Origin of the sequence: Novosphingobium chloroacetimidivorans (assembly GCF_014204535.1) — a bacterium.
Lineage (GTDB): Bacteria > Pseudomonadota > Alphaproteobacteria > Sphingomonadales > Sphingomonadaceae > Novosphingobium > Novosphingobium chloroacetimidivorans.
Genome location: NZ_JACHLR010000004.1, coordinates 108,702 through 166,372, shown reverse-complemented (window position 1 = coordinate 166,372; position 57,671 = coordinate 108,702). Strand labels below are relative to the sequence as shown.

At 66.1% G+C, this 57,671-nt stretch carries 44 protein-coding genes and 1 tRNA gene (2 of these 45 cut by a window edge); 15 read left to right on the top strand and 30 right to left on the bottom strand.

What is annotated here, in order from left to right; all coding sequences use genetic code 11:
• From HNO88_RS22950 to HNO88_RS06340, 3 genes are all read left to right on the top strand, one after another.
• On the top strand, positions 1–281 hold the 3' portion of the coding sequence (locus HNO88_RS22950) for a rhodanese-like domain-containing protein (RefSeq protein WP_376768754.1). The gene continues 22 nt to the left of window position 1, outside the view; 281 of the gene's 303 nt are visible here — the last part of the coding sequence; the start codon falls outside the window, past its left edge; it ends in the stop codon at positions 279–281.
• A 545-nt stretch (positions 282–826) separates the two neighbouring features.
• Positions 827–2,947 (top strand): TonB-dependent siderophore receptor, encoded by a 2,121-nt coding sequence (locus HNO88_RS06345; RefSeq protein ID WP_184243248.1) that lies wholly within the window; start codon positions 827–829, stop codon positions 2,945–2,947.
• A 2-nt stretch (positions 2,948–2,949) separates the two neighbouring features.
• Positions 2,950–4,155, top strand: coding sequence for a PepSY-associated TM helix domain-containing protein (locus tag HNO88_RS06340; protein ID WP_246381234.1), 1,206 nt, complete (start codon positions 2,950–2,952; stop codon positions 4,153–4,155).
• A gap of 27 nt (positions 4,156–4,182) precedes the next feature.
• Here the strand turns inward: HNO88_RS06340 and HNO88_RS06335 are convergent, their stop codons facing one another.
• The 3 genes from HNO88_RS06335 to HNO88_RS06325 all read right to left on the bottom strand — a co-directional run bounded on the left by HNO88_RS06335 (position 4,183) and on the right by HNO88_RS06325 (position 6,512).
• Complete coding sequence (locus tag HNO88_RS06335; protein WP_184243247.1) at positions 4,183–5,355, bottom strand: sensor histidine kinase; 1,173 nt, start codon at positions 5,353–5,355, stop codon at positions 4,183–4,185.
• A 471-nt stretch (positions 5,356–5,826) separates the two neighbouring features.
• Positions 5,827–5,964: a hypothetical protein gene (locus HNO88_RS06330; protein WP_184243246.1), complete on the bottom strand. Its 138-nt coding sequence runs from the start codon at positions 5,962–5,964 to the stop codon at positions 5,827–5,829.
• Positions 5,965–6,038: 74 nt separating this feature from the next.
• Positions 6,039–6,512 carry an Lrp/AsnC family transcriptional regulator gene (locus tag HNO88_RS06325; RefSeq protein ID WP_184243245.1) on the bottom strand — a complete coding sequence of 158 codons (474 nt, stop codon included), beginning with the start codon at positions 6,510–6,512 and terminating at the stop codon, positions 6,039–6,041.
• A gap of 95 nt (positions 6,513–6,607) precedes the next feature.
• Between HNO88_RS06325 and HNO88_RS06320 the strand changes: the two genes are divergently transcribed.
• Genes HNO88_RS06320 through HNO88_RS06295 form a run of 6 tightly spaced genes read left to right on the top strand, consistent with a single transcriptional unit; the run spans position 6,608 to position 12,544 of the window.
• A complete protein-coding gene (locus HNO88_RS06320; protein WP_184243244.1) occupies positions 6,608–7,864 on the top strand; it encodes an amino acid aminotransferase in 1,257 nt (418 codons plus the stop codon).
• A 1-nt stretch (position 7,865) separates the two neighbouring features.
• Complete coding sequence (gene hppD, locus HNO88_RS06315) at positions 7,866–8,921, top strand: 4-hydroxyphenylpyruvate dioxygenase (RefSeq protein WP_184243243.1); 1,056 nt, start codon at positions 7,866–7,868, stop codon at positions 8,919–8,921.
• 6 nt (positions 8,922–8,927) lie between these two features.
• A complete protein-coding gene (gene hmgA, locus HNO88_RS06310; RefSeq protein WP_184243242.1) occupies positions 8,928–10,247 on the top strand; it encodes a homogentisate 1,2-dioxygenase in 1,320 nt (439 codons plus the stop codon).
• Positions 10,244–11,545: a fumarylacetoacetase gene (gene fahA, locus HNO88_RS06305; protein WP_184243241.1), complete on the top strand. Its 1,302-nt coding sequence runs from the start codon at positions 10,244–10,246 to the stop codon at positions 11,543–11,545. The genes hmgA and fahA overlap by 4 nt, the downstream gene beginning before the upstream one ends.
• Complete coding sequence (maiA, locus tag HNO88_RS06300; protein WP_184243240.1) at positions 11,542–12,183, top strand: maleylacetoacetate isomerase; 642 nt, start codon at positions 11,542–11,544, stop codon at positions 12,181–12,183. Before fahA ends, maiA begins: the two co-directional genes overlap by 4 nt.
• 1 nt (position 12,184) lies before the next feature.
• Positions 12,185–12,544 carry a Rieske (2Fe-2S) protein gene (locus tag HNO88_RS06295; protein WP_184243239.1) on the top strand — a complete coding sequence of 120 codons (360 nt, stop codon included), beginning with the start codon at positions 12,185–12,187 and terminating at the stop codon, positions 12,542–12,544.
• 3 nt (positions 12,545–12,547) lie between these two features.
• Here HNO88_RS06295 and HNO88_RS06290 read toward each other — a convergent pair whose 3' ends face one another.
• The 14 genes from HNO88_RS06290 to HNO88_RS06230 form a co-directional block, all read right to left on the bottom strand.
• The gene (locus HNO88_RS06290) at positions 12,548–13,945 is read right to left on the bottom strand and encodes an amino acid permease (RefSeq protein WP_184243238.1); all 1,398 of its coding nucleotides are present in this window, start codon (positions 13,943–13,945) and stop codon (positions 12,548–12,550) included.
• A gap of 26 nt (positions 13,946–13,971) precedes the next feature.
• Positions 13,972–15,015: a Glu/Leu/Phe/Val family dehydrogenase gene (locus HNO88_RS06285; RefSeq protein WP_184243237.1), complete on the bottom strand. Its 1,044-nt coding sequence runs from the start codon at positions 15,013–15,015 to the stop codon at positions 13,972–13,974.
• A 40-nt stretch (positions 15,016–15,055) separates the two neighbouring features.
• On the bottom strand, positions 15,056–16,957 hold the full coding sequence (locus HNO88_RS06280; protein WP_221419857.1) for a CocE/NonD family hydrolase: 1,902 nt from the start codon (positions 16,955–16,957) through the stop codon (positions 15,056–15,058).
• A 15-nt stretch (positions 16,958–16,972) separates the two neighbouring features.
• Positions 16,973–17,755, bottom strand: coding sequence for an SDR family oxidoreductase (locus HNO88_RS06275; protein ID WP_184243236.1), 783 nt, complete (start codon positions 17,753–17,755; stop codon positions 16,973–16,975).
• A 31-nt stretch (positions 17,756–17,786) separates the two neighbouring features.
• Positions 17,787–19,001 carry a pyridoxal phosphate-dependent aminotransferase gene (locus tag HNO88_RS06270; protein WP_184243235.1) on the bottom strand — a complete coding sequence of 405 codons (1,215 nt, stop codon included), beginning with the start codon at positions 18,999–19,001 and terminating at the stop codon, positions 17,787–17,789.
• Positions 18,998–19,705 carry an RraA family protein gene (locus tag HNO88_RS06265; protein ID WP_184243234.1) on the bottom strand — a complete coding sequence of 236 codons (708 nt, stop codon included), beginning with the start codon at positions 19,703–19,705 and terminating at the stop codon, positions 18,998–19,000. Before HNO88_RS06265 ends, HNO88_RS06270 begins: the two co-directional genes overlap by 4 nt.
• Entirely contained in the window at positions 19,702–21,366 is a 1,665-nt protein-coding gene (locus HNO88_RS06260; RefSeq protein WP_221419856.1) for a hydantoinase B/oxoprolinase family protein, read from the bottom strand. Before HNO88_RS06260 ends, HNO88_RS06265 begins: the two co-directional genes overlap by 4 nt.
• Before the next feature lie 16 nt (positions 21,367–21,382).
• Positions 21,383–23,464, bottom strand: coding sequence for a hydantoinase/oxoprolinase family protein (locus HNO88_RS06255; RefSeq protein ID WP_246381233.1), 2,082 nt, complete (start codon positions 23,462–23,464; stop codon positions 21,383–21,385).
• A gap of 58 nt (positions 23,465–23,522) precedes the next feature.
• Complete coding sequence (locus HNO88_RS22200) at positions 23,523–24,767, bottom strand: MFS transporter (RefSeq protein ID WP_246381232.1); 1,245 nt, start codon at positions 24,765–24,767, stop codon at positions 23,523–23,525.
• A gap of 112 nt (positions 24,768–24,879) precedes the next feature.
• Positions 24,880–26,616 carry a M1 family metallopeptidase gene (locus HNO88_RS06250; RefSeq protein WP_184243231.1) on the bottom strand — a complete coding sequence of 579 codons (1,737 nt, stop codon included), beginning with the start codon at positions 26,614–26,616 and terminating at the stop codon, positions 24,880–24,882.
• Complete coding sequence (locus tag HNO88_RS06245; RefSeq protein ID WP_184243230.1) at positions 26,613–27,965, bottom strand: metal-dependent hydrolase family protein; 1,353 nt, start codon at positions 27,963–27,965, stop codon at positions 26,613–26,615. The genes HNO88_RS06250 and HNO88_RS06245 overlap by 4 nt, the downstream gene beginning before the upstream one ends.
• On the bottom strand, positions 27,962–28,456 hold the full coding sequence (locus tag HNO88_RS06240; RefSeq protein WP_246381231.1) for a RidA family protein: 495 nt from the start codon (positions 28,454–28,456) through the stop codon (positions 27,962–27,964). Before HNO88_RS06240 ends, HNO88_RS06245 begins: the two co-directional genes overlap by 4 nt.
• 7 nt (positions 28,457–28,463) lie before the next feature.
• The gene (locus tag HNO88_RS22825; protein ID WP_184243228.1) at positions 28,464–32,663 is read right to left on the bottom strand and encodes a M14 family zinc carboxypeptidase; all 4,200 of its coding nucleotides are present in this window, start codon (positions 32,661–32,663) and stop codon (positions 28,464–28,466) included.
• Between the two features lie 53 nt (positions 32,664–32,716).
• Complete coding sequence (locus HNO88_RS06230; protein WP_184243227.1) at positions 32,717–34,888, bottom strand: TonB-dependent receptor; 2,172 nt, start codon at positions 34,886–34,888, stop codon at positions 32,717–32,719.
• 287 nt (positions 34,889–35,175) lie between these two features.
• Between HNO88_RS06230 and HNO88_RS06225 the strand changes: the two genes are divergently transcribed.
• From HNO88_RS06225 to HNO88_RS06210, 4 genes are all read left to right on the top strand, one after another.
• Positions 35,176–35,976, top strand: coding sequence for an IclR family transcriptional regulator domain-containing protein (locus tag HNO88_RS06225; RefSeq protein ID WP_184243226.1), 801 nt, complete (start codon positions 35,176–35,178; stop codon positions 35,974–35,976).
• Between the two features lie 98 nt (positions 35,977–36,074).
• Positions 36,075–37,961: a DUF885 domain-containing protein gene (locus tag HNO88_RS06220; protein ID WP_221419855.1), complete on the top strand. Its 1,887-nt coding sequence runs from the start codon at positions 36,075–36,077 to the stop codon at positions 37,959–37,961.
• A gap of 88 nt (positions 37,962–38,049) precedes the next feature.
• Entirely contained in the window at positions 38,050–38,844 is a 795-nt protein-coding gene (locus tag HNO88_RS06215) for an IclR family transcriptional regulator domain-containing protein (protein ID WP_184243225.1), read from the top strand.
• A 27-nt stretch (positions 38,845–38,871) separates the two neighbouring features.
• On the top strand, positions 38,872–40,200 hold the full coding sequence (locus tag HNO88_RS06210; protein ID WP_184243224.1) for a metal-dependent hydrolase family protein: 1,329 nt from the start codon (positions 38,872–38,874) through the stop codon (positions 40,198–40,200).
• A 15-nt stretch (positions 40,201–40,215) separates the two neighbouring features.
• Here the strand turns inward: HNO88_RS06210 and HNO88_RS06205 are convergent, their stop codons facing one another.
• The 13 genes from HNO88_RS06205 to HNO88_RS06145 all read right to left on the bottom strand — a co-directional run bounded on the left by HNO88_RS06205 (position 40,216) and on the right by HNO88_RS06145 (position 56,871).
• The gene (locus HNO88_RS06205) at positions 40,216–43,605 is read right to left on the bottom strand and encodes an amidohydrolase family protein (RefSeq protein ID WP_184243223.1); all 3,390 of its coding nucleotides are present in this window, start codon (positions 43,603–43,605) and stop codon (positions 40,216–40,218) included.
• A gap of 250 nt (positions 43,606–43,855) precedes the next feature.
• Positions 43,856–45,976 carry an amidohydrolase family protein gene (locus HNO88_RS06200; RefSeq protein WP_184243222.1) on the bottom strand — a complete coding sequence of 707 codons (2,121 nt, stop codon included), beginning with the start codon at positions 45,974–45,976 and terminating at the stop codon, positions 43,856–43,858.
• Complete coding sequence (locus HNO88_RS06195) at positions 45,973–46,941, bottom strand: ornithine cyclodeaminase family protein (RefSeq protein ID WP_184243221.1); 969 nt, start codon at positions 46,939–46,941, stop codon at positions 45,973–45,975. The genes HNO88_RS06200 and HNO88_RS06195 overlap by 4 nt, the downstream gene beginning before the upstream one ends.
• Before the next feature lie 47 nt (positions 46,942–46,988).
• Entirely contained in the window at positions 46,989–48,374 is a 1,386-nt protein-coding gene (locus HNO88_RS06190; RefSeq protein ID WP_184243220.1) for a CapA family protein, read from the bottom strand.
• Positions 48,375–48,435: 61 nt separating this feature from the next.
• On the bottom strand, positions 48,436–49,134 hold the full coding sequence (locus tag HNO88_RS06185) for a helix-turn-helix transcriptional regulator (protein ID WP_184243219.1): 699 nt from the start codon (positions 49,132–49,134) through the stop codon (positions 48,436–48,438).
• A gap of 86 nt (positions 49,135–49,220) precedes the next feature.
• Entirely contained in the window at positions 49,221–51,494 is a 2,274-nt protein-coding gene (locus HNO88_RS06180; protein WP_184243218.1) for a TonB-dependent receptor, read from the bottom strand.
• A gap of 87 nt (positions 51,495–51,581) precedes the next feature.
• Positions 51,582–53,315 (bottom strand): M61 metallopeptidase family protein, encoded by a 1,734-nt coding sequence (locus HNO88_RS06175; protein WP_184243217.1) that lies wholly within the window; start codon positions 53,313–53,315, stop codon positions 51,582–51,584.
• A 221-nt stretch (positions 53,316–53,536) separates the two neighbouring features.
• The gene (locus HNO88_RS06170; RefSeq protein WP_184243216.1) at positions 53,537–53,815 is read right to left on the bottom strand and encodes a hypothetical protein; all 279 of its coding nucleotides are present in this window, start codon (positions 53,813–53,815) and stop codon (positions 53,537–53,539) included.
• Positions 53,816–55,024 (bottom strand): ABC transporter substrate-binding protein, encoded by a 1,209-nt coding sequence (locus HNO88_RS06165; protein ID WP_184243215.1) that lies wholly within the window; start codon positions 55,022–55,024, stop codon positions 53,816–53,818.
• 1 nt (position 55,025) lies between these two features.
• Entirely contained in the window at positions 55,026–55,604 is a 579-nt protein-coding gene (locus HNO88_RS06160) for an ANTAR domain-containing response regulator (protein WP_184243214.1), read from the bottom strand.
• Between the two features lie 58 nt (positions 55,605–55,662).
• Positions 55,663–55,977: a TrbC/VirB2 family protein gene (locus HNO88_RS06155; RefSeq protein ID WP_184243213.1), complete on the bottom strand. Its 315-nt coding sequence runs from the start codon at positions 55,975–55,977 to the stop codon at positions 55,663–55,665.
• A complete protein-coding gene (locus HNO88_RS06150) occupies positions 55,974–56,591 on the bottom strand; it encodes a lytic transglycosylase domain-containing protein (RefSeq protein WP_246381269.1) in 618 nt (205 codons plus the stop codon). The genes HNO88_RS06155 and HNO88_RS06150 overlap by 4 nt, the downstream gene beginning before the upstream one ends.
• Positions 56,592–56,796: 205 nt before the next feature.
• Positions 56,797–56,871 (bottom strand) — tRNA-Thr (locus HNO88_RS06145).
• A 113-nt stretch (positions 56,872–56,984) separates the two neighbouring features.
• Between HNO88_RS06145 and HNO88_RS06140 the strand changes: the two genes are divergently transcribed.
• Entirely contained in the window at positions 56,985–57,173 is a 189-nt protein-coding gene (locus HNO88_RS06140; protein WP_184243212.1) for a hypothetical protein, read from the top strand.
• A 62-nt stretch (positions 57,174–57,235) separates the two neighbouring features.
• On the top strand, positions 57,236–57,671 hold the 5' portion of the coding sequence (gene gpmA, locus HNO88_RS06135) for a 2,3-diphosphoglycerate-dependent phosphoglycerate mutase (RefSeq protein ID WP_184243211.1). The gene runs 251 nt beyond the window's last position; only the first 436 of its 687 coding nucleotides appear in the window; its start codon is at positions 57,236–57,238; its stop codon lies beyond the right edge, outside the window.

Below are 57,671 nucleotides of genomic sequence, written 5' to 3'. Positions count from 1 at the left end.
GCCTTCGCCAATTGAGCGCTCCATATCCTCGCGACGCCGCGCGATGCGAAGCTGCGGGAGCGCTGCCGTTTCGTGATCTGTTCGACGGCGGCATTGCCGGCCACGTCCCCGGAGCGATCAGCGCCCCGGCAGCGGCGAACCTCACCGACGACGATTACTTCGCCTACCCGCGAACCCTGCAACGCCACTTCACAGGGCTCGGTGTGAGTAAGGATCGAGAGGTCGTCGTCTTCTGTGGAAGCGGCGTCTCCGCCACCCATAACCTCGCGGCATTGGCGTAGATCGGCATACCGGCTGCTCTGTATGTGGCATCTTGGTCGGGCTGGATCGCCGATGACCAGCGGCCCGTGCAAGAAGGATTTTAGTGGCAGCCTCCTGAGTGCGATGAGAAACCGGAGTTGATGCAACGCCCTGTCGCCATCATCGCTCATGAACATGTTTGTGACCAGCGACCCAGACGATGCATCGGGCTGGCAAACCGAATTGCCATCCATAACGGTCGCTCGTCCATCCAAGATGCGGTGGAAGGTACGGGCAGCGCCAAGCGCCACGCAAGTCATGCGAGGCGCGCTCTAGCACCCGCAAGCTTCGCTCGCTGACCTCGCGAGATGGGACGGGCTTAACAAGGAAACTGTCTTGAGGTGATGCAAGCGACAGTCGGTGGCAGCCGGCCGATGGGTTACGGCATCACAGCATTGTCCTCACTTGATGCAACGACCTCCTCTGGTGGGGGCAGGTGGGGAGGCATGGATTGGACCCGAGACCTCTTGCACACGATTTGACGATTGGCTAGTTGCAACTGCATCGCAGTAGCACGGGTGGGTAGATGAGGTTGGGTTTTCAGGCGACGTGCGCCTCGGCGATGGCGCTGGGCTTGGTTGCAAATCCTGCGCTCGCGCAAGACGAGCAGGCTCCAACCGACGAGATCATCGTCAATGGTCGAGCGCAAAGGCTCTATCGCGTCGACACCACGACCGTCGGGAAAGTGGCTGAAGACCCGATCAACATCCCGCAGGCGCTCCAGGTCATCAACGCCGAGCTGTTTCGCGATCAGGGCGCACGTGACGCCACCGATCTATACCGCAACATCTCAGGCGTCAGCTTCTTCAGCTATGCCGGAGTCACTTTCCGCGGCTTCCGGCAAGACCAGTCGTTCTACGACGGCCAGCGCGGCAATCCCTTCATCGGCTTTTCGGTGCCGCAGCTGTTCAATATCAGCCGGGTGGAAGTGCTGAAAGGACCGGCCGGGCTGTTCTTCGGCCCGGGATCGCCGGGCGGCATCATCAATTACGTCTCGAAGGTGCCGGAGGACAAATCCTCACTGCGCCTGGTCGGCACGATGGGCAACTACAACCGTGCCGGCATGTCCGCCGAGGCAACCGGACCGGTCGATGTCGGCGGGGTCGTCAGTTATCGGCTGGGCGGGTTCTACGAGTCCATGGCGCCGTATCGCACCAACACCAAGAGCAAGTCGCTAATCGGCGACGGCGGACTGTCCATCAAGACCAATCCTGGCGGCAAGCTCACGCTGCAGGCGACGATCTATGACAACGATCTTCCCGGCAATCGCCTGCGCGGTATTCTCACCGATGATGCCGGCAACTTCCTGACAGATATTCGCTGGAACGCCAACGAACCGACAGACTTCCTGCACCTCAAATCGAAGGCGTTCCAGGCGCGCTACGTCACGAACATCGGCGATGCCGTGACCTTCGATGCCGGAGCGCGATACTTCAAGTCAAAGGAGACGCAGCAGTATCACGAACCGCGCGGCCTCGTGCCCGGCAACCCTGACCTCGTCGCTCGTGAGTTTCGCGACCAGATCCGCGATGTCGATGGCCTGTCGTTCATGGCCAATGTGACGGCAAAGATCGGTTTGCTGGGCATGGCCCATCAGCTCCAGGCAGGTGCGGACTGGTATGACGAAAAGAACCTGCTGGACTCGCGCATCCTGCGCGCCGGGGTGACGCCGCTCAGCCTGAGCAATCCGGTCTACGTGACTTCAGCTCGGGACGTTGCCCGCACCGCTGCCTTGCCGTTCACGACCACCGATACTCGCACCAAGCGTAAGGGGGCCTACCTTCAGGACCAGATCAGCGTGACCGACGCGCTGCTGCTGGTGGGCGGCGTGCGCTACGACAAGTTCGACGATGGTGTGGTCACCAGCACCGGAGGCCGGGTCAGCGCCGGGTCCTCTTACAGTGATGGGGACGTCACCTACCGCGCAGGCGCCGTATTCAAGCCACGCCCCGATGCCTCGCTGTACTTCAGCTGGTCGGGCAGTTTCGAACCGCAGGCAGCCGCCAGCCAGAGCACGGATGTGGGCGGCCCCTTCGCCCCGGTGACCGGCAAGCAGATCGAAGCCGGAATCAAGTCGAACCTGTTCGCAGGGCGTTTGCAGGCGAACCTGGCCGTCTACCGGATCGTGCGCCGCAACATTCTTCAGGCCGACGTAACGCTCGCTCCCGTCAACGGTCAGGATCAACTGCGGCCGATCGGCGAAGTGACGAGCAAGGGTTTCGAGGTCGACCTGGCCACCGACATCACGCCGGACTGGGTACTGCTGGCAAATTACGGCTACAACGACACCAAGATCACTGACACCGTGGTGGGACAGGCGGTGACGAATGCGGTCGGGAACCGCTTTGCCAATGCGCCCAAGCACAAGGTCGGCTTCTGGACGCGGTATCAGTTCCCGGCGATCGGCGCCGCGATCGGCTTCGGCGGGGAACATGTTTCGCGCCGCATCAGCCTGTCGGGTCAGCAGGTAAAGCCATACACGATCTTCGATGCGTCCGTGACCAAGGGTCTTGGTTTCGCCGAACTGCTGCTGCGCGTCGATAACATCTTCGACAAGGTCTATGCGGCTTCGGGCTTTTCCGCGCAAAGCGGGCACTTTCCCGGGGAGCCGCGAACCTTCCTGGCCGAGATGCGCTTCGGCTTCTAACAATGGGGCATGCACTGGACGCGGGTGGACGGCGCAAGCAGAAGAAAGGCCGGTCGGTCTGGTGGATGGTCCACAGTTGGCTGGGCCTGAAGCTTTCCATCTTTCTCAGCTTCATCCTGCTCACCGGAACGCTCGCCGTAGTAGCGCATGAGATCGACTGGCTGGTGACACCGGCCATGCGGGTCACGCCTCGGGACGCTCCACAAGCCTCGTGGGGTAAGCTGGCGCAAGCGGCCGCACGGACCGAGCCGACCGCCCGTCTGCAGACGCTTTATGCACCCATCGATCCCTGGTTCGCCGCCGAAGCCTGGATGGATCACGGCAAGGGCGCTCCTTCGCGCGTCTACATCGATCCCTGGTCGGCGCGCGTCACGGGCACGCATAGATGGGCCAACGTGCATCGCTTTCTGCGCCAAGTGCATCGCCATCTGATGCTGCCGACCAAGATCGGCATACCGATCGTCTGCTCGCTGGCGCTGCTGCTTGCGACATCGCTCGTGACCGGCCTCGTCACCTACAAGAAGTGGTGGCGCGGCTTCCTCCGGCGACCGCGCGGCGGCGACGCACGGAGGATGACCGGTGATCTCCACCGGCTCGGCGGGCTGTGGAGCCTGTGGTTCGTGGCGCTGATTGCGGTAACCGGTATCTGGTATCTGGTCGAGACGCTCGGTGGCCAAGCGCCGGTGCCCAAGCTGCCCAAAGTCGCGAGCGCATCCCCCGTCAGCGGCGATGCGCTCGACCGGATGGCCGCCCTCGTGCAGCGCCAGCGCCCCACCCTGAAGATCCGAGAAATTCGGTTCACAGAGGACAACGGAGTCATCTTCCTTGGCCAGGATCAGGCCTGGCTCGTACGCGACCGCACCAATGGCGTCGCGGTGGATCCATCCACCGGACGGATCACGATGTCCCTCGACGGACGCAACCTCGGCGTTCACCAGAGGGTTTCCGAGATGGCCGATCCTTTGCATTTCGGCACGCTGGGCGGCCTGGCAACCAAGATCGTCTGGTTCGTCTTCGGCGCTCTTCTGACCGGCCTCGCCGTCACCGGAGCCATCATTTACACGCTCCGCCTCAAGAAGGAGAGGCGAACGGCCTCGCGCAAACTCAAGGTTGCATGGACCGGGATGGGCGCCTGGGCCTACCTCTGCACCGCGCTGGTTCTTCTGGCCTTGGCACTTACGCCGGGAGCAATCGCAGGCGCCAGTTAAGCAGGTCGACCAACCCGACCCTACAATTCAAGCAATTTCGGCTCGCTCGTCCGGATCGCCTGACGCCTTGCGGTCCACCAGCTCGGCACTAGTCGCGATATCGTCTCCAAGCCCTGCGGTGACCGAACGCAAGTGCGCGGCCTCGATCGCCAGGGTGGTGAGCGGCTGACTGATCTCGTGGATCACCGCCACCGACATGGCGCGCAGGGTCTTGAGCCGCTCCGCCTGGTAGAGCAGCCGGTTGCGCCGATCTAGCGAGGTGCGCGCGGCGTGCTGCGCGTCGGAGAAGCTGCCGGCCAGCCAGGTGACGAGCACCGCCGAAGCGATCCCCAGATGCAATTCCAGGCGGGTGCCGTCGTCCAGCGTGCCGGCGGAGTAAGGCAGGAAGACCAGCGCCTGCGACAGGATCGCGAACCACGCCGCGGTCCTGCCATGGCGCAGGCCGATCCAGCCTCCGGCAAGCAGGCTGGGCGTGGTCTGCGCGCCGAGGCCTGCACGCCACAAGGCGGCGGTGAGCAGAAGGCAGCCGCTCATGACGACGGCATCCTCCAGGATCGGGCGCAGGCCGGGACGGGGAAGGGACTTGCGGTCGCGGGTACGGGCCAACTGGCTGAGCCAAAGCAGCGGCGGCGCAAGGACGAGGATGCCCAGCAGGTCACCGACCGCCAGACCTGTCAGCGAAATCGCCACGTCGACGCCAATGCGGTAACGCCCGGCCTCAGGCGGAAGCCATGCCTCGAACGGCATGACCATCACGGCGTTGAGCGCCGGTGCCGCGATCGCCGCCACGCCGAAGATCATCGGCGGCAGCGCCAGCGTGCTGCCTCGCCCACGCGAGACGTCCCGCACCAGCGCCATCGCTATGCCGTACGTCACGCCCGGACGCGCCGCGCCGGTGATCCCCTGCAGCGCCGTATGACCGCTCCACGCTATCGTGCCTGTCGCGAAGTCGGCGACGATTTCGGCCAGCACCAGCCATGGTGTCAGCCGCGGCCCTCGGCTCCAGAGGACGGCAAACCGCAGCCCCGCGGGCGGGTACCACAAGGAGAAGAACCCTGCGCCACCCCATGGCCGTGCCGCCCAATGCAGCGTCGCGAAGCTTGCTGCGTAGAGCAACAGCAGCCATGCGTCCGCCCAGCCCGGAGCGATCCGGGCCAGCGGCTTGGCCTGCCATGAAGAGGTGTTCGCGACCTGCGTCATCCCGCAAAGCCTGTGGCGGCATCGATGCGGCAGCGAAACCCGGATTATGCCCGGATGCGCTCTGGGCGTTTATCGCTTCGGCGTATCGGCGCGGCATCATCGATCCAAAATGCATGTTGGACCTCGCAGGCCGGCGAGGCGCAAGTCGGGGTCATGGTCTCCGAGGCATGTCTCGACGTCCTGATGCGCCCGCAGGGTGGCAAGGTGACGCTCGATCTGCTCGGGTGGACGGTGGTATCCTGGCAATAGGGCCGGTATCGGCAGGACCGGCCAGCCACGCACCAGCGCCTTTGCCGACCCTGCCGATGCTCAGCGTTTCGCGCGGCACCTGCTGCTCCGGCGCGCGCGTACCCGGCGGATCGGGGTTGCGCATCGGGTGATCCGCCGTGGCTGAGAGCACGTGCGTGCCTGGCCGATCTCCGCGTCGGCAAGTCCCTGCTCCTTGGGAGCGCCAGCTCTGCCGGCAACCTTTTAAAGTGTGACCGGCACGGGTTGCGTCATTTCGGTCTCGGGCAACGGCTTGATCTTCATCGCGCCTATGGTCCCGAAGCTCTTGGCCTGCACGCCCAGCATGCTCGCCGCTGTCTTGAAATCTCCGGCGCGGGTCATCAGCTGCGGGTTCGTGCCGACCGAGTGACCATCCCGGGGCCGGCTCCGCCAGTCGGCCGCCCCACGGTCAAGAATCAGACAACAGGGAAAGCCGATGTGTACTTGGTCACCGAGAGCGCGAAGTTGGAGGATGCCGCGGCGATGGAGCTGTGCTTCAACATCACACGCATGAGGAACTGCTCATAGTCGGATACGTCCGAGGCCACGATGCGCATGACATAGTCCCACTCCCCGGACATCGAGTAGCACTCGAGAATGCGCTCGGTCTGACGGATGAAACTCTCGAGCTGCTCGATGCACTCTGCCGAGTAGTCGCGCATTCGCACATGACACAGGACATTGACGGTTTGCCCCAGGGATGCAGCGTTCGCCAGGCGCACGGTTGCCCCCAGCACGCCTGCATCCTCCATCTGGCGAATGCGCCGCCAAACCGATGGGCCGGTGCTGCCCACCCGCTCGGCCAGTTCGGCGTTGCTGAGCGACGCGTCGCGCTGCAGCTGGACAAGGATGCGCCGATCAAGCAAGTCCAGGTTGACTAGTTTTTGCATCACGAACCATCGATATGACTTCGTACGTCATTCCAGCATAATGACGCCGCGAAGTTTGAACAGTTTTTCCTGTTCAATCGTGAGAAACTGCGTGCATGACCAGGCTCGACCATCCCCTCGCTCTCGATGAACCTCGCGCTTCTGCTCCTTCGGCGTCCGCCGACACCTTCTGGCGCAATCTTGAGCCGCAGGCGCCCGATGCCTTGCTCGCGATCATCCGCCACTATCGCGAGGATAGCCGTCCTGGAAAGATCGATCTCGGCGTCGGCATCTATCGTGACGAGCAAGGCCGGACGCCCGTCATGGCAGCCGCAAAGGCTGCGGAAGGTCTGTTGTGGCAGACACAGCCGACCAAGGCCTATCTCGGCGCGGAAGGCGATGTAGTCTACACCGCACTGCTGGCGCAGCTCGCGCTGGGCGAAAGCCTCGCGAGATCGGACCGCTTGGTCGGGGTTCAGACGCCCGGCGGCACCGGAGCGCTTCGGCTGGGCGCCGAGTTGCTGGCGCGCGCGTCCCCTGGCGCGACGGTCTGGACCAGCGAGCCGACCTGGCCCAACCACGGTCCGATCTTCACCCAAGCCGGTCTGCGGATGCGCACCCATCGCTATTATCGCGCCGGCGACCGCGAGGTCGATGTGCATGGTATGCTTGCCGATCTGGCGCACGCTCGGCCCGGCGACGTGATCCTTCTGCAGGCAAGCTGCCACAACCCGACGGGTGCAACGCTCGGCCCGGCCGATTGGCGCCAAATCGCCGGCCTGTGCGAGCGGAAGGGACTGACGCCGTTCCTCGACCTTGCCTATCAAGGCCTGGGCGACGGCCTGGAAGAGGACGCGGCGGCGACGCGCCTGCTGCTGAACGAACTTCCCGATGCCTTGGTCGCCTACAGCTGCGACAAGAACTTCGGCCTGTACCGCGACCGAGTTGGCGCCTTGTGGGTGCAATCCGAATCGAGCGAGCGCAGTGATGCCGTCTATAGCAACATGCTGGCCCTTGCCCGCAGCTTGTGGTCGATGCCGCCCGATCACGGCGCCGCCGTCGTGCGCACCGTGCTCGAAGCCGACGATCTGCGCGCGAAGTGGTCCGCCGAACTGGACACCATGCGCGGACGGATCAACGCCTTGCGCGAAGCTCTCGGCGCCAGCCATCCCGCTCTTGCACCGCTGGCGCGGCAGCGTGGCATGTTCGCCCTGCTGCCGCTCGCGCCCGCGCAGATCGCCGCCCTGCGCGCCGAACGCGGCGTTTACATGGCCGGCAACGGCCGCATCAACTTGTGTGGACTGACGCTCGCAACCGTTCCGGATCTCTTGGATGCGCTGCGACATTATCTGCCTGAAGACCTGGGAGCCTGACATGACGACCACCCTCACCGACCAGCAGCTCGACAATCCGCTTGGGCTCAACGGCTTCGAATTCGTGGAGTTCACCTCTCCCGATCCGGATGCCATGGCGGCGCAGTTCGAGCAGCTCGGCTTCGTGGCCACGCATCGCCACCCGCTGAAGAACATCACCCGATACAAGCAGGGCCGCATCAATCTGATGCTTAACCGCGACGATGCCGGCCGCGTGGCGGCCTTCCGCGGCGAGCACGGCCCCTCCGCCAGCGCCATGGCGTTCCGCGTCGCCGATCCGGCGGCAGCGATGCGCTGGGCGCTGGAGCACGGTGGCAAGCCGACGGACGAGGATGACACGGTCATTCAGGGAATCGGCGGCTCGTACCTGTACTTCGTCAAGGACGGCGAAGATCTTTATGCGGACTGGGCCGAGTTTCCCGGCTGGCGCGAGTCGGAAGCGGCCAACAGCGTCGGCCTCGACCTGCTCGATCACCTTACCCACAACGTCCGTCGCGGACAGATGCGCGTGTGGAGCGAATTCTACCGGACGCTGTTCGGCTTCGAGGAGCAGAAGTACTTCGACATCAAGGGCCAGGCGACCGGTCTGTTCAGTCAGGCGATGATCGCGCCCGACAAGGCGATCCGCATCCCGCTGAACGAGAGCCAGGACGACAAAAGCCAGATCGAGGAGTTCATCCGCCAGTACAACGGCGAGGGTATCCAGCACCTCGCCCTCACCACTCCGGACATCTACGATACTGTCGAGCGGCTGCGGGCGCGCGGCGTCAAGCTGCAGGACACCATCGAGACGTATTACGAGCTCGTCGACAAGCGCGTACCCGGCCACGGCGAGGATGTGGAGCGCCTGCGTCGCAACCGCATCCTCATCGACGGCAGCGTCGAGAACGATGAGGGCCTGCTGCTGCAGATTTTCACCGAGAACATGTTCGGCCCGATCTTCTTCGAGATCATCCAGCGCAAGGGCAACGAGGGCTTCGGCAACGGCAACTTCCAGGCCCTGTTCGAAAGCATCGAGCTCGACCAGATCCGCCGCGGCGTGATCGTGGTCGACTGAGGCGCCATGTCCCACCGGAACGCACCACTCGTCGGTTTCGGCAACCACCATGCGACCGAGGCGGTGGCGGGCGCCTTGCCGATCGGCCGCAACTCGCCGCAGCGCGTGCCCTTCGGGCTCTATGCCGAGCAGCTCTCGGGCACGGCGTTCACCGCGCCGCGCCACGACAATCGCCGCAGCTGGCTCTACCGGCTGCTGCCCAGTGCCGCGCATGGCCGCTATGAGCCTTACTCCGGTGGTTCGCTGATCCGGTCCGGCCCGTTCGACGAGGTTCCCGCCTCACCGAACCGGCTGCGCTGGAACCCGCCGGGCCTGCCCGGCGCGGCGACCGACTTCGTCGACGGCCTGGTCACTTATGCCGGCAACGGCGACCCGGCCTCAGGCCACGGCTGCGCGATCCATCTTTATGCCGCGAACCTGGCGATGACGGACCGCGCGTTCTTCTCGGCCGATGGCGAACTGCTTATCGTGCCGCAACACGGCGCGCTCCGGATCGTCACCGAGATGGGTATCCTGGATGTCGCGCCACTCGAGATCGCGGTGATCCCCCGCGGCTTGCGCTTCCGCGTCGAGCTGCCGGACGGGACCGCGCGCGGCTATGTCTGCGAGAACTATGGTGCTTCGCTGCGTCTGCCGGACCTGGGCCCGATCGGCTCCAACGGCCTTGCCAACCCGCGCGACTTCGAGGCACCGCACGCCGCCTACGAGGACCGCGAGGGCGACTACCAGCTGATCCAGAAGTTCCAGGGGCGGCTCTATGCCACAAGGCTGGATCATTCGCCGTTCGATGTCGTCGCCTGGCATGGCAATCTGGCCCCGGTCCGCTACGACCTGCGGCGCTTCAACACGATCAACACCGTCAGCTTCGATCACCCGGACCCGTCGATCTTCACCGTCCTGACTTCGCCCAGCGACACGCCGGGAACTGCGAACATCGATTTCGTGATCTTTCCGCCGCGCTGGATGGTGGCTGAGGACACGTTCCGGCCGCCCTGGTTCCACCGCAACGTGATGAGCGAGTTCATGGGTCTGATCCACGGTACCTACGACGCCAAGGCCGGCGGCTTCGCACCTGGTGGCGGGAGCCTGCATAACTGCATGTCGAGCCATGGACCCGATGCTTCCAGCTACGAGAACGCCGTCACCGCCGAACTCACCCCACACTATCTTGCCGATACCATGGCGTTCATGTTCGAGAGCCGGCACCCGATCCGTCCTACCCGCTGGGCGATGGAGACGGAGCTGCTGCAGGATGATTACGACGCCTGCTGGAGCGGCTTTCGCAAGGCGCAGCTGCCGACGCAGGCAGGAGAGGACCAACGATGACCTGGTGGCAGACCGACGAAACCCATGAGGCGTCGCTGACGAGCTGGGTGCCGGGCGCGGCCGGGCATCCGGTGTTTCCGGTGCAGAACCTGCCGTTCGGCATCTTCTCGTTCGAGAACGCCGAGCCGCGGGCGGGCGTCGCCATTGGCGATGCGATCCTGGACTTGCGCGCCGTCGCAGAGCTGGGCCTGATCTCGCCGGCAGCAGCGGCGGCGTGCGGCGAGGCGACGCTCAACGCGCTGCTCGCGCTGCCTGCTCACGAGCGCCGGGCCTTGCGCACCGCGCTCAGCAAGCTGCTGTGCGACGCCGCCCAGCGCCCCGCGATCGAGCCGCTCCTGCGCCCTTCGGCGACGTGCGTCCTGCATCTGCCTGCGCGTATCGGCGACTACACGGATTTCTATGTCGGCATCCACCACGCCAACAATATCGGCCGGCAGTTCCGTCCCGACAATCCGCTGCTGCCCAACTACAAGCATGTGCCGATCGGCTATCATGGCCGCGCGTCCTCGATCCGCGTGTCGGGCGTGCCGCTGGTGCGCCCCAAGGGCCAGCGCAAGGCGCCCGATGCGGATGCGCCGACATACGCGCCCACCGCGCGGCTCGACTATGAGCTGGAACTGGGCGTGTGGATCGGCGCTGGAAATGCGCTTGGCGAGCCCATACCGGTCGCCGAGGCGGGCGACCACATCGCCGGCTTCTGCCTGCTGAACGACTGGTCGGCGCGCGACCTGCAGGCCTGGGAGTATCAACCGCTCGGGCCGTTCCTGGCGAAGAACTTCCACTCCACGATCTCGCCTTGGGTGATCACGCCCGAGGCGATGGCGCCCTTCCGTCAGGCGCAGCCAGCCCGGCCGGAAGGCGACCCCGCACCCCTGCCCTACTTGTTCGACGCGACGGATCAGGCACATGGCGCATTGGCGCTGACACTGGAGGTGTTCCTCTCCACCCGTGAGATGCGCGAGCAGGGCACGGCACCGCATCGCCTCAGCCGCGGACCGGCAAGCAACATGTACTGGACGGTCAACCAGATCGTCGCCCATCACGCCTCCAACGGCTGCAACCTGCAGCCAGGCGACCTGCTGGGTACCGGCACCATCTCCGCGCCCGAGCGGGAGGGCTTCGGCAGCCTGATGGAACTGAGCATCGGCGGCAAGGAGCCGATCGCACTGCCCAATGGCCAAAGCCGCAGCTTCCTGGAGGACGGCGACGAGGTCATCCTGACCGCCACGGCGTCGCGCGAGGGCTATGCCTCGATCGGCCTGGGCGAGTGCCGCGCCGTGGTGCTACCGGCGACATGAGCCTGGTCCTGCATGGCTACTGGCGCTCCAGCGCCGCCTATCGGGTGCGCATTGCGCTCAACCTGAAGGGACTGGAATACCGGCAGGTCACGCACGACTTGCGCCACGGCGAGCAGCGCGCGCCCGATTACTTAGAGATTGCACCGCATGGCCTGGTGCCGACTCTGGTCCATGACGGCGGGGCCCTGATTGAAAGTCCGGCAATCCTGGAGTGGCTCGACGCGCGCTACCCCAACGTGCCGCTGCTGCCCGCCGATCCGGACAAAGCGGCTATCGTCCGCGCCATGGCGGCGGTGATCGGGTGCGATATCCACCCGATCAACAACCTTCGCGTGCTGGACGTGCTGCGGCAGGATTTTGGCGCGGACCAAGCGCAGATCGGCACCTGGATGACCCATTGGATCGATGCCGGCTTCACCGCGCTGGAGCAGCTGATCGCCCGGCATGGCGGCACGTTCGCGTTCGGCGATGCGCCCGGCATGGTCGATTGCTACCTCGTCCCGCAAGTCTACAATGCCGAGCGGTTCGCCATCGATCTTAGCGCCTATCCGCGCTTGCAGGCGGCGACCGAAGCCGCCCGCGCCCTGCCGGCCGTCGCCGCTGCGCATCCCGCGATGCAGCCAGACGCGCAAGGCTGACATGGCCGAACCCTGGCTCTCGGCAACGCCCGCCGGAGTGCGACTTTGTCCGCTGGTGGACATCGCCGAAAGCAGCGCGCGCAACTTCGTGCTCGCCATGCGTGCCGGCCGTTTTCACGGCTTCGTCGTTCGTCGGGGTGATGCCGTGTTCGGATACGTGGACCGTTGTCCGCACGCCGGCCTGCCGCTGGCACAGACGCTCGACGACTACCTGGCACCGGGCGGATCCCAGATCGTCTGCAGCTGGCACGGCGCGTTGTTCCGCGTCGAGGACGGCCATTGCGTCGGCGGGCCCTGCGCCGGCGCCGCCCTCACCGCTTGGCCGGTCACCGTAGCCGATGGCTGGATCGTGACGGCCTGACGCCTATCGGATCGCTGCCGAGCGCCCGACCCAGGCGTAGAGCGCCAGGCCCAGCAGGTTCCACAGCCCGAAGAACAGCTTGGTCGTGCCCGGCAGGCTCCAGAACAAGTAGATGCAGCCGCCGATCGCCAAGGGCCCGATCAGCCACGGCAGCGGCGTCGAGAACTTGCGCGGACCGTCAGGATCCCGGCGGCGCATGATGAGCATGCACGCGGCGACGGCGATGAACGCGACCAGCGTGCCGGCATTGGCAAGCGCGGCGATCTCGTCCAGCGGCGCCAGTCCCGCCAGCACGGAGACCACTGCCGCAGTGCCCAGCGTCATGCGCACGGGCGCACCGGTTCGCGTGCTGACCTTTGCGAGCGACTTGGGCAGCAGGCCATCGCGCGCCATGACGAAGAAGATGCGGCTCTGGCCAAACAGGAAGGCGAGGATGACAGTGGGCAGCGCGACGATCGCCGCCGCGCCGATGATCACCGCAACTTTGCCCTGACCCAGGCTGCGCAGGATCAGCGCCAGCGGCTCGGGGCTGTCGGCATAAGCCGTGAACGGCATCGCCCCGATGGCGACCGCCGCCACGCCGACGTAGATGGCCGTGCAGATCACCATCGAGCCGACGATGCCGATCGGCAAGTCACGGTCGGGCCGCTTGGTCTCTTCGGCTGCGGTGGAGATCGCATCGAAGCCATAGAAGGCGAAAAAGATGATCGCCGCCGCCGCCATGACGCCGTGCTGCTTGCCGTCGATCTCGTGCGGCGAGAAGCCGTAGGGCATGAACGGCTTGAACTGCGCGACATCGAAGTGCGGCAGCGCCACCGAGATGAACAGGATCAACGCGACGATCTTTACCCCGACGAGGGCGGCATTGAGTGTCGCGCTCTCGCGCGTGCCCATCGTCAGCACTCCGGCGACGGCGAAGACGATGAACACCGCAGGCAGATTGAACAGCCCACCCGCGTGCGGACCGGCGGTGAGCGCCACCGGCAGCGGTAGCCCGATGGCCGACAGAGTGCCCACCACATAGCCGGACCATCCCACCGCGACGGCGCTGACCACCAGCGAGTATTCCAGGATCAGGCTCCAGCCCACGATCCAGGCGATGAGTTCACCAACCACCGCGTAGGAATAAGTATATGCCGAGCCGGAGGCGGGAATGGCCGTCGCCACTTCGGCGTAGCACAAGGCCGCGCAGGCGCAGACCGCTCCGGCGATCGCGAAGGAGAGCACCACTGCAGGCCCCGCAAGACCGGCACCGATCCCCACCAGCGTATAGATGCCGGTGCCGATGATCGCACCCACGCCCATGGCGATCAGGTGCCACCAGCTCAGCGTCCGCCGCAGCGTGTGCTCGGAAGGAAGGGCCTCGACCGCGATCGACTTGCGGCGGTTCCAGTTACGCATGGCTCTTCCTCCCTTTTTCTGTCGGTTCAGGCAGTCGCGGGCACGGCTTCGCCGATCCGCGCCCGCGCGAGGCTGTCGGCCACCGTCGCGGGGGAGATGCCATCGTGGGCCGCACGCTCGAGAATGTCGCGCACCCGCGAGGCGATCCGGCCGACCCGGTCCGCCACCTGCTCCGACGTCTCGCCCAGGTACTCGGCCGAGACGTTGATAATGCCACCGGCGTTGGCGACATAGTCGGGTACGTAGGCGATACCGCGATCCAGCATTAGGGCTTCCGCACCGCCGTCAGCCAACTGGTTGTTCGCGCCGCCGCACACCAGACGCGCCCGCAAGCCGGCGATCGCCGCCGCATCGAGCACGCCGCCGAGCGCGCAGGGGGCAAAGACGTCGGCTTGCACGTTCACGATCTCGTCCGGACTGACGATCGTCGCGCCGGTCCGCGCCGCGACCATTTCGCATCGCTCGCGCGAGATATCCGCGACGAGCACGCGGGCACCCGCCTCGGCCAGCAAAGCACATAGTCCGGCACCGACGTTGCCGGCACCCTGCACCGCCACGGTGAGGTCCGACAGCTCGGCGTCATGGGCGAAGCGGGCCGCGGCGCGCATAGCCTCGAACACGCCCTTGGCGGTCCAGGGCGAAGGATCTCCGCCCGCGATGCCTGGACGTGCACTCAGTCCCGCAACGTGGCGGGTTTCGCGCGCCACCGTTTCCATGTCGGCAATCGTGGTTCCCACATCCTCGGCCGTGACATAAGCGCCATCCAGGTCGGCGACGGCGCGGCCGAAGGCGCGGAACAGGGCGTCACGGTCGAAAGGTCCGCCGGGCATTTGCAGGACGGCTTTGCCACCGCCGAGCGGAAGATCGGCCATGGCGTTCTTGTAGCTCATGCCCCGCGCCAGGCGCAGGGCATCGGCGATCATGGCGTCCTCATCGGCGTAACGCCAAAATCGGCAGCCACCCGCCGCTGGTCCCAGCGCGTCGGAGTGGATGACGATGACGCCGTCGAGGCCGCTCGCAGCGTCCTTCAGGCGGACGACCCGCTCGGCGTGGATGATCTCGTTTGCCATGTGGATTGCCTTGTCGATGAGGGAGTGCGGCCGGATGGATCTAGCGATCGACCACGGGCAGTTCGATGTACGAAGCGCTTCCCGCCAGGTGATGGAGCTTGTTATGCGCAATCACCGGCGTCGCCTCGCGCTCGTTGTCGCCGCCCGTGCCGAGATTGCGCGCGAACTTGGGGAAGTTCGAGGATGCGATCTCGATGCGGATGCGATGCCCGGGCAGGAAGGTGTTGCTGGTGGTGATCGGCGTCGGATGAATCTGGTAGATCTGCCCGGGCACGAGCGGCCTGGGGTCGACGTACCCGTCCCGGTAACGAGCGCGCAGGATCGTATCGCCCAGGATGAACGCCTTGCCGTCTGGCGCGACGTCGACGAGCTTGACGGCGAAGTCGCTGTCGCGCGCGTCGGACGAGATCGCCAGCACCGCCTCGACCGCGCCCGTCACTTCCAGCGGGCTGGTCATCGGCTCGCTCGTGTAGACGAGCACGTCGTCGCGTGCCTCCACCTGCCGCTGGTCCGCGGCGCCTGCGGACGACAGACCGCCGTTGCAGCAATCCGCGCCTCCAATCGTCGGTACCGGGTTGCTGGGATCATGCGTGTAGGCGTCGGCCGTTTCCGATCCATCGGGTGCGGCGCGATCGAGGCGGCCATCCCCCCACAGGCTGTTCGCCTTGCCCTGCGAGCGTAGATAGAGGCGCAGCGGATGCGCTTCCTTGGGCGGCCACTGCGTCGCCTGCTGCCAGCGGTTCACGCCCATGGTGAAGAACCGCACCGGCGCGGTGCTTGCGGCAAAGGCGCGGGTGTCGCCCTTCAGCCAGCGATCGAGGAAGGCGTAAGTCTGGCCTGCGGTATCAAACGTGGCATCGCCGAGGTCGCGGTCTCCCGAGCGAAAGTTCGGCCCCAGGTTGTCGAAGGCGCAATGGGTGTTGGGGCCGATCACCGCGAACTGGTTCTTGCGCACGCTCTCGCTGGTGGCAGCGGCGCGTGCGTGATTGAACAACTCGATATTGGGTCCGACGGTGATGTCGTACCAGGAACTGAACCAGAGCGACGGAACGCTCCAGCCCTTCATGGTATCGTCGAAGAACAGCCCGCCGCTGCGCCAGGCCGGGTCGGCCGGGCCCTTGCGCGCGATCATCGTGTCGAACAGGCCGGATGGTTCGCCCAGGTCCCTCAGCATGTCGGCATAAGGCAGATGGTTGATCTGCGCACTCCACTTCACCTCGGGCTTCTTGGGCGCGAGATCGTTGTAGCGCGCCAGCCGGGCGAGCGTCTTGGCATCGAGACCCTTGGGCAGTTCCGGGCGCAGCGGATTGTCCACGCTGTAAAGCCACACCGGCGATAGCGTGCGCGGCACGCCGCCCATGTAGAAGCTGCCCTGCTCCCAATAGCGGCCGACCTTGCCGATACCCGCACCGTAGGACATCGGCACCATTGCCGCGTGGGCGGGATGGTGCTGCGCCGCGAGCGTCAGCTGCCACTCCGCCGAAGACGAGCAGCCGATGGTGCCCACCGTGCCATTCGACCACGGCTGCTTGGCGATCCAGGTCAGCGTGTCGTAGCCGTCCGTCTGCGGCCGCCCCAGGATCTCCCACTTGCCTTGCGAGAAGTAGCGGCCGCGTTCGTTCTGGACGACCAAGGCATAGCCGTGCGCGACGGCATCCAGGGCGCGGCGGCTGGTCGCGGTCTTGTAGGGCAGTTCGCCGTAGGGCGTGCGCACCAGCAGCGTCGGCAGTGGAGCCTTGGCGCCCTTGGGCCGGTAGATGTTGGTGGCAAGCTCGACCCCGTCGCGCATCGGTACCATCGCCAGCATCTCGACAGTCGCCTTTTCACCCAGCTGCCGCTCCACGGCGGCATCGCTGAGGTCAGCGGGATTGTCCGCGAGTCCCGCGCTCGACACGGCGATCGCCGCGATGATCGTCACTGCCCTGCCCATCATCGCGGCCATACTCCGATCCAAGCCTCAGAACGTGCCGGGGAACGCGCCGCCATCGAGCAACACGTTCTGACCGGTCATGAAGGACGCCTGATTGCTGCATAGGAACGCGCAGGTGGCGCCGAACTCCATCGGATCGCCGAAGCGGCCAGCCGGGTTGCCGTCGCGACGCTGCCAGGTCACTTCCTCCACCGTCTTGCCCGAGGCACGCGCTGCGGCCTCGTTGGTCACCTTCAGGCGATCGGTATCGAACGGTCCCGGCAGCAGGTTGTTGATCGTCACATTGGCGCGGACGGTCTTGCGCGACAGGCCGGCGACGAACCCGGTCAGGCCCGAGCGCGCGCCATTCGACAGGCCCAGCGTGTCGATCGGCGCCTTCACCGCGCCAGAGGTGATGTTGACGATGCGACCGAAGCGGCGCTCGATCATGCCATCGACGGTGGCCTTGATGAGCTCGATCGGCGTCAGCATGTTGGCATCGAGCGCGGCGATCCAGGTGTCGCGATCCCAGTTGCGGAAGTCGCCGGCCGGGGGGCCGCCGGCGTTGTTGACCAGGATGTCGGGGCTGGGGCATGCCTCGAGGGCGCGCTGCCGGCCATCGAGGGTGGTAATGTCCGCGGCGATGGCGGTGACGGTCACGTCGGCCCGGCGCTGGCGGATCTCGGCGGCCGTCGCCTCGAGCGCTTCCTGCCCACGCGCGACGATCACGACGTTCACGCCCTCATCGGCCAATGCGATGGCACAGGCGCGGCCCAGGCCCTTGCTGGCGGCGCAGACCAGCGCGGTACGCCCTTTGATTCCCAGATCCATTCTTGTGTTCCTTCTTAGGATCGCCTGCGGATCAGCGCAGGCTTTCGCAAAATTCGACGATACGGTTGCAGGCGGTGACCAGGGTCTCGGTCGATGCGGCATAGGACAGGCGGAAGGCCCCTTCGCTGCCGAAGCTGGAGCCCGGCACGATGGCGACGTCGGCTTCTTCCAGCAGCGCCTCGGCGAAGGCCAGGTCGTTGCCGATCGCCCGGCCCTTGGGCGTGGTGAGGCCCACCGTGCGAGCGCAGGACGGGAAGACGTAGAAGGCGCCTTCCGGCCTGTCGCACTCCAGGCGGTCGGTCCGGCCGAGCAAGTCGAGCACGAGGTCGCGGCGCTCGGCGAACAGCGCCCGGCTTGTCGTCAGGAAGTCCTGCGGGCCGGTCAGCGCCTCGAGCGCGGCCCATTGGGCGATGGTGCACGTGCCTGTGGTCTGCTGGCCGGTCAGCTTCTCGATCTGCGCGATCAGGTCGGTCGGCCCCGCGGCGTAGCCGACCCGCCAGCCCGTCATCGCATAGGCCTTCGAGACGCCGTTGACGGTGAGAGTGCGCGAGGCGAGCGACGGTGCAACTTCGGCCAGCGTGGCGAAGCGGAAATCGTCATAAAGCATGTGCTCGTAGAGATCGTCGCTCATGGCCCAGACGTGCGGATGATCATCGAGCACCTCGGCAAGCGCGCGCAGCTCATCGGCGGTATAGGCACTGCCGGTCGGGTTCGAGGGCGAATTCAGCACCAGCCACTTGGTACGCGGCGTGATCGACGCCTCCAGCTGCGCTGGGGTCAGCTTGTACCCATCCTCGCGGCGGGTCTGCACGATCACGGGAACGCCGCCAGGGAACGCCACCAGATCGGGATAGCTCACCCAGTATGGCGCCGGGATGATCACCTCGTCGCCGGCATCGAGCGTGGCGGCGAAGGCGTTGAAGATGATGTTCTTGCCGCCCGGCGCCACGATCGTTTCGCGGGTGGTGACATCCATGTTGTTGTCGCGGCGAAACTTCTCGACGATCGCGGCACGCAGCGGGGCGATGCCCGCCGTCGGTGGATAGCGCGTCTCGCCGCGATGGATCGCCTCGATCGCGGCGTTCCGGATGTTCTGCGGGGTATCGAGATCGGGCTCTCCCACCGTCAGGAACACCACGTCGCGGCCCGACTGCTTCAGCGCCCTGGCGCGTTCGGTGAAGGCGATCGTGGCCGATGGCTGCATCCGCAGCATGGCCTGAGAGGCGATAGTCGAAGTCGTGCTCATCGTGCCGCCATCTCGCGCCGGTAGCGCTCCATCGTCTGTTCGTTGGGCGGATAGAGCCCCCCCAGTGCGGCGCCGGCATTCACTTCGGCGAGTGCCCAGGCCTCGAACCGTTCGGTGTCGCGCGACTCTTGGGCGATCGCCTCCACCAGCGCCCGGGGCACCACGACAGCCCCGTCATCGTCGGCGATGATCACGTCGCCGGGGAACACGGACACTCCGCCGATGCCGACAGGGACCTGGTAGTCGGCCAGGAACAGGCCTTCGGGCGAAGGCGGCGGAACGGTGCCGTCGGCCCAGACCGGCCAGTCGGAAGCGAGATGCCCGGCAAGGTCGCGGATCGGACCATCGGTGACCAGGCCGGCAAACCCCATGTTGCGCATGTGCGCGGCAACGATGTCGCCAAACACGCCGGCATTGGTGATGCCATGCGCCGCCGCGACGATCACCGAACCGGGCGGCAGATGCGGCAGGATGCCACGCGCGGACTTGGGTCCGGTCGCGGATTCCGAGGTGGAGATATCCTCGCGCGCCGGAATGAAGCGCATTGTCGCCGCAGCCGCAACCAGCCGGGGCTGGCCCTGGCGCAAGGGACGCGGGCCACGAAGCGAGACGCGGTGCAACCCATGCTTGCGCAGCACCGTGCTGACCGTCGCCGCCGAGCTTTCGCGCAGCGCTTCCAGCCACTCAGGGGCGAGATCGATCATCGTGCGCCACCCGCCACAGGTTGGACATGACCATAGTCGGAGCGGGCGGCATCCTCGGAGATACGTCCCTCGGCCAGGTCTCGGGCAATGTCTTCGAGGGAACGCTCCGCCGGCGTGCCGCAGCCGCCGCCGCCCGGCGTCGCGATCAGGAGGCGCTGGCCGGCCTCGATGAACACCTGCCCCTTGCCCGGCACGGGTGTGCCGTCCTCGCGCGTGATTTCGCCCGGCGCACCGGCCCCGCCCCCGGAGCGGCCGCGAGCTGGGTACTTGATCCGGTCGAACGCCGCGTTGAGGCGCAGGCGCGACGACCGCGCGCTGGAAAGCTCGATCAACTGGCCCTGCCCGCCCCGGGTCCGCCCCTGCCCACCGCTGTCGGGCCGCAGTTCCTTGCGCCAGAAGATAACCGGAGCCTGAGCCTCGGCAATCTCGATCGGAGTGGTCTTGATGCCGGAGGGGAATGCCGTCGCGGCCAGCCCATCCTTGCCGAAGCGTGCACCCATGCCGCCGCTGGTCGTGACCGACAGGGCGAAAGGATCGCCTTGCGACGGGCCGTCCGGCAGCACGCCGCGCAGCGAGATGTTCCACATGCACGAGGCACCCTCGGCCGGCACCCGCTCCGGCACGATCTGCGCGAGGCAGCCGAACACCAGGTCGGGCACCATCTGCCCGATGACGTGGCGCGCGCCGACGGGCGAGGGCTTTTGCGCATTGAGGATCGATCCGGCACGCGCGACGACCTTGACCGGCGACAGCGACCCGCTGTTGTTGGGGATGTCGGGCGAGATCGCGCAGCTGATGGCGAAGCTGGCATAGGCCGCCGCATAAGTCAGCGGGACGTTGATGCCCTTGGCAATGCAGTCGGCGCTTTGCGAAAAGTCGATCACGATGCCATCGTCGTCGATCGTCATCGTCGCGCGCAGCGGCAGCGGCTCGTCATAGCCGTCGACGATCATCTCGTTGTGCCAGGTGCCCCGCGGCAGGGCGCGGATCGTCTCGAGCGCGGCCTTGCGTGAGGTGTCGACGATGTGGTCGGCGACATCGTCGATGCCATGCAGGCCGAACTCGACCATCGTCTCCGACAGGCGGCGCACGCCGATGTCGTTGCAACTCGCCAGCGAGTACGTGTCGCCCACGGTGTCGATCGGCAGCCGGGTATTGGCCGAGATCACCGCCATCAGCGTCTCGTTGACGATACCCTGGTCGATCAGCTTGAGCGCGGGCAGATAGAGCCCTTCGGCGAACACATCGAGCGCCTCGGTACCGGCGCCCAGCCCGCCCACGTCCATCATGTGGCTGGTGCAGCAGAACAGCGCCACGCAGCGTCCCTCGTGGAACGAAGGCGTCAGCACCACGAAGTCGTTGAGGTGGCCGGTCCCCTTCCAGGGATCGTTGGTGATGAAGGCATCGCCTTCGCGCATGGTTTCCAGCGGAAACTGCTGGAGGAAGTGCTGCACCGAGGCCGCCATCGTGTTCACGTGGCCGGGCGTGCCCGTCACCGCCTGAGCTAGCATGCGGCCGCGGGTGTCGAAGATGCCGACCGACACATCGCCGCAATCGCGCACCAGCGGGCTGAACGCCGTGCGGATCAGCACTTGCGCCTGCTCCTCGACCAGCGCGAGCAGGCGGTTCCACAGCACCTGGAGCCGGATCGTGTTGTTCATCCTTGCCGTCATCGCTTCAGACCGCCTTGCGCTGCATGATGATAAACCCGCGCTCGTCCACCGAGGCCTGGAAGGACTGGGGCACGAACGTGGAGGTTTCCGCCTCCACCACCACGGCTGGCCCTTGCAGCAGACCATGCCGCGAGAGACTGCCGCGGGTGACGACCGGCACGTCGATCCAGCCGGACTGGTTGCCGTCGAACACCCGCCGGGTTTCGCGCCCGCCATCGTCGGCGTCCCACGCCGCAGCGGCCTGGCTTGCGCTTTCGGTGTCGGCCGTTGCCAGCACCGACCAGTTGAGGATTTCGACCGCGGCATGCGGGATCGAGCGCGAGAAGAGCTGCGCATACTCCGCCTCGAAGAGAGAGAGCAGCGCCGCTGCGTCGAGCGGCTCACCTGCATCCGGCAGCGCGACCGGGATCTCGTGCCCTTGCCCCACATAGCGCATGAACGCGGTGCGGCGGACGCTGACTTTCACCGTGTCGGCATCGACCGCCAGCAAGCCGCGCGCTTCCACCACCATGGCGTCGAGCAGCGCTTCGGCCTGTTCACGGTCAAACGCGGCAAGCGGCATGCGCAGACTGCGCACCAGATCGAAGGAGACTGGCGCTTCCAGGAAACCCACCGCCGATCCGACGCCTGCACCCAACGGGACGATCACGCGCTCGATCCCCACCTTTTCCGCAACCGTGGCCGCGTGCAGCGGCGCTGCGCCGCCGAACGCGATCATGGCGTATTCGGAGACGGCTTCCCCGCATTCGGCGGCATGGACGCGCACGGCGCTGGCCATGTTCTCGCACACCGTCTCGAACACCGCGTGCGCAGCCATCGTCGCGGTCAGGCCGAGGTGCGTGCCGACAACGTTCTCCAGCGCCTGCCCAGCTCGATCCGGATCCAGCACGATACGGCCACCGGCGAAGTTGCCACCGTCCAGCAAGCCGAGAACAAGGCCAGCATCCGTGACCGTCGGCTTGGTGCCGCCGCCGGGATAGCAGGCGGGACCAGGCTCAGAACCCGCGCTTTCAGGGCCCACCGTGACACGCCCCAATGCATCGACCCCGGCGATCGAGCCGCCGCCCGCGCCGATCTCCACCAGTTCGATCGAGGGGATGCGCAGCGGAATGCCGCTGCCTTTCATAAAGCGATGCGTGCGGTCGACTTCGAAGGAGCTGGCCGACGTCGGCTCGCCCTTGCGGATCAGGCAGACCTTGGCGGTGGTGCCGCCCATGTCGAAGGCAATCGCCCGCTCGAGGCCCATTTCGCGTGCGCGGCGCGAGGCATAGATCGCGCCCCCGGCCGGACCGGATTCGACGAGCCGGATCGGATAGCGACGCGCCGTTTCCACCGAGGTCAGGCCACCGCCGGAGGTCACTAGGAACAGCTTGCCGGTGAAGCGGTCGCTCTCCAGTGCATGGACCATGCGACCCAGGTAACCATCGACCATGGGCTTCACGAACGCGTTGGCGACCGTGGTGGAGATCCGCTCGAACTCGCGGATCTCGGGACAGACATCGGACGAAAGCGACAGCGAGATCCCAGGCAGCGCGGCCGCGATCATCTCGGCGATCTCGAACTCATGCGCCGAATTGGCATACGCATGCAGGAACCCGATGGCGACGCTGTCGATCCCGGCATTGCGCAAGGTTTCGATCGCCTGCTCGGCATCGGCGCGATCGAGCGGCAGCAGCACCTCACCCGATGCCGCGATGCGCTCGCCCACGCCGATGCGCAGCTCACGCGAGACCAGCGGGACCGGTTTGGAAAGTTGGATGTCGTACTGATCGAACCGGCCCTCGGTGCCGATCTCCAACACGTCGCGGAACCCGCGGGTGGTGATCAGGGCGACCCGCGCTCCCTTGCGCTCCAGCAAGGCGTTGGTCGCCAGTGTGGTCCCGTGGACGAACGTGCCGACGTCGGCGAAGCTCACGTCCTGCTCGGCCAGCAGCTGGCGGGCACCGTCCAGCAGCCCGATCTCGGGATGCCCCACGTTGGTGAGCACCTTGCGGGTGACGCGACCGAATGGGCCGGTCAGCACGAGGTCGGTGAATGTCCCACCGATATCGGCGGACAGCGACAGGGTATTCACATCATCGGTCAAAAGAGCACCAGTTCGTAGAGGCAGCGGCAAAGCGAGCGGGGTCGGGCGTGGAGGCCCATCACGCAGGCTCTGCAAGGTCGGGGGATGCGATGCGCTCCACCCGCTGCAGGAGTATGAGGAAGCAAAAGCCCGACAGCACCAGCATCGCCGCGGCGCACAGGATCGCGGCCTTGAAGTCGTGGCCCTGGTCATAGAGGATGCCGGTGAGCAGCGGCGACACGACGCCGCCCGCGGCGCCGAACATCTGCTGGAACGATCCGACCAGGCCCGCCCGCCCTTCCGGCGCGATCGCCGACGGCAGCGCGAGCATGTTGGCGGCCGAGATCGACTGGCCTACCAGCGCGATCACGAACAGAACTGCCGCCTCGTAGCCATCGGTAGCGAACGCCGCAGGCACGATCGCGCCGCCGAGCAGCAGGCCAAGGCCGATCGCGCACTTGCGCACCACCGTCTGCGACATGCCGCGCCCGATCAGCCAGTCGGTGAACCAGCCCGTGACTGGTCCGGCCGCCATCGAGATCAGGAACGGCACCGTGGCCATCCAGGCGATCTGCTCGGTGTCCAGACCGCGCTCCTTGGAGAGATAAGTCGGCAGCCAGGTGGCGTAGATGTAATAGAGGTAGAGGAACCCAAAGTAGCCGACCGAAACGCCCAGCACTGAACGGTTCATCAGCAGCTTGCGTGCCTCGCTCCAATCGATCTTGCGGCTCTCCTGCGAGCTGGGTGCCAGGGCCTGCCGGCTTGGCGCGAAGGCGATCCAGGGGATCAGGAACAGCAGTGAGCCGAGCCCGACGATCACGAACATCTCGCTCCAGCCGTAGGCCATCATCACGTAGGAACCGGCAGCGGTGCCGATCGCCGGACCCAGGCTGACACCCTTGGAATAAATGGCCGTCGCCAGCGCCCGGCGGCGGTCAGTGAACAGCGAAGCCATCACCGCGTGGGCCACCGCGTAGAGCGGCGCCTCGAACACGCCCAGCAGCATCCGGCAGAGCAACAGCACGCTGAAGACGGTCGACAGGCCGGTCATCGCCGAAACGAGCGACCAGCCGATGAAGCCGATCGTGAGAACCCGCTTGGGACCGAAGCGATCCACGAGCCAGCCCGAGGGCAGCTGCGCCACCATATAAGTCCACGAGAACGCGGAAAGCAGCAGACCCAGTCCGGTCCCGGTGATGTGCTGTTGCTCGATCAAGTGCGGAGCGGCGATTGCCAGCAGTACGCGATCGGAGTGGGCGATCGTCAGGGCCAGCCCGACGAGCACGATCACACCCCAACTGCGAAAACCGTCCTTCCTGATCATCCATCATTACCTAAAAGGGAAAGTACGCTTATCGGACATATGTCCGTCATTTAGATCTTTTATTCAGCCTTGCCGTGGTGCTGTCAAGCCTCGCCACAGTGGTCAGGGCTGCCTATCGGGCCTGCGTCACGTCGGCCTTCAGCATCGGCGTCCAGGTGTCAGGATCGAGCGCGACATCTTGCGGTGCAGCGTCGAGCCGGAATGCCAGCTTGGTGTTGGGAGCGTCGATCACCAGCTTGAAGCGGCGCTCGCCGGCAACTCCCGGCAAGCTGACCGCGAGTTCGGTGGGAAGTCGGTAAAGGCCCTGCTTCTGGGTCTGCGTGAACGCCACCTCCAGAACCTTCCTGGTGGGATCGTAACGCCAGGTCCCCTGCACTTGCGGGACCCCGCCGCGCCGCAGCCACTGGTCGAAGAACCACGTCAGATCGTTGTTTTCGGACTCGCATCCACTATCGGCGCGACACGCGTCCTCCATCGCCAGGCGCAAGTCGTCGCTGGTGGCAAGACCGTTGACGTGGCGCGCGTAATAGCTGCGGATGCCCGCCCGGAAGACGCGATCGCCCAGGACGCCGTTCAGTGTGCGCAAGACCATCGCCCCGCCCGCATAAATCTGCGGCGCGTTGCCGAGCACCTCGCTGTCGCGAGCCAGATCCCGGTGAACCACGGTGCTGTCGGGATGCGCCAGCGCATACTTGACCGCGCCGTCCCGCCCGCGACGCAGCGAGGTAAGGAACGTATCATGCCCACGGCTGTGCTCGGTGAAGAGCAAGTCGAAGTATGTCGCAAAGCCTTCGCTCAGCCAGACGTCATCCCATGTCGCTTCGGTCACGGCGTTGCCGAACCACTGGTGCGCCATTTCGTGCGCCATGGCGCGAAAGTCGCCGAAGTAGAAGATCGAGGTCGCCAGCTCCATCGCCCCGCGACCGCCCGTGGCGTCGACGTGAGCCAGCTTTTCGAACGCGTAGGGCCCGATGTAGTCGCTGTAGAAGTCGAAAGCGGCGCGGCTCGTCGCCTCGGCTTGCGAGAGGTCGGCGGCCTGGTTTTGCGGAGCCAGCCACGCGGCAAAGTCCACGCCGCGGACCTGATCGAACCGGGTCACCGTCATCGGCGCGACGCCGAGCGAGAATTGCCAGCTTGGTATCGGTACGGCTTCGCGCCAGGTCGTCGCGCGCAGCCCGCCGGGCAGGTCCGCGACGCGCGTCTCGAGTCCGTTCGAGATCACCTGATAGTGCGACGGGGCCGTCACCGTGACCGTCTTGGTCGCCTTGGCCGAGATGTGATCCACCGTCGCCAGCCAGTTGCGCGCGCGATTGGGCCAGCTGTCCGAGAAGAACACCCGGTCGCCATACTTGTTCTTGCCGATGAACAGTCCGGCCGCCGGGACGCCGTGGTAGGCAAGGTCGATCGCCAGTCGGCCGCCCTTGCGCGACGGCTGCGGCAGGGTCAGGTGAAGGCGATTGCCAATGTGCGTGAAACGCAGTGGCGTGCCGCCCGCCGTCGCCGAAATCATCGTCATACCCCGCCCCACGCCAGGCACGGGACCGCTCCCCGGGCCAAGGTCGGTGTTCTGGCGCTCGGTCGCCTCACAGGGTTCGAGCGGATCGGGCTTGGCCGAGGCCGCGACGACGTTGCACAGATCCAGGTCGATCGCCTTGAGACCGTCGGCGAGGAAGGAGACCTCGACCGTTTCGTTCACGCGAATGTCGTCGCTCTCCTCGGACAGGGCGATATCGAACGCATAGTCTCGCACCTGCAGACCATGCTGGAGCGGATAGCGATCGGCCATGGCCGGCGGAGCGATCGCCAGACTCGCCCCTGCCATCAGCAGGCTCATCATCGTGCGCATCATTCGCCTCCGCTCTTGACCGGCTTGCCGGTGACCCTGTGCACCACCCCGCCTTTCGCCACGAACGAGACGCGCTGCAGGACGCTGATGTCGCTCAGAGGCTCGCCCGGAACCGCGATGACATCCGCGAGCTTGCCGGGCTCCAGCGATCCCACCCGATCGTCGATCCCCATCAGCCGCGCCGATCCCAGGGTGGCAGAAGTCAGGATCTGGGCGACCGTCATCCCGCAGGCAGCCATCGGCGCGAAGGCGGCGGCGGGATTGTACGACCAGTCCGCCCCGCCGATACCGGAACCGAAAGCTACCTTCACGCCGCCACGCACCGCCCGCGCGAGCGTCGCACATTTGATCTGCGGCATGGCCCGCCAGACCGCGTTGCCGCCGGCGGCCCGCCGCGCCGAGATGCTGGCATCGGTGTCGAAGTCCGGGACGTAGTACACACCGCGCCGCGCCATGGCCGCGATGTTGTCCGCATCAAGATAGTCACCATGCTCGATCGAGTCGGCGCCGGCATCGGTCGCGTCGCGCGCGCTTTGCGCCGAACGGGCGTTGACCGCCGCCTTGCGGCCCTGGCGGTGCGCTTCGCCGATTATCGCCCGCAGCTCATCGGGAGTAAGTGTCGGCACCGACTGGACACTGCCGTCGGCACCGAGCCGCGGCCCTCGGTCGGCATAGAGCTTGATAACATCGGCGCCCCGCCCGATCTGCGCGCGAACGGCGCGGCGTCCCTCGTCCGCGCCGGTGATCTGCTCTGCGCCCACGGGCACCGACACACCCGGAGCATAGCCGAGCAAGGGATAGGCCGAGGTCGCAACGATCGCCTGTGTCGCCACTTGCATGCGCGGTCCGGAAACCATGCCACGATCGATTGCATCCCGCACCGCCAGGTCCCCCCAGCCGCCGCCTTCCGCGCCTAGGTCACGGACCGCGGTGAATCCCCATTGCAGCAGCCTTCCGGCATGGCCCACGCCGACGATCGTGCGATATTCGGGAGACGCTTTCAGCAGCTGGGCGTCGTAGTCGCCTTCCAGGCGATCGCTTTCGAGCATGACATGGGTATGCGCGTCGATCAGGCCGGGGAGGCAGGTTTCGCCGCGAAGGTCGGTTTCTCCGGGTCGCAGTGCCGAGCCGTCCGGTTGTATCGAGACGATGCGGCCCTTGTCGGCGACAATCGCGATCGGGCCGCGGCGATGCCCGCCAGCTGCGTCCCACACCGCACCGCAGCGAAGCGCAAGAGTTCCGGTGTCGACCGCAATCCCCGCAATCTCCGGCGCAGCGAGCGCGCGCGTGCCGCCCGGCACAAGTGCTGCGACGAGGACCGCCGAGCAAAGCGCCAAGCGGCGCCGCGTCATCGACGCGGTGCCTTGGCGGCGATCGCCTCGATCTCGACCAGATGGTTGGGCGAGGCCAGGGCAACGACCTGCACCACCGAGCGCGCGGTCGTCTGCGGGTTCTGCGCGGTTCCGAAGAGTTGCTTGAAGCCCTCGTTCATGCCGGCGAAGTCCATCGCCCCGCCTCTCCCCGGATCTCCGACCAGGAAGACGGTCAGCTTGACGACGTCGCTCATTTCATAGCCTTGCGCCTGCAGCGTCTCGCGAATGCGGCCGAGCACCGCCTCGGTCTGCCGCCGGGTGTCGCCGAAATCAGCCGGCGTCGCCGTCTTCGCGGGGTCGATCGGCGGAGCCACCAGCCCGCTGAGGATGAAGAGATCGGAGCCAGCGGACACTTTCACACCGCGCAGGATCAGTGAAGGCGTGGTTTCCGGGATGCGCTCCACCGTCTGTGCGGCTGCCGGGACCGACGCCAGGGCGGCGGCAGCCATCAGGAGAAAACGCAATTTCATGACCATCTCACTTCTTGGGCGGAAGAACGGGGCGGACCCGCAACCTGGTGCGCTTGGCACCTTCGAGCGGCGCGTCCTCCTCGATCAGATCGACGTGGTACTGTCCGTCGCGCAGATATTTGAGGTGCGCGAGAACGGCGGCGAAGCCATTGCGTGCCGCAAGGTCGAGCGAGTAATCGGCCAGCCCCTCGTCGGCCGCCTCGAACGTTCCGCCATCCAGGGTGATGAACGGCCAGTCACCCATCTTGCGCTGGCGATCGGCGTCCGACACGCCGATCCTGCGGTTGCCCAGCAGCTCGCCCGAGTCCGGGTCGTTGTAGAACAGCATCGTGTCGCCGCTGACTTCCATCGGCTCCAGGTGCGGACCGTAGCGATGTCCCCACCGGCGGAAGCGATCGTAGTCGCGCAAGTTGCCGGCATGGGCGACCGGGTCGCTGGAGACCTCGCGCGCCATCGCATCGTGCAGCGCCAGCGCCGCCTCGGTCCACTCCGGATAGCGCGGATCACGCGGCATCTGGAACGACAGCGAGTACCAGCCGCGCCGGAAGCTGTAAGTCGGCGCCTCGGTGGCCGCATAGCCGGAGAACGGCCGCACCACCTCGTGCGAGGAGGCGCCATGGGCGTTGAGGTAGATGTCGGGCAACCAGCGGCGCCATAGGTTCGGCTCCACCGAAGCCTCCGACGATTGCATGCCCGAATACATCACGTCCCGGCCGATGGCATTGAGGTATCCGGGCTGCGCGATGTCGTAAGGCCGCGTCGCCCGGATCTTGCCAGCCAGCGCCGCGCCGTCGGGGTTCATGACCGGCAGGATGGCGACGTTCACCTTGGCGGCGATGTCGCGGTAGGCCGGGTCGGTGGCGAGGTCTTCGGCCAGCTTGAGCATGTAGCTGGTGGAGGACGGCTCGTTGCCGTGCTGGCGACCGACCAGCATCAGCGACGGCTTGTACGCGGAAAGCTTGGCGGTCGAGACCAGCTCGCTCGGCGTCGACGCGGTGATTTCCAGCACCGAGATGTCCCGCCCCTCGTAGGATGCGCCCGCCTTGTAGGCCGCGACACCGGGATAGCGCCCCAGCTCGCCGACGATTGCCTCGGCTTCTGGCGGATCGATGATGTGGTCGTACGTGACGAGCGGCTTGCCGCCTGCTTTCGCCAGCTTGCGCGGCGAGGACGGCTTGGCGCCGTCCACATGCACGAGCGATGCGACGCGAGCTGGCGCGCCGGAGCTCTCGACCGTCAGAGTGACGCGGTCGACATGATCGAACGAAAGCGCATCGCGGTAGAGCCCGGCAGCATGGAGCCCGGCCAGCGCCACGACCGCCTGCTCGGCCTGGGTCGCCGCGCCCGGGTCGCCGACCGCGACCCGCAAACCGAGTTCGCGGACACCCTCTGCCCCCGTCACGATCCGGGTCACACGCGGGGTTTCCACCTTCACCGCGTCGAGCGGGCGCGAAACCGTGCGGCGGCCGGCGCCGGAGCCATAAACCACATCGATGCGGCTGCCGGCCGCGGCATTGCGCGTCAGCACGAAACGCGCCCGCGTCGGCTTCGTCGCTGTCGCCTCTACCAGCGGGATCACCCGGACCCCGCCCGCGATCCCCGCCTGGCGCAGGAAGGTGTTGGTGATCATGTAGAGATCCTGGCTCAAGCCCTCCAGCGTCGAGATGTGCTCGCCCTCGCCGATACCGTAATCGGGCTCGCTCATGGCGATCGACATCTTCAGGTCGCGGTACATCGGCTGGGGCCCGCTGGCGGCCGCGCTCGCCTTCATGGTGTCACGCAGCCTGGGGAGGACCTGCTGCTGGTAATGGTCCCAGAACGTATCGAGATCGGTCGGCAGCCGGCGGTCGAGCACAACCGCATCGTTCACCGACGCATGGATGTGCCCGGTTTCCGCCTCGAGCTTGGCGTAGCCCGGAAGCGCTTCCAGGAACTCGCGGTCGACCACCGAAGGGTCGAACGACGCCGAATAGACGACGCGCCCGGACGCGTCGGTCGCCTCCAATGCATAGATTGTTGGCGCGTCCTCGACCTGCTCGATCGCGAACGCTGCAATCGGCATGCCGAGCTCGCGATGGAAGGCCTCGTCCGCGGGGTAGAGCGCCTTGATCCACTGCGTCGGCATGGCCTGGAAGCGCGCGGTCGCGGACGGATTGTGCCGCGCCGCCCTCACCTTGATGCGTACACCGGTGACACCGCGCGCCTTCAGCTGCGGCAGGACGTCCTCGACCAGCCAGAAGTAGCCCTGCTTGTATGCCGACCGCACCTTCACTTCGGCATGGGCAGCGCCCGCTTGGGACAGCTGCGCTTGCGCTTCCTTCGCCAGCTGCGCACGGATCTCGGGACCTTCGTTGACGCGCAGTTCCAGCGTGACACTGGCGCCCGGCTTGACCTTTGGCAGTACCTCGGTCCGTAGTGCCGCACGGACGGCGTCGCCTTCCCAGCCGAGCGTGACCGCCTCGTCGAAGACGTTGACCGGGTCGGACACGGCCTGCGCCGTCACCGCCACCGACGTGCCGGGCAGTGCCTTGCGCATTGCCCCTGCCAGGTATGTCGAGAGGCCAGCGTCGGGTCCGTCGAGGTAAACCGTCGCATCGACCTTCCCCGCCGCGGCGCCGGAGCCGATCTCGGCCGCGATTGCCTGCGCGGCCTGGACGGCGCGGGCTGCTTGGCCGGCGGGAGTGCGCGCTGCAAAGAAGTCGGTCGCCTGCGCCCTCGCGTCCGCGAAGGTGGGAGCACCGGGTCTCATGTCCCACAGGTAGGGCAACCTGCGGCTCAGGTGTTCGGCGGCCGCAGCGGTACCCGCCGCGTCCGCACCACGCACAACTGTCGCGGTCGCCGCCCCGAATGCCCGGGGGACGATCTCTATCACGCCAAGACCGGGCGCTGCGTCGACCTGGCCGAGCTTGCCGGCTGCGACCAGATCACCCACCAGAAGATTGTCGCGTCCCACGAGGATCGGGCTCGGCTCGGTATCCGGCTGAGCGACGTCGGCGTCCAGCTTGGCGATAGGCAGGGTGATGCCGGTCGATTCGAGTCCAAGCCGCGCCGCGATGTTCGCAGCACCCAGGGCGGCGATGGCATCACCACCCAGGATCACGCTCGTCTCGGTACTGTCGGGCGTCAGGTCCTGGTAGAGATCGCCGAACCAGCCATCGATCGTATAGGCGTCGGCCAGATCGAAAGGCTTGCCCACGGCAGGGGGCGCCGGCATGCCATAGCTGGTGCCGCCCCCGCCCGGCGTCATGCCGTCGTGGAAGGCGCGGTAGAAATTCATCCGCCTGCCGTTGCTGCGAGAAGGCGCAACTCCGGCCGTGCGCACCGGTGTGGGTGGCGGCGCGGTCAGAGCGCGCCAGTTGGGACCGACGCGGTGCACCGTCGCGGTCTGGGCCGCCGGGCCAGTTCCCACCGTGAAGTCCAGCACTGCCGCCGGGCCGAAGTCGAGCACGCCCACCTGCCCGCCCAAGCGATGCGCCGCGTCGAGGTCACGCAGGGCCCGCGCAGCCGCCGCCTCTTGATCCGGCGCGACCGTGACTTGCAGACCGACTACCGCGATGCCACGCCGATCGTTGTCGACGACGATCCGGGTGACGGCGGCTGAAGCGGATCTGAGCTCATGCTGCTGCAGGAAGGCAACGGTCTGCGCCTCGATCGCGGGCAGCGCGATGCCTGTCATGTTCCACAAGCGCGGGAGGCGCGCGGCCAGTTCGACCGATGCCGCGGCGGTGCCCGCGTCGTCCACACCCACCACGACGATCGCCGACGACGTACCGATGGCATCGGGCACCAGCGCCACCAGCCCTTGGCCCGGCGCCAGTTTCGACAGATCGAGCCGCCCACTCGCGACAAGATCGCGAACGAAGCGGTTCTGCCGGCCCACCAGAATCGGCAGCGACGAGGCCTGCCGCCTCGCGTCATCCTTCACCACGAACGACAGCGTCGCCGCCGTGGTCTCGTATCCCAGCCTCCCGGCGATGTTCGCCGCTGCCTGGACATCGCGCAACGAAGGCTGCGCGGGCACGATCACTTGCGCAGTGACCACGTCAGGCAGATCGTCGCCGTTCGTATCCCGGACGCTGCTGCCGATCGCCGCAGAGAGCGAGGTCAGCGTCGGCGTAGACGGCTGTGGAGCGGCTACAGCAGTGCCGGGGAGATGGTAGAGTGCCGCCGCGGACAGCAGCAGCCGATGCATCAAGCGATATCTCACAGCATGCTCCATGCCTGTCGACGGCACTCTATTCGGGTTTGTTGCAAGTCGCTCTAGAAACCGATCCTTGCGTTGACGCCGATCGTGCGCGGGCGGCCGACCAGCTCGAACGGCACCGCGCCTGCGACGCGGTTCAGCACGTAGCGCTCATCGAACAGGTTGGTCGCGAACACGGCGGCCGACCAGTTTTCCGAACCGACGCCCAGGCGAGCGCTGACCAGCGTGTAGGGATCCATCAGCACCGCCGAAGCACCGGCCGAGCGATAGAGGTTCCAGCGGCTGCCGACGTGGTTCACTTCGCCGCGAACGAACGCGTTCACGCCTTCCGCCACCGGCCGACGGTACTGCGCGCTGGCATTCCACGACCACTTGGCCACTTGCGGCAGTGGATCGCCGGCCGAGACGCCGCGAGCACCCGGAGCGGGCTCCTTCAACTTGGCGTCGGTGTAGGACACCGAGCCGGTCAGGGTCAGGCCGTCCAACGGCTCGACCGAACTCTCGACCTCCAGACCCTTGATCCTGGCCTTGCCCGCGTTGCTGACGAAGCCGGAGTTACAGGACAGCGTGATCGAGGTCTGAATGTCCGACCAGTCGGTGTAGTAGGCCGCAGCATTCAGAGTCATCTTGCGATCGAACAGCGTGTTCTTCGAACCGATCTCATAGTTCCACAGCTTGTCCGGACCGTACGAGGTTGGGAACGTGCTGTAGCCCAGCGACGCGAGCTCGGCGGCGCATGCCGAGCGCAGGCCGTTGCCGGTCGGCGCGCCATTGCGATAACCTTGCGCGGCCTGAGCGTAGACCAGGTTGTCCTTCGTCACCTTGTACTCTGCCAGATACTTCTGCTGCGCCTGAGTGGTCTTGGACTTCTGGATCGACGAGGTCGCCCCGCCGTTCAGGATGCCGCTGGCAAAGGTCGTGGTCGTCTGCTCTACGTTGAACACGCGCAGACCAGCAGTCAGCGCGAACTTCTCTGTCGCATTGAAAGTCAGCTGACCGAAGCCGGCAATCTGGCGGGTGCGGTATTCCTGGTCGTAGGTATAGAATGCCAAGCCGTTCGTGCGCGCCTGGACTTGCGGCGCCTTGGTGAAGTCGTACGTTTGCAGCAAGTCGGTGGTCGCATCCGAGTAGAAGCCGCCCAGCACGTAGTCGACGCGATTGCTCCCCACCGACGCTACGCGGACTTCCTGCGTGAACAGCTTGAATTCATTATCGGAAATCGAGCCCAGGCCATCATTGCCGGTCGGACCCACGCCGATCAGGCGCGGCAGCAGGGCGCGGAACTGGGCCGTGTTGTCGGAACCCAGCTGCAGGCTCTTGTCGAGATAGTTCGTGGCCGAGATCAGGGAAACCGTGTCGAAGTCCTGCTGCAGCGTGAGGCTGAACAGCTTGGCGTCCGACTTGGTGTAGGCCTGGTAGTAGCGGCGCGTCTGGTAGTCGGGCAGCGCCACGTCGTCCTGCGGCTGCGCGCCCAGGTCTTCCTTTTGCCACAGGACGCCCAGGGTGATGCTGGTGTCCGGACCCGGCTGATACCGAAGCTGCCCGCGAAGGTTCTTTTTCTCGATATCGTTGACGTTCTTGCGGCCGAGCTGGACATCGTCGATCCAGCCGTCGTCCTTGCGGTAACCGGCCGACACGCGCAGCGCGAGCTTGTCCTCGAGGATCGGTACGTTGACCACGCCATCGATACGGCGATTCCAACCACCATGAGCGACGTCGCCGATCGTTCCCTCGACCGCGCCTTCGATCTCGTCGAGCTTGGGCTTCTTGGTGATCACACGGACGGTGCCGCCCATCGAACTGGCACCGTAGAGAGTGCCCTGCGGCCCACGCAGCACCTCGACGCGATCGATGTCGTAGACATCGGGGTCGAGAGTGCCGAAGAAGCTTTCGGTGATCGGAGCCTCGTCAAGGTAGATGCCGGCGAGCGGATCGCTGGCGCTACTGCCGTCAGACACCCCGCGGATGGTTACCCGCATGCCGCCCAGGTTGCCGGCCTCGGAGAAGTTCACGCCCGGAAGCGAAGTGAGATAGTCGCGGAAGTCCTGTGCGCCCTTGGCCTGAATGGCCGCGGCGTCGAGCACGCTGATCGCAGCCGGCACATCCTGAACGCGCTGGGTGCGCCGCAAGGCGGTGACGACGATGTCGCCGTTCGTCTGGTTTGCGCCGTTCGCTTCCGGCGCAGGCCCCGCGTCGGTCTGCGCCCTGGCCGGCGTGATCGCCGACATGGTGGCTGTCAATGCAGTGACCGCCATCAACGTCCGCCGGGAATTGAATTTCCTCATAGTAGCCACCCCTTTGTGTGTTTTGCTCGACCAGCGTCCAGCTGCGCACTCCTCCTTTCGCAAAACTGACACATGCAGGAATAATGTCAATATCATTACATTTGTCCGATGAGCGACCATATCGAGTGACTTCATAGAAAGTCATGGTCGATCTGTCCGAAGAGCGAACTTGTCGACGAAGTTTGCACATGCAACAGAACCACCGTCGTTCAGACCGGGAGCATTGATCATTGACGAAGCTTCGTGAATCCGACGCGGTGCAGCGGCGCGAGAGTGGCCGAAGCGGTGACTTCCTTGAGGTGCTCGCGCGCGCAATCCGCGTCATGGAAGCGATGGGCGCCGGCGCCTCGGCCATGTCTATCAGCGACGTCGCGCGCCTGACTGACTTGCCCAAGCCCAGCGTGCGCCGCGTACTGCACACCTTGCGCGACCTCGGCTATGCCGAATCGGTTGGGCGAGCCTTTCGGCTCACCCCCAAGGTAGTACGCCTCGCAGCCTCATTCCTGGGTGCGAATGGCCATGCCAGGATCCTGCAGGAAGCCTGTGACCGCCTCAGCGAGCAAACCGGCCAATCCAGCCTCGTGGCCGTTCTCGATGGAGACCAGATCCTCGTTATCGCCTACGCCTTGCCGGAAAGCTTGATGGCCCCTTTCCGCGGGATCGGTTCGCGGATCCCGGCGATCGCCTCCGCGGCTGGCCGCGTCCTGATGGCTGCGCTCGCCCCGGGCGATTTGGCTGCGCTGATGGCGCGGATCGAACAAAGTTCCGCGCTGCGCGACCTTGGCGGTGACATGGCGCAGGTCAAAGCACAAATCCACGCCGCGCGTGAGCAGGGCTACAGCACGTCCGACGACGAATACGTGATCGGATGGCGCACCTTCGCCTGCCCCCTCTATCGCTACGACGGAGAGTTGTTCGGCGCGATCAGCTTGAACTGCAAAAAGAGGGCCGATCTGGACGAAGTGACGTTCCAGAACCTCGCAGCGCAATGCGCACAAGCCGCGAGCGACCTTCAACCGCTGCTTGTCTAAAACATTATCGTACGCCAATCGGACGAATGTAATATTATTGACATGGGCGCGGGTTGGCGCTGTGTTGGTGCATCGACCGGCCACGAAGTGCTCTTTCCATGATCTGCAAACCGCATCGCCCATCCCGCACGCTGCCGTGGCTGAGATCCGTCGTCACACTCGGCATCGCCGTCATGGGAAGCGCGACAGCGGCGAACACACGCGCGGCTCCGCCACAGACGATCGGCACCATCGACCTTGACGCGCAATTCAACGCATTTCTTGATCGCGCGTACGAGGCGCAGCTCAGCCTCTCCCCTCAGCGTGAGACGTCCGAAGGTGCGAGCAAGGCCAACTACGGCAAGCTCGACGACTATCGCCCGGTTGCCGCACTGCGTGCGCTTCGCCTGCGCGAAAGCCAGGTGCGCGAGATGGACCGTCGCTTCCCACGCGATCGCCTCGGCCCGCAAGCGCGGGTCTCGGCTGATCTGTTCCGCCGCGATCTCGTATCGGCGCGCGAGGCCATGCGCTGGCGTGCCCACGAATATACCTTCACGGCGATCCGCGCCCCGACGACGGACATCCCCTCGTTCCTGATCAACAACCACCAGGTGACCTCGGTCGCCGACGCGCGGGCGTATATCTCGCGCCTGACCGACATCGAGCGTGCGATGGGCGAGATCGCAGCGGACTACCGCAACCATGTCGCGCATGGCGTGATCGAACCCAAGCTCGTCTTCGCGCCGGCGCTCGCCTCGGCCCGCCGCGTCGTCACCGGCGCTCCCTTCGACGACGGCCCCGACTCGGCACTGTGGGCCGACTTCAAGGCCAAGGTTGCGAAACTGGATACCGACGCGGCCACACGCCAGCAACTTCTCGATCAAGGATCCGCGGCCCTGCGCGGCCCGGCGCGGCGCGGCTATGACCGGATCATCGCGGAGCTGGAGGCTGCCAGCCGCAAGGCTACCGGTGACGGCGGCGTAGCGCGGTTGCCCAACGGCAAGGCATTCTACGCGTGGACCGTGCGCGACAGCACGACCACCGACCTGACTCCGCAGCAAGTCCATGCCATCGGCCTAAGCGAACTCGCGAAGGTCCGGGCCGAGATGGAAGCCGTCGCCAGGTCGCTTGGCGGTCGCGGGACCTTGCGTGACTTCCTCGCTCAGATGCGCGCCGATCCCAAGTTCCACTACCCGAACACCGACGCAGGGCGCGAGCAGTACCTGGCGGACGCCCGAGCGGTTCTTGCCGATGCCACGCAGAGGGCGCCGCGGTTCTTCGACCCGGTGCCCAACGCCCCGCTTGAAGTGAGACGGATCGAGAAGTGGCGCGAGGCGACCGCGCCGGTCGCGTTCTACGCCGATGGCTCGCCCGATGGGAGCCGGCCGGGGATCTTCTACGTCAACTTGCGCGATCTTTCGCAAGTGCTCAAGACATCGCTGACCGGCATCGCCTGCCATGAAGGCGTGCCCGGGCATCACTTCCAGAGCGCCTACAGCAACGCCGCGCGAGACTTGCCGCTGTTCCGCCGCCGCGCCGGTTATGGCGCCTGGGCCGAAGGCTGGGGTCTCTACAGCGAGCAGCTGTGCAAGGAGATGGGCGTCTACAAGGACGGCTACTCGCTGTTCAGCCGGCTATCGGGGGATGCGCGCCGTGCCGCCCGCCTGGTGGCGGATACAGGGGTGAATGCGATGGGTTGGTCGCGCGAGCAGGCTCTGGCCTTTCTCAAGGCCAACACGCTCCTGTCGGAGGACGATGCCGAGAGCGAAGTCGCGCGCTATCTGACCGTACCGGGTCAGGCGACAAGCTACATGATCGGCAAGCGCAAGATCATCGAACTGCGTGAGCGCATGGCGGCGGCCTTCGGTGCCGACTTCGACATCCGTCAGTTCCACGCGATCGTGCTGGGCAGCGGCGCCCTACCGCTCGACATGCTCGAACAGCAGGTGGACGACGCCATCGCCGCGCACCGCGCCTCTGTCCTCCAGGCGCAGCCCAGGCGGTGACGTCGGTCGCCGACATCCCCAGCGCGCGCCGGGCTCTGCCACGAGCCCGATTGCTGCTATCCCCGGCCCACGACCAGGGAGGATGCCGATGCCGCGGGTGAAGAAGACGACCGAAGACCAGGGGGAACGTAGCAAGGATTTCCTCGATGCGCTCGATCGCAGCATTCGTGTGATCGAGAAGATGGGATCGGGCAGCCCGGCCCTTACGCTGAGCGACATCGCCAAGATGGCGGACCTGCCGCGCCCGACCACGAAACGCATCCTCTACACGCTGTCGGAACTGGGCTATGTGGGCAATGTCGGCCGCAACTTCGCGCTGACGCCGAAGGTCGTGCGCCTGGCCACCTCGTTCTTCGGAGCTGGCGGCAAGTCGCGCCTCGTCCAGGTGGCGTGCGACGAAATCAGCGAGACCACCGGACAGGCCTGCCTCGCCACCGTCCTCGACGACACTGAGGTGCTGGTGGTCGCCTATGCCATCTCCCAGCAGCTCATGGCCCCTTACCTTGGCGTCGGCGCACGCTTTCCCGCGTTCTGCACGGCGCCCGGTCGGCTGCTCCTTGCCCAGATGGACGACAACGCGCTTGACGCCTTCCTGGCGAAGCTTGAGCCGGTGGCCCAGACCGACGCCACAGTGCTCGACAAGGCAGCGATCCGGCAAGGTATCGTGACTGCCCGCGCGCAGGGCTTCTGTGTGATGGAGGACGAGTACATCGCGGGCTGGTGGGCCGTCGCCTATCCGCTGCGGCGCAGCGACGGGTCGCTGTTCGGGGCCCTGAGCCTCAACTGCAAGAAGTCCCCGGCGACCACCACCGCCGAATTGGGAACCTATGCGAAGCTGTGCGCCGAGCGCGCCAAGGCCCTCGAACCGCAGCTTGGCGACTGACGACCGAATCCGAACTCAAGGACCAACATGACGCGCAAGACAGCCCTTTCGCGACGCCCGCCCCTCGCGCGGGTGCTTCTGCTGGGCGCCGCCACCCTGACCTTCTCGAGCCAAGGAGCGCACGCGCAAGCCATGCCCGAGCCACTCTACGTCAAGGCTGGCCACGTCATGTTAGACCCGGCGGTCGGCACGTTCGAGACGGACAAGACCCTTGTCGTGCAGGATGGCAAGGTTACCGGCATCGTCGATGGCTTCGCGGTGCCGGCGGGCGCGCATGTGATCGACTTGCGCGATCGCTGGGTCCTGCCCGGCCTGATCGACAGCCACGTGCACCTGACCTCCGATGTGGAGGAAGGCAGCGGCCGAACCCTGTCCGCCGCCGCTCAGGCGATGAACGGCATCGGCAAGGCGCAGATCATGCTCAACCAGGGCTTCACCACAGTGGCGGACCTCAACGGCGAAGCCGAGGCGGTGTTCGCCTTGCGCGATGCCGTCGACGAAGGACTTGTCATGGGGCCTCACATCCTGGCGGCCGGCGCGGCGATCGCCGCTCATGGCGGACACGGCGATGTCAACGGCCAACGCCGCGAGGTCGTGCTTGCGTTGCGCAGTCCGTCGGTGTGCTCCGGGGCGGACGATTGCCGCCGTGCCACGCGCGAGATGATCATGATGGGCGCGGACCTGGTGAAAGTGGCCGTAACCGGCGGCGTGCTGTCCAACACCAATGCCGGCCTCGGTCAGCAGTTGACCGACGCGGAAATCGCCGCCGTCGTGGACGCCGCGCACCATATGGGTCGCCGCGTCACCGCGCACGCGCACGGCGCCGACGGCATCGAGGCGTTTCTGCGGGCGGGCGGGGACTCGATCGAACATGGCACCTTCATCGACGCGGAAGGCGTGCGCATGCTGCAGAAGACCGATCGCTATTTTATCCCGACGTTACTGGTGGGAGAGATCATCACGCGTAAGGCCAAGGCCCCGGGACCGGGCGGCATGTCGCCCGCACAGCGAGAAAAGGCACTGGCGGTCGGCCCCAAGATGATCGACGCCGCCCGCCGCGTGCACGCGGCCGGAGCGCGGATCGCGTTCGGCACCGATGTCGTGAGCAATGGGCCGGAGACCGCCAACGCGCGCGAGTTCGTGTTGCTGACGCAGGCGGGGCTTTCGCCGTTGGAGGCGATCCGCACCGCCACCGTCAACGGCGCCGATCACCTCGGCCTCTCGGCGCAGGCCGGCGCGCTGACCCCGGGCCACGATGCCGATCTGATCGCCGTCTCCGCCAACCCCCTGCAAGACGTCTCCATCCTGCAGAAGGTAAGCTTCGTCATGAAAACCGGACACGTCGTGCGCGATTGACGCGCACGACCACGATCACTTCTGCGTGTCGAACACGTCGCTGCGCTTGACGTTGTCCTGCAGCTCGTCCTCGTTCACCCAGTAATAAGGGCCGAACGGCACCACATTGGGCCAGACCTCATCGAGCGTGTCGGCCTGATAAAGCTTGCCGTCCTTGAGCACGTAGCGGATCTTTTCAGTGTTGTGGATGTCGACCAGCGGATCGGCATCGAGCACCAGCAGATCCGCCAACTTGCCGGTTTCGATCGAGCCGATCTCCTTGTCGAGCCCCAGGAAGCGCGCGCCGTGCAGGCTGGCGACTTCCAGAGCGGTCATGTTGTCGAGCGCCGACGCGCTCATCCAGATTTCCCAGTGATCGGCCAGACCGTCCAGTTCGCCGTGAGCACCCATCGCGCTCCACCCACCAGCATCGATGATGTCCTTCACCGCCTGGGCCACTAGCGGATAGCTGTAGTCGGTCGCCGGCCTCAGCTTGCGAGTGCGGGCCGCCTTCATCATCAGCTGGCGCCAGGGAAACCAGTGCCGCAGCTTGGGATCCTTCCACACGTCACTGCGGCTGAACCAATATTCAATCGACGGGGCACCGGTACCCGCCACACCCATCGTTGGCGAAAAGTGCGTGCCCGACTGACCGACGAAGCGCGCGACATCGGAGTAGATCGGCAGTTCGCCGAAAGCGTGCTCCCACCCGGTCTGCCCGTCCATAACCGCGCCCAGATCATCGTAGAGCGAGCGTCCTTCGGAGGTGATGTTGAGCCCGACCTCCCGCGCCGCTTCCACCAGCCACTGCCGCTGGTCGCGGCGGGGCTGCATGTACTGCTTGATGGTGTTGGCGCCCCAGTTGGACATCTTGGTAGCCTCGGCCACCGCCGCGGGCAGATCGTTGATCGCGTTGATGCGAGCCGAATCGTCGGGCAGGAGGTTGTCGCCGGTGGTGTAGGATCGCGGACCGATCATCTCGCCCGCGTCGGTCAGTTCGGCGGTTGGGAAGGCATTCAGGCTGTAGGCCGAGGGGTCCATCGTCGTCGTCACGCCATATGCGAGATAGACCGCCTGCTCGAAGTCATGCCGCGGACGCATCCCGCGCCAGTCGCGATAATGGTGGGCGTGGACGTCCACGAATCCCGGAACAATGGTCTTGCCGCCAGCATCGATCACCCGATCGACGCCAACGGTGCTGCAAGTTCCGACGCAGGTGATCCGGCTGCCCTTCACCACCACGGTGCCGTCGTCGATGACTTTGCGGTCCTGCAGCGTGACAATGTGCGCATGGGTCAGCGCCAGGGTCTTGGTCGAGACGCGCTTCGGCACGCTGACCGCCAGTGGCGTGGTTTCGGTCCTGCCCGTAGCCATATTGTACGCGCGGTATTGCGCACCGGCGCCATATTCGAGCGTATCGGCATTGCGCCAGCGGGGATAGCCGCCGCCCGAGGTCGTCAGCGCCTTCACTCCCGCGGCGGGATCGCGCTTGTCGATCCGAGTGCCCGGCGGCGAGTCCGCTGGTGGCATCGCCATCACATAGACGTTGTCGCCCTCCTGAAACGCCAGCCACTTGCCATCGGGCGAAGGCGCGATCTCGTCGGCGTAAGGGAAGCCGACATGGCGACGCCGGTCGCTCCCATCCGGCTTCACCGACACCAGCGCGGATGGGCCGCCGCCCGCGAAGCGCACCGGGCTGTCGCCTTGCGGTTCGACGTCGGGCCAGTAGATCCGCCCGCCGGGTCCAAACGACGGACGCGGGATCTGGCGGCGCGCCTGGTCGAACAAACTCGCCCCGCTCGGTCGCGCGACCCGGGCGATCGCCTGGCCAGTCGCGCCTTCAGCGCCGGCATCGGCGGGGAAGGTCACCACGTCGAACCAGGCGTCGTGAGTGAGGGTCCGGCCCCGGGCCGTCGCGCCCTCACCCTTCATCACCACCAGCGAGCGGCCATCCGGGCTCCAGATCGGGTTGGCGTACTCACCGGCCTCCGCGGCGATCCGCACCGGAGTGCCGCCGCTTGCGGGCACTTTCCACAACTGCCCGCGCGCCGCGTCGTCCCAAGTCACAAACGCCAGCCACTGGCCGTCGGGACTCCACGAGGGCGCATATTCCAGCGGCGCGAAGTCGCCGGGGGTCACCCGGTGCGGAGTACCCTGCCCGGTGGCCTGAACATAAATGCGGCCCACGGCCTGGAACGCCAGCGCGGTTCCATCGCGGTTGGCGGTGGGCCAGCCGAAGTAACGGGCGTGCACCGCCGCATCGTCGATCTTCACTTCCTTGCGCGCCATCTGCGAGATGGTGCGGTGCACACGAGCAGCGAACGGCACGGTGCCGACGTGCCCCGAGGCTACGTCGAGCCGCCGCAGCTTGCCGCCTTGCGCGATCACGATCGACTTGCCGTCCGCCGCCCAGCGATACCGCGGCAGGATACTGATAATCTTGCCGCCGGACCATCCCATCGGTTCGATCGGATCCATCAGCAACCGCTCGGTGCCGGTCTGGAGATCGCGCAGCCACAAGGCCGAACGTGGGCCGAATTCGTGGCCCTTGAACGACAGTCGACCATCCGGAATCTGGCGCGCAAACGCCAGCCATCGGCCATCGGGGGAAACCTCGGGTGCTACGCCCCCGCCGCTCGACAGACCACCACCCTCGCCGGCGGTGATATCCAGCACCTCTCCAGAGCCAAGATCGAGCCGACGAACCTGGTAGGCGCCGAAGATCGGCTGCTTCTCCGGCGCCGGCATCGTCACCTGATAGTAGAGGTACTTGCCGTCGCCAGACAGGCTTGGCCACGCGGGATCGCCGCCGCTGCCGCCCGGGCGACTGGCGACAAGTTGCTCGCCCTTGCCGCCTTCCTTGGGATAACGCCACAGTCCATCGGATGTCTCGCCGCCGCCGTCGCGCGTGGTGCTCTTGCGCACGACGATGGACTTGCCATCCGCCGTCCACGCCGGTTCGAAGAACAAGGTCTTGAGCCCATAAGCAACAGCGCGGGGGCGCGATCCATCCACGTTCATGACCCACAAGTTGTACTGGCCACCGCGGTCGGTGATGAACGCGATTTCGCGGCCGTCGGGCGAGATGCGGGGTTCCAGGTTGAGCGCGACGCCGCTGGTCTGCGTCAGGCTTACCGCCTTTCCTCCCTTCGTGGACATACGGTAGATGTGGCCGAGCAAGTCGAACACGATCCACCGACCGTCGGGCGAGATATCGACCGACATCCGAGTGCCCTCGGTAGCGACAAAATCGATATTGCGGGTCTTGCCCTTGGGTGCCGTCACTTCGGGCCGGGAGCGCGATGGATCGATCCCCTCCTGCAGGGTGCCCCGGCTTGTGTCCTTGCTCGAGATCGCAGGCTGTGCATGCACAAGGCCGCCGATGACGATACTGCACATCGCGGAACCAAGCAGCAATGTTCTCATCGACCAACTCCAGCGCTCGACGGGCATGCCCAGCCGTCATGTTGCCCATGGGATCGTAAGACCAGCACTGGCTGTCAAGAATTATTCTTTATGTCCGTCTAGCGGACGATTTATCTTGATCGCTCATTACTTCGATTGATCTGATGCGTGCGGTTCTCCTCTGACCGCCCGCGAAGCCTCGATGACCTTTTCACCCTGTTGTCGCGGATCCTTGCCTCCGAACGACAGTCCCAAGCACCGCCATCCCGCTCTATTTACGCACCTGGACGTTAGCTGCGGTTTGCGGATTGGCTGAAATGGCCGGGCGTATCTTGGGTGGCGACGCGAATGGCGCGATGCCCAGGGCACTGTGGATCTCGGACGGATAATAGACGATCCCGCCACGCATCACCATTTGGGGCGTGTAGATCGCGCGGATGTCCTTCGTCGGATCGCCCGCCACAAGCACCAGGTCGGCCAGCTTTCCGCGTGCGATCGTCCCGACGTCGGCCGTGTTCGCGAAATACTCCTCGGCGCCGAGAGTCGCAGTCCGCAGGGCCTCGGCCGGTGAGAGCCCTGCTTTTACGTAGAGTTCGATCTCGCGCAGCAAGGTAAGCCCCGTCCCGTCGTCCGTGCCGGGCAACATCCGGATGCCTTCGTCGTGCGCCAGCTTGATGACCTCCAGCGTCTTGTCCGCACCTTGCTCGTAGGCGAGGCGGAGCGCGGGGTCGCTCTTGTCGACATAGCTGCGCTTTCGGAAGCGCTGCCAGCCGATCGGCATGTGCGTGAAGAAGTTCTCCGCGAAACTCGGCCGCTCGCCGGCATTGGACCGCAGCAGCATTTCCAGGATCACGGCCGTCGTATCGAGCGACGTCCCGTGGCTCTTCATCAGGGCGATCGTCTTGCGCACGGGGGCCGAAGCCAGGTCCAGCGCGCCGGCGCGCGACATCGCGGTCAGCCGCAAGGGCGTGCGGGTGTCCTCGCCCGGCTTGAGGATCCACCCGAGCATCAGCTGATTGAGGTGGGCGATCGCGTCGTAGCCGTCGGTTATCACCCGGTCAGGCGTGTCGAAGGCCGGCACATGCCCGGACACGCGCATCCCGAGGCGATGCGCCTCCGCTGCGACGGGGCGTACCCATTCCGGCGTGAAGGAATTGTAGATCTTGATCTCGGCATAGCCATGGTCGGCGTACCAGTTCACATCGGCCAGCGCGTCCTTGAGCGTGTCGGGGATGAAGCCGTTGCGTGCCGAGAAAGCGCTACGCCCCTCAAGGAACCCGGACGGGACGATCCGCGGCCAGGCGATCTCGCCCGCGTCGATCCGATCGAGAAGCTCCTGCAAAAAGCGATTGTCGTTGCCCATGTCGCGCGTGGCGGTGATGCCGGACGCCAGATAGAACAGGCCCATGTCGAGCGTCGAATGCGAATGCATGTCGTGCAGCCCGGGATAGAGCGTGCCCCCCGCCCCGTCGATCACCGTTTCGCTCGTCTGCGCAAACGGTGCGCCTTGCGGCTCGACCCGCACGATCCGGTCGCGCATGACGACGACCGTGGACAGGGCAGAGCGCTGGCCCGATGCCGGATCGAACACATGCACGTTCTCGATCCGGATCGGACCGGAGAAGCGGTGCGCCAGCTTGCCCTGCAGCGCTTTGACCCGCTCCAGATCGAGATCGCCGGCCAGCTTGGCGAGCGTTGGAACCGCCTTTTCGTAGCCCTTGCGGATGGTCATGTCGCCGCCGCCGGCGTCCGCGTCGAATACAGCGAACAGGCCGCCCTTGTCGTCGAACAGGACATAGGTGGGCGCAAGTTGCAGGCCGGTGACGCGGTACACCGCTGCCGACACCGGCGCGAGGCCTGCCGTCTTGTCGCCGATGCCGACATCGCGCACCTTGCTTACCATCAGCTTTCCGCCTGGCAGAACCGGCACCTCTTCACCGCGTGCCGCGATACTGGCGCGCGCATAGATGGCCATGGCGAACGGGCTGTCGTCGTTCAGGACGTACAGCGGAGGCTTGGTGGCCTTGACCGAGCCGGCATCGGCCTGGCTGTGCCAAGTCGCCAGACCGGACTTCCAGAGGTATTGCTCCTCCACCTTGCCGCCCATGAGCGAGGTGCCCGTGACGCGATACGAAAGCGGCACGCCGCTGGCGTCGAGATCGATATCCTCGTGATGCTTGGGGCCACGGCCATTGTTGTCGACCCGGTAGTCGACCGACACGTGGTTCCCCTCCGTCACCGCGTCGAGACTGCCGACGATTTCGCCGCCCGACACGATCGAGAGGTTGTCCTGCGTGGCTGCGTCGGCAATGCCGGGCAAGGCCAGCAGGATGCCCGCGCCGAACAACGCGAGCCGCGAGGGCAAAGTCAGCCGTTGTGAAGCGAGGGTCATGCGGGCTCCTCAATCTGCGCATGGGCACGATGGACGTGAGCGGCGGCGGCAAGGTCCTGCACGACGTGTCCGAGCGACTTGTAGAGCGTGATCTGCTCAGGGCTCTGGCGGCCCGCCACCATGCCGGCGAGCACTTCGCCGATCTCGCCGACGACATGCGCGTCGTCGACCAGCCCGGCCTCGCGCGCTACGGCCAGCTCCGAGGCCTGGACCAGCGCGCTCGGCCGGTAATCCGCGAAGTAGCGGCTGGCGACGACCAGCGCGGAGTCCGCCTCTACCGGACCGAGGAAGCTGGAGCCGACGAGATTGACGTGGGTGCCGGGCCGCACCCATTCGCCCAGCAGGATCGGCTCGGCCGCGCTGGTCGTTGTGCAGATCACATCGGCGTCGCGCACGGCTGTGCGGGCATCGGCCAATGCGATCACAGGCCGGCCCAATTCGCCTGTGAGCCTCTCGGCGAGGCTTTGGGCATGCGGGAAAGTGCGGCCCCAGATACGGACCTCGGCGAAGTTCCCAACATGGCGGTGCGCCAGCACATGCGCCCGCGCCTGCGTACCGGTTCCCATGACCGTCAGCACTTGCGCATCGCCACGCGCCAGAGTGGCAGTCGCCAGCGCACTGGCGCTCGCAGTGCGCAGGGTCGTGACCGCTTCGGCATCGGCGAGGCATTCGATCGCGCCCGTCTCGCCCGAGAACACCGCGATCACGCCCCGGTGGCGCGATCGTCCCTGACGCTCCTTGTCGGCGAAAACGCTGACGAGCTTGGCGCCGAACCCGCGCGCGCGATCGAGCGCTCCGGGCATGATCGCGAAGAGCCCCTGCTCCTCCAGCTCGATGATCTGCCGCAGCGGCTGTACCGCGTGGCGGGTAGACAGAACCTGCATGGCCTCGCGCAACACGCCGACGCAGGTCTGATAATCGAGCGCCTTCTCGACTGCTTCGGCATCGTAGTAGGCAATTTCCATGAGGTGATTTCCGTATCGAAAAGGCGCGGCAGCTTTGGCCCGGGGTGTCAGCGCGGTGGGACGGCCGCCGGCTCCGGTGGAAAGAGGATGTCCGCGCCGCCCTTGCCGATCCGCAGCCGCGTTCCGTAGGATGCGGACAGCTTTGCCAGTTGGCGAAGCATAGCCTGTTCTTGGGCGCCTGAGGCCAACCGCGGCAATCCGTCGTCATTGCCCTTGCTGCTGGTCAACGTGGCGCCGCGCACGCGCACCGTCATCCGGTTCGCAGCATCCATCGACACCACCGGCACGATGGTGTGGAACCAACCATCCGGAAAGTTCATGCGCTGGCCGGCGGGCGTCGTGTAGCTGCGCTGTCCGCCGAAGCTGAACACGAGACTGCCCAGCGAATAGAAGATGGGCCGCCCGCGATAAACTTCGATGCCGTTCACCACATGCGGGCCGGTGCGCGTGACCACGTCGGCTCCCGCATCGATCGCGGCGCGGAACACGTCCTTGAGGATCGGTGCCGGGCGGGTATCTTCCGCACTCGGCTCCTCGTTGGCGCGGTGGAGTTCGAGCGGCGCGAAGGCGGCGGGCGGCATGGTTTCGTCCCGGCCCTCGGTCTGGTGCGCATGGACCGCCAGCACGACGACCCGTGCCTGCTTGCGCGCCGCACGCACCGCCCCCAGTACGGCGGCGAGGTCGGTGGGATCGGCTTCCCAGACAACGCTGTCGCCATCGCCCTTGCGAAAGCGCTGGTCGCTGATGCGGATCTCGTCCGGCCGATCCGGGACCGGGATCGCCAATGGACCGGCGGCACTCACGACCGAGCTGTAGCGCTCCGGTGTCAGCACCCGGACAGGCTGGATACGCAGCACGCTGATGCCCGGCCGATCGAACGTGCGGCCTCCACGCTCCACCGGAGCGCCCGCGACCGACATCGGCGTGAAGGAGGTCGCGACACTGACCAGTGCGATCCGGCCTTTCGCGGTGTCGAAGTAGGCCGCGCGCCGCGCCGCTTCCTCGGTCCGACCCGCGCCAGCTTGAGTGAGGCCGTTCGCCGCGGTCGTCGCCAGGGTCGCGAGAAGGCCGTCGTAGGACCAGTCGGTCGCGTGATTGTTCGCCTTGGAAACAAGGTCGAGGCCCATCGTCTTTGTCAGGTATGGCATGTTTGCGGGAGGAATCACCGGATAGCCGCCGCCATTCTCGGCAGCGGGCACGCCGGTGAAGGTACTCAGGTCGAAGCTCGATCCTTCGAAGTTGGCGATTGCCGCATCCGCGTTGCGGAAGATCGTGTTCACTGCGGCGATGTCGGGTGCGGGCTCGCCCGTCTGGACCTGATATGGCCCGATCAGGTCCCCACCCAGGGCAATGGTGAGCGTCGATGACGCGTCCGCGAACGAAGCGGCAGGCAGCGCAATCGCCCCGATGATCGCGGCCGTAATGCGGAGCATCGCTCGGACATGTTTCAAGATCGTGTTCCCGAGGAAGTGCGAGTCGATGCGCCAAGTCGCCTCAGCGACGCTTGGCGCCGATCTCGTCGAGGTAGTTGTAGATCGTGAACTTGGTGGTTCCCAGTCGCTGGGCGACTGTCTCGACCGCACCCTTGATGAGGAACAGCCCGCGCGCGTTCATGGCGGAAACCGCGGCGACCTTCTCCGCCTTGCTCATCCGCGACACGCCGACGCCCGACGTCGCGATCGCATCCTGGACGATCTCCTCGATCAATCCGTCGATGGTGCTGGAAGCCACGTCTTCGCTACTTTCCGCCGGGGCGGCCGGCGACATGAAGTCGTTGAGCTGCTGGCGCAGTTGTACGATCTTGTCGGTATCGACGTTGACGCACAGCGCCCCGGCAGGCCTGCCGTCGGCGTCGAATACCACGACCGTGGATGAATCGAGACCACGTCCATCCCGTGTGTGCGAGACATAGTTGCGCATCACCCGGGTCGAAACCGAGCCGGTATTCTCGCTTGCACCGATCAGCGCCTCGAACCCGCGATCCTCCCTCGGGCCGGCCAGGATCGACTGGTTGCGCAGGCGCCCGCTGACCTGCCCGTTGACGATCCCGACGATCGAGGAGTCCGGCCGGGTCATGTCGTGAACGACGAGCTCGGTGCACGAGTTCACGTGATCGCCCAGGATCTCCAGCACCGCGCCCAGCACGTTCATGATCGCCGCATGGTCGAGGCTGCCTGCCTCGGCTTTCGTCATCTCAAATCCTCTCGCCGATCCGGGTCGGCACCCAGCCTCGCCACCGATCCTGCCGATGGCAAGAGGCTGGGTACAGGCATCATGGTTCAGAAATCGCGCGCCACGGTCAGGCCGAAGCTGCGCGGCATGACGTAGAGCGCGTTGGGCGTGCTCGTGCCGTTCCGGTCGTTGATGAAGGTGACGCCGCGCTTGTCGAACACGTTGCGCACGTAGACGCTCAGCGACCAGACCTGATCGAAGTCGAGCCCGGCGCGCAAGTCGACGGTCGAGTAGCCGGGTATCTCCAGACGCGGGCGCGTGGCGAGGTTGCTGACCAACCCGCCGGGTCGGTCGCCGACGTGGGTGAAACTGGCACCCAGGGTGGCAGTCAGGCGATCGTTCAGCGGCAGCGTCTGGTCAGCCGACACGCTGGTGGTGAACTTGGCCGTGAACGGCAGGTCGGTGCCGGAACGACCGACCAGGCTGCCCTCGCCCAGGTCGACCAGCGTCGCCGTCAGTTCCGCATCGGTCAGTGCGAAGTTGCCCGAAACGGTCATGCCCTGCCACGGCGTCAGATTTGCGGAGAACTCCCAGCCCCTGCTGCGCGCAGTGTCGCCATTGGCGGTGAAGGTCAGTCCGGACTCCGCCGTGCCGCCCAGTTGGATGTTCTTCCAGTCGATCTGGAACAGCGCGGTATCGATGGTCAGCACGCCGGGAACGACCACGCCCTTGAAGCCGACTTCGTAGTTCGTCACTCGGTCCGGCCCGTAGCTGGACGTCACCGTGGTATCGATGTTCGGGCCGCCGGGGCGATAGCCGGTCGCGATCCGGGCATAGACCATGATGTCGCGCGAGAAGTGGTAGGTGGGCGAGATCAGCCAAGTGAAGGCATTGTCCTTCGAGTTCGCCGCAGTCACGCTGCTGGGCCCGAAGAACACCGCGGCTTGCGGCGTCGTGATCTGCGCGGACGAGGACGTCCGCTTGTTCTGTGCGTAGCGGCCGCCGAACTGGACCTCGAACTTGTCGGTCAGGTGCACCGTCGCGTCGGCGAAACCGGCATATTCGCGGTACTTGTCGGGGCCTTCGGCGATATACGGCACCACGGCCTGGCCACCGCTGGCATCGGCCAGCGTGAGCGACTGATCGACGCCCGAATGCTCGACGGTGTAGAAGCCGCCGACCAGCCAGTCGACGATGCCGACGGTGCCGGTGGCGCGCAGCTCCTGAGAGAACTTGTGCGTGTAATCGGCATTGTCGATCGTCACCGATCCGCCGGCGTATGCCGCACCGTAGGAGAAGGGACGCAGGAACAACGGGCGGAAGGTGCTGGTGACATCGTTCGACAAGCTGTTGTCGGACCGGCTCCAGGCCGTGATGGAGGTCAGCTTGACCTGATCCAGGTCCCATTCGCCCCTGGCGCTGTACATCTGGTACTTGGCGTTGTTGAACGAATCCAGGCTGTTGAGCGTCAGGTCGCCGAAGACCGGATCGGTGGTGACGCGCGCGGTCGGATCGGTCTGGCACGCCCTGCAGATCGGCACGCCGCCCGAGCTGGTCGACAGGTCGCTGTTGATCGCCTTCTGCTTCTGGTAAAGCCCGGACAGCACGAACTTGAGATTTGGCGCGGGCTGGATCAGCGCGGCGGCTCGACCACCCCAGACCTTGCGGGTGTTTGTATCCCTGGCGTCCCGCGCGCGCGCATTGACGTTGTCGAGCCAGGCTGCATCGTCGCGGTAGAAGCCGCTTGCGGTCACCGCCAGCCAGTCGGTCAGAGGCGCGTTGACCGAGCCGCGCGCGACCCACCCCTCGTTGCCGTGCGAGATGTGCGTGCCGCCCACTTCCACGCGGCCGCTCAGCTTGTCGAGGCTGGGCTCCTTCAGCACGTACTTGATCAGGCCACCCAGGCTCGATGCGCCGTACAGCGTGCCCTGGGGCCCGCGCAGCACTTCGATGCGCTGCAAGGTGCTGCCATCGAAATCCGGGATCGGCGTCTGGCCGCCATCGGTCGAGCCGCCGAACTGCACGTCATCCACCAGCACCGCCAGCGTCGGGCTGCTGGCCGCACCCGTGGTCACGCCGCGCAGCGACAGCGCCGCGATGCGCGGGCCTGAGAACTGCAGGCCGGGGATGCGGTCGAAGTAGTCCGAAATGCGGTTCAGGTTCTGGCTCGTCAGCGTTTCCGAGCCGATGGTGCTGATCGCCAGCGGCACGTCGATCTGGCGCTGCTGCCGCTTCTGGGCGGTGACGATGATTTCCTCGCCCGTACCGGCGGACGCGCCGGTGTCGTTGGCGCGCGATGCGTCCTGTGCGTGCGCGGAACCGGATACGCCCACCATGAGCGCGAACAGCGATGTGGAGATAACTCGATCAAGGCGTGTCATTGCAATCCCTCATTTTTTCGAAAATTGCACCAGCCAGGCTCTTGCCTGTGCCCGTGCGTGTTCACTCCCTGCGTGAATTCGTGTGGTTCAGATGCCGCAACTTCGCGTGTCCGCACCCGGGACAAGCTCCCACTGGCGTGCGTCCACGGTCTCGCCCCGCGGCAGATATTCGATATCGAAATCGCGACCGTCGCGGCGGACATGCAGCTTCAGCCTGGCGCCCTGCTCGCCCTGGATCTGGTCTTGCGGAACCGGAACCAGGATCTCGTCGCCATCCTTGAGGCCGGCGGCCGCTGCGGCGCTTCCGGCCGTGACGCCGCGCACGATGCGCCGAGGCTCGGCCAGGACCGCGCTGTCGAAGCCCAGCTCGTAACGGCGCATCGGCCGGGTCGTGCTGCGAAAGCACGGCCCGAATGCATCGGAGGCGGGCACCGGGGCCTTGCCGGCCAAGAACGCCCGAAATTCCTGCACGGCCGACGCGCCAAGTTCGGCCTCGAGCAGATGCTCCCAATCGGCGTTTGTGGTGGTCTTACCCGCCTTGTTCAGCGCCAGCATGGCCAGCATTAGGTCATCGACCGAACGCTTGCCGCCCGAGCGCTTGCGCACCTTCTGATCGACGTCGGCGAAATAGAGCATGCCGCGATCGTAGGGCAGCGTGCGGATGCGGGTGTCGGCCCAGAAGCGCTTGGGCACCTCGCCGTTGGGCGCGTCTCCCATGGCACTGGTGTAGTAGCGTCCGGCATGGAAGTTCAGGTCTTCCAGGAACTTGGCGGGCGTGATCAGCCCGAACCGCAACGGCAGCCGCCGCTGGTAGAACGTCGCCAGCCCCTCGCCGAACCACGAGGATTCCAGCCCGGCCGGCTCCTCGATGTAAGGCGAGAACGTGTGGAACATCTCATGCGCGAGAGTGGACTTGACCTCGTCGACATCGGAGCCATGCAGACCGGGCTTTCCGAAGGTGGTCACGAACGAATGGTAAAGGCCGACGCCGCCGCCGGCGTTGATCGGGTTGTAGCGCAGGAACACGCCGTACTGCGGCGGCTCCTTCTGGCCGAAGAACGCCGCGTAGCGATCGTACAGGTCGCGCGTCCAGCCCATCAGCGCCTGCGCATCGAACGGCGGCGTGCCCTGCCAGGCCGCGAAGAAGCCCCGCTGCGGCGTGGGCCAGGGCCATGTCCCGATGCGCCCGGCCATGTAGTAAGCCATGCGCAACTGGCTGGCGTTCAGCGGTTCGGATGCGGTCGCATTGCCGCCGCCATAGGAACTGACGCCCTTGCTACCGGCGGGCAGCTTGGACAGATCCCACTTCACCGTCGTTCGGTATGCGGCATTTCCGGGAGGGAGCAGCAGGAAGATGTGCCCCGCCCCCGACGTGGCCTGACCATCGTTGCTGAACGCAAACGGAGGCGCCGCGCCGCGCGGCGGCAAAGTCGCATGCGCCGGCACCGTATAACGCACCGTCAATCGCCCGGAAACCGCGCGCACGGCGTTCCACTCCCGCATCTTCCCGCCGATCTCGGCGTCGCCCGCGGCTTGCACCGGGCGCTCGACATCGTGCAGGACGAGCGCGATGGGACCCTTGGCGTCGCGCGCGTCGACCCGGGTCAGGCCGGTCGCGACGGTATCGACGTTGCTCGACACCAGGGGTATCTGCAGCAGCGGAGCGTCCGCCCCGGCCGTGACGCCTTCGAATACCAGCGTCACATCGATGGCCTCGACCTTGCCGGAGACGGCACGGGGAGACAGGTCGATTTCGAGCGAGGGCCCAATTGGGCCTGCCGCAGCCATCATGCCTGCAATGGTCAGAACGAAGGCCATCATCGTGTCTTCCACAGCTGTCCAGCAAGGGCGCCCGGCTCGAATTGAGGAGGCGCAAACGCTCCCGAAAACACCTTCGATAGAGCTTGGAGATGATCTTGGCCGGCTTCCGGATCGCCAGGATCTGTGCCTGCTGCAACAAAAATGTCAACGGTTTTTTGAAACCACTTCCAAAGTGTTGAACTTATCATCCTCGATGCGCGCGCGATGCGCCCCCTCGATCTTCAGGCGGCGAAGCTCACCATCCTGCGTCGAAGGCCGCGTCCGAGTGCGCGCGAGCCGCTCGGCACCGCTGGCGCATTTCGCCCAGGGCACGATATGGCTGGCGCGCAGCAGCGCGGGCTCGGTGATGCCGGTGAACGGCAGGCATCCCAGTAGTCGATCAGCGCGGCGCGGAAGAGGCCCTGGCCGATGCGCCGGCGCACGATGCGGTCGACTTCGGTATGCCCCAGGCCGGCCACTTCGGCTTCGAACTGGGTGACGAGGAACCCTCGGGCACGCACTCATGGCAGGCGCTTGAGGTAGTCCTCCAGGTGCGCTGGATCGAAGGCGACGCCGTCGAAGAAGCGGTTGGGTTCCAGCACCATCTCGCCTTGCTGCGTGCTCACGGCGGTGCGCTGCATCAGGCTGCCCTCGACCTTGGAGCTGGCACCAGGCAGCGGTTCGCCCGTCCCCATCAACGCCGAACGGTAGATGTCGGGGCGGAATACGCGCGCGGCGCGGCGGGCTTCGTCGGCATCGAACGGCGTGCCGTCCCACCGCACCATCTGGGTGTAGAGCCACTCGGCCTGACTGACCCACGGGAAGTTCGCCGCCTCGCGGTACTGGAACATGAAGTCGGGATAGTGCACCAGCGCCCCGTCTTGCGAGAGCAGCAGCCGGTCCGAGATCGCGCGGCGGATCAGTTCGGCGCTACCGTCGAGGTATTCGGCCCGGGCGAGGATCGCGGCGTTGGCGTCCCAGTTCACCGGGTCGACGAAGTGCGCCGCCGCCTTGCACAACGCGCGGATCAGCAGGCGGACGGCGTCGAGCTTCTCCTCGAGCACGCTCTCCTTCAGCGCCAGCACCTTCTCGACGCCGCGCCGCCAGATCTGCGCCGTGGCGAGGACGATCTCGCCCGCACCCTGCTCCACCGCCACGCTGTTCCATGGCTCGCCCACGCAGATGCCATCGACCTCGCCCGCCCGCAGCGCATCGGCGCAGAACGGCGGGGGAACGGTGGTGATCTCGACATCGTGGTCCGGCCGGATGCCGCAGCCGGCCAGCCAGTAGCGCAGCATGTAGTTGTGGCTGGAATAGCGGTGGACCACGCCGAAGCGCAGGCGATCGCCTCCCGCACGCCGCTCGTCGGCGATCTTGCGCAATTCCGCGCCGACGTGTGCCGCCGCGCCCAAAGTGTTCTCCGGACGGACGCGCCGCGCGATCTCGGGCCGCATGGTGATGGCGTTGCCGTTGAGGCCGAGCACGAAGGGCACCGACAAGGGCTGGGCCGGACGCCCTCGCCCCAGAGTGGCGGCGATCGCCAGTGGGGCCACCATGTGCGCCGCGTCCGAGTGGCCGTAAAGCAGCCTGTCGAGCACCGTTGCCCAGCTCATGTCCTTGACGAGGCGCAGCTTCACGCCCGCCTCCTCGGCAAAGCCGTGCTCGTGGGCCAGGATCGGCAGGCAGGCATCGACCAGCGGCAGGAAGCCCAGGACCAGCTCTTGGGACATGTCAGGCGCCTCCCATCAGGCGATGCGCGGTGATGATCGCCTCGGCAATATCGATGATGCGCTTGCTCTGGCTCATCGCCGCGCTGCGCATCTCGGCGTAGGCTTTCGGCTCGGGGAGCCCACGACTATCCATCAGGATGCGCTTGGCCTTGTCGATCGTCTCGCGCTCGGCAAGCTTGCCCTTGGCTTCGGCCAGATCCTTTTGCAGCCGCGCGAAGGCGTTGAACCGCATGACGGCCAGATCGAGGATCGGCTTGATGCGGTTCGCCGCGAGCCCGTCGACCACGTAGGACGACACCCCGGCCTCGACCGAAGCGGCGATCGACTCGTTGTCGCTCTCATCCACGAACATCGCGATCGGCCGGTCGAGCACCCGACTGACGGCGAAGTATTCCTCCAACACGTCACGGCTCGGATTACCCAGGTCCATCAGCACGATGTCGGGCGCGATCTCGCCGATTCGCGCAACCATGCCGCGCCGTTCGGTCAGCACGAATATCTCGCACTGGGGCAAGGCCGCCAGGCCTTCTCGGATCACCGAGGCGCGGGCAGCGCTTTCATCGATGATGGCAATGCGCATTCGGCCTTTGTGCAGTGCAGCATGGCTATGAGCAAGGGGCGAGTGGTCCGTGGACCCGCTATCCTCCGACCGCGGCCGATTGGATGCCCGAGACGATCGCCCCGGCGCCGAACAGGATGAAGACGCCGATGATCACGGTCGCGCCGAACCGCCAGTTCATGCGGCCGGTCAGCATCATGAAGCCGACCGCGGCCACGGCCATCACCGCCACCGCGGTCGCGACATTGCCCAGCAGCGTGCCCTGCAGCCAGCCGAGCGCGGCGACGATCGGCCCGCTGCCGGCGGGATCGCGGGTCACCGCCTGGGCGAGCGCGGCCTGCGGAGCAGCGGCGAACAGTCCGGCAATGACCGTGAGGAGACGACGCGCGCTCACTTGCGCACCGGATCGGTCAGGTGCGACATGATCGAGGCGACATAGAGCTGTGTCTCGCGGATAGCGGGTATGCCCCCGGCGCGCTGTACGCGGGCAGGTCCGGCGTTGTAGGCGGCCAGCGCACGCTCGATATCGCCGCCGAAAGCATCCAGCTGCATGCGCAGATAGCGCGCGCCGCCTTCCAGGTTGGCCATCGGATCGGCTGGATTGACGCCCATCTGGCGCGCCGTGCCCGGCATCAGCTGAGCAAGCCCCTGAGCCCCGACCGGCGAGCGCGCGGCGGTGTTCCAGCGGCTCTCCTGCCAGACGACCGCTTCGAGCAGAGTCGGGCTGATGTCGTACTTGGCCGCGAGCTCGGCGACACGGGCGCGAAAACGCTCGGGACCGGCGGCATCGGCGACACCGGTGAACGAGGCGGGGTGGAAGCCGGTGCCATCGGGCAGCAGCTCGATCGTGTCGCCATCGACCGCGGCAATGCTGACCTCAGGCTCCGGCATCACGGGCCCGCCGGCGACCCATCGCGCGCCCTCGCTCTCGATCTGGAGAACATCGGCGCTGGCCGATACAGGCGCGGCGACCGCCGCAAGGCCCAGCATCGCCGCGATGACATGCATGCTCTTCAAAGGAATGCTTCCCCGATCCGCAACTCGTTCCCGCGGCCCCATTACCGCAAGCGCGCCATGCGGCTCAAGCCACTAAAGGCAGGTTGCGCGACGGGTACGGTCATTCCGGCTCAGGAGATACGCGAAGCGCGCGCACACCAGACAGGCGCGGCTTGGCCACGCCCCGGACGGCCGAGAACACCACCAATGGAAAGGATGGTGCTGCTAGGGAGGATTGAACTCCCGACCTCACCCTTACCAAGGGTGCGCTCTACCACTGAGCTACAGCAGCGTGCATCCGGCGAACGAGAAAGGGTCCGCCAGGCAGGCGCGCCCTATCGTCTCGGCGGCCTGGAATGTCAAGCACGGCTTGCGGCTTGGCCGAGGGCGCGGCATGGCTTCCACATGGACAAGCGACAAGACCCGCAATCGCGCGAGGAGCGCCTGGCCGCGAAGCTGCGCGAGAACCTGCATCGCCGCAAGGCACAGGCACGCGCCCTGGGTACCATCGGCTGTACGACCGCCTCCGATACGGCGGCGTCCATAGCCGAAAACGACTCGGGCTCTCTTCCCAACGCGGCGCCGGAAAGCTAGGGCCGGCCCCTACGCGCAACGGCCCTCGCGCATGTAGGGCCACAGCCAAGGAGCATGCCCCCTTGCCTCGTCTGATCCTTGTCCGCCACGGCCAGAGCCAGTGGAACCTCGAGAACCGCTTCACTGGCTGGTGGGACGTCGGCTTGACCGAGAAGGGCGAGGCCGAGGCGCGCGCCGCCGGCACCCTGCTCAAGGACAAGGGCATGCTTCCCGATGTCGCCTTCACCTCGTTCCAGACCCGCGCGATCAAGACGTTGCATCTGGCGCTGGAAGCGGCCGGCATCCTCTGGATCCCCGAGACCAAGGACTGGCGCCTGAACGAGCGGCATTACGGTGGCCTCACCGGCCTGGACAAGGCCGAGACCGCGGCCAAGCACGGCGACGACCAGGTCAAGATCTGGCGCCGCAGCTTCGACATTCCGCCCCCGGTGCTGGAGAGCGGATCGGAGTTCGATCTCGGCGCCGACTCGCGCTACGCCGGCATCCCGATCCCCAATA

Coding starts and splice junctions, on each gene's coding strand:
- HNO88_RS06275 (WP_184243236.1), bottom strand. CDS start 17,755: ATGGATCTGGGAATCAAAGGGCGTACCGCGCTGGTCTGCGCCGCCAGC.
- HNO88_RS06295 (WP_184243239.1), top strand. CDS start 12,185: ATGGCCGAACCCTGGCTCTCGGCAACGCCCGCCGGAGTGCGACTTTGT.
- HNO88_RS06195 (WP_184243221.1), bottom strand. CDS start 46,941: ATGGAAATTGCCTACTACGATGCCGAAGCAGTCGAGAAGGCGCTCGAT.
- HNO88_RS06140 (WP_184243212.1), top strand. CDS start 56,985: ATGGACAAGCGACAAGACCCGCAATCGCGCGAGGAGCGCCTGGCCGCG.
- HNO88_RS06175 (WP_184243217.1), bottom strand. CDS start 53,315: ATGATGGCCTTCGTTCTGACCATTGCAGGCATGATGGCTGCGGCAGGC.
- HNO88_RS22200 (WP_246381232.1), bottom strand. CDS start 24,767: ATGATCAGGAAGGACGGTTTTCGCAGTTGGGGTGTGATCGTGCTCGTC.
- HNO88_RS06270 (WP_184243235.1), bottom strand. CDS start 19,001: ATGAGCACGACTTCGACTATCGCCTCTCAGGCCATGCTGCGGATGCAG.
- HNO88_RS06200 (WP_184243222.1), bottom strand. CDS start 45,976: ATGACCCTCGCTTCACAACGGCTGACTTTGCCCTCGCGGCTCGCGTTG.
- fahA (WP_184243241.1), top strand. CDS start 10,244: ATGACCTGGTGGCAGACCGACGAAACCCATGAGGCGTCGCTGACGAGC.
- HNO88_RS06265 (WP_184243234.1), bottom strand. CDS start 19,705: ATGATCGATCTCGCCCCTGAGTGGCTGGAAGCGCTGCGCGAAAGCTCG.
- HNO88_RS06220 (WP_221419855.1), top strand. CDS start 36,075: ATGATCTGCAAACCGCATCGCCCATCCCGCACGCTGCCGTGGCTGAGA.
- HNO88_RS06185 (WP_184243219.1), bottom strand. CDS start 49,134: ATGACGAAAGCCGAGGCAGGCAGCCTCGACCATGCGGCGATCATGAAC.
- HNO88_RS06230 (WP_184243227.1), bottom strand. CDS start 34,888: ATGTCGGCGATCACGCCGGCCAGGGCGCAGACCGACGCGGGGCCTGCG.
- HNO88_RS06190 (WP_184243220.1), bottom strand. CDS start 48,374: ATGCTCCGCATTACGGCCGCGATCATCGGGGCGATTGCGCTGCCTGCC.
- HNO88_RS06150 (WP_246381269.1), bottom strand. CDS start 56,591: ATGCATGTCATCGCGGCGATGCTGGGCCTTGCGGCGGTCGCCGCGCCT.
- HNO88_RS06160 (WP_184243214.1), bottom strand. CDS start 55,604: ATGCGCATTGCCATCATCGATGAAAGCGCTGCCCGCGCCTCGGTGATC.
- maiA (WP_184243240.1), top strand. CDS start 11,542: ATGAGCCTGGTCCTGCATGGCTACTGGCGCTCCAGCGCCGCCTATCGG.
- HNO88_RS06210 (WP_184243224.1), top strand. CDS start 38,872: ATGACGCGCAAGACAGCCCTTTCGCGACGCCCGCCCCTCGCGCGGGTG.
- HNO88_RS06280 (WP_221419857.1), bottom strand. CDS start 16,957: ATGGCCGCGATGATGGGCAGGGCAGTGACGATCATCGCGGCGATCGCC.
- HNO88_RS06240 (WP_246381231.1), bottom strand. CDS start 28,456: ATGAAATTGCGTTTTCTCCTGATGGCTGCCGCCGCCCTGGCGTCGGTC.
- hmgA (WP_184243242.1), top strand. CDS start 8,928: ATGTCCCACCGGAACGCACCACTCGTCGGTTTCGGCAACCACCATGCG.
- HNO88_RS06260 (WP_221419856.1), bottom strand. CDS start 21,366: ATGAACAACACGATCCGGCTCCAGGTGCTGTGGAACCGCCTGCTCGCG.
- HNO88_RS06325 (WP_184243245.1), bottom strand. CDS start 6,512: ATGCAAAAACTAGTCAACCTGGACTTGCTTGATCGGCGCATCCTTGTC.
- hppD (WP_184243243.1), top strand. CDS start 7,866: ATGACGACCACCCTCACCGACCAGCAGCTCGACAATCCGCTTGGGCTC.
- HNO88_RS06320 (WP_184243244.1), top strand. CDS start 6,608: ATGACCAGGCTCGACCATCCCCTCGCTCTCGATGAACCTCGCGCTTCT.
- HNO88_RS06180 (WP_184243218.1), bottom strand. CDS start 51,494: ATGACACGCCTTGATCGAGTTATCTCCACATCGCTGTTCGCGCTCATG.
- HNO88_RS06345 (WP_184243248.1), top strand. CDS start 827: ATGAGGTTGGGTTTTCAGGCGACGTGCGCCTCGGCGATGGCGCTGGGC.
- HNO88_RS06205 (WP_184243223.1), bottom strand. CDS start 43,605: ATGAGAACATTGCTGCTTGGTTCCGCGATGTGCAGTATCGTCATCGGC.
- HNO88_RS06250 (WP_184243231.1), bottom strand. CDS start 26,616: ATGATGCGCACGATGATGAGCCTGCTGATGGCAGGGGCGAGTCTGGCG.
- HNO88_RS06245 (WP_184243230.1), bottom strand. CDS start 27,965: ATGACGCGGCGCCGCTTGGCGCTTTGCTCGGCGGTCCTCGTCGCAGCA.
- HNO88_RS06290 (WP_184243238.1), bottom strand. CDS start 13,945: ATGCGTAACTGGAACCGCCGCAAGTCGATCGCGGTCGAGGCCCTTCCT.
- HNO88_RS06165 (WP_184243215.1), bottom strand. CDS start 55,024: ATGTCCCAAGAGCTGGTCCTGGGCTTCCTGCCGCTGGTCGATGCCTGC.
- HNO88_RS06285 (WP_184243237.1), bottom strand. CDS start 15,015: ATGGCAAACGAGATCATCCACGCCGAGCGGGTCGTCCGCCTGAAGGAC.
- HNO88_RS06335 (WP_184243247.1), bottom strand. CDS start 5,355: ATGACGCAGGTCGCGAACACCTCTTCATGGCAGGCCAAGCCGCTGGCC.
- HNO88_RS06340 (WP_246381234.1), top strand. CDS start 2,950: ATGGGGCATGCACTGGACGCGGGTGGACGGCGCAAGCAGAAGAAAGGC.
- HNO88_RS06215 (WP_184243225.1), top strand. CDS start 38,050: ATGCCGCGGGTGAAGAAGACGACCGAAGACCAGGGGGAACGTAGCAAG.
- HNO88_RS06330 (WP_184243246.1), bottom strand. CDS start 5,964: ATGACCCGCGCCGGAGATTTCAAGACAGCGGCGAGCATGCTGGGCGTG.